The 54,584-nt window shown below is 68.4% G+C and carries 56 protein-coding genes (1 of these 56 only partly in view); 27 read left to right on the top strand and 29 right to left on the bottom strand.

Annotation, left to right across the window (positions count from 1 at the left end; translation table 11 throughout):
- Window positions 1–372, bottom strand: partial view of an Lrp/AsnC family transcriptional regulator gene (locus IEY12_RS10240; protein ID WP_188883621.1) — the start only. 372 nt of this gene lie to the left of the window's left edge; 372 of the gene's 744 nt are visible here — the first part of the coding sequence; its start codon is at window positions 370–372; its stop codon lies off the left edge, out of view.
- 439 nt (window positions 373–811) lie between these two features.
- Here IEY12_RS10240 and IEY12_RS10245 point away from each other — a divergent pair, with 439 nt between their 5' ends.
- Entirely contained in the window at window positions 812–3,145 is a 2,334-nt protein-coding gene (locus tag IEY12_RS10245) for an amino acid permease (RefSeq protein WP_188884010.1), read from the top strand.
- An 89-nt stretch (window positions 3,146–3,234) separates the two neighbouring features.
- On the opposite strand, the gene IEY12_RS10250 is transcribed toward IEY12_RS10245, so the two are convergent.
- A complete protein-coding gene (locus tag IEY12_RS10250; protein WP_188883622.1) occupies window positions 3,235–3,597 on the bottom strand; it encodes a DUF7964 domain-containing protein in 363 nt (120 codons plus the stop codon).
- A 562-nt stretch (window positions 3,598–4,159) separates the two neighbouring features.
- On the opposite strand from IEY12_RS10250, the gene IEY12_RS10255 reads away from it, so the two are divergent.
- The gene (locus IEY12_RS10255; protein WP_188883623.1) at window positions 4,160–6,106 is read left to right on the top strand and encodes a glycoside hydrolase family 127 protein; all 1,947 of its coding nucleotides are present in this window, start codon (window positions 4,160–4,162) and stop codon (window positions 6,104–6,106) included.
- Window positions 6,107–6,111: 5 nt separating this feature from the next.
- On the opposite strand, the gene IEY12_RS10260 is transcribed toward IEY12_RS10255, so the two are convergent.
- From IEY12_RS10260 to IEY12_RS10280, 5 genes are all read right to left on the bottom strand, one after another.
- On the bottom strand, window positions 6,112–6,927 hold the full coding sequence (locus IEY12_RS10260; RefSeq protein WP_188883624.1) for an IclR family transcriptional regulator: 816 nt from the start codon (window positions 6,925–6,927) through the stop codon (window positions 6,112–6,114).
- Window positions 6,928–7,368: 441 nt separating this feature from the next.
- Entirely contained in the window at window positions 7,369–8,466 is a 1,098-nt protein-coding gene (locus IEY12_RS10265) for an ABC transporter ATP-binding protein (protein ID WP_188883625.1), read from the bottom strand.
- 10 nt (window positions 8,467–8,476) lie between these two features.
- The gene (locus IEY12_RS10270; protein WP_188883626.1) at window positions 8,477–9,349 is read right to left on the bottom strand and encodes a carbohydrate ABC transporter permease; all 873 of its coding nucleotides are present in this window, start codon (window positions 9,347–9,349) and stop codon (window positions 8,477–8,479) included.
- Window positions 9,346–10,257, bottom strand: a complete 912-nt coding sequence (locus IEY12_RS10275; protein WP_188883627.1) for a carbohydrate ABC transporter permease — start codon at window positions 10,255–10,257, stop codon at window positions 9,346–9,348. The genes IEY12_RS10270 and IEY12_RS10275 overlap by 4 nt, the downstream gene beginning before the upstream one ends.
- A gap of 33 nt (window positions 10,258–10,290) precedes the next feature.
- Window positions 10,291–11,586 (bottom strand): ABC transporter substrate-binding protein, encoded by a 1,296-nt coding sequence (locus IEY12_RS10280; protein ID WP_188883628.1) that lies wholly within the window; start codon window positions 11,584–11,586, stop codon window positions 10,291–10,293.
- A gap of 248 nt (window positions 11,587–11,834) precedes the next feature.
- On the opposite strand from IEY12_RS10280, the gene IEY12_RS10285 reads away from it, so the two are divergent.
- Entirely contained in the window at window positions 11,835–13,757 is a 1,923-nt protein-coding gene (locus tag IEY12_RS10285; protein ID WP_188883629.1) for a glycoside hydrolase family 127 protein, read from the top strand.
- Window positions 13,758–14,974: 1,217 nt separating this feature from the next.
- Window positions 14,975–15,574 (top strand): DUF5789 family protein, encoded by a 600-nt coding sequence (locus IEY12_RS10290; RefSeq protein WP_188883630.1) that lies wholly within the window; start codon window positions 14,975–14,977, stop codon window positions 15,572–15,574.
- 97 nt (window positions 15,575–15,671) lie between these two features.
- Here IEY12_RS10290 and IEY12_RS10295 read toward each other — a convergent pair whose 3' ends face one another.
- Window positions 15,672–16,643 carry an NAD-dependent epimerase/dehydratase family protein gene (locus tag IEY12_RS10295; protein ID WP_188883631.1) on the bottom strand — a complete coding sequence of 324 codons (972 nt, stop codon included), beginning with the start codon at window positions 16,641–16,643 and terminating at the stop codon, window positions 15,672–15,674.
- A 222-nt stretch (window positions 16,644–16,865) separates the two neighbouring features.
- On the opposite strand from IEY12_RS10295, the gene IEY12_RS10300 reads away from it, so the two are divergent.
- The 4 genes from IEY12_RS10300 (at window position 16,866) to IEY12_RS10315 (ending at window position 21,321) form a co-directional block, all read left to right on the top strand.
- A complete protein-coding gene (locus IEY12_RS10300) occupies window positions 16,866–18,356 on the top strand; it encodes a family 43 glycosylhydrolase (protein ID WP_229871182.1) in 1,491 nt (496 codons plus the stop codon).
- A gap of 116 nt (window positions 18,357–18,472) precedes the next feature.
- Entirely contained in the window at window positions 18,473–18,709 is a 237-nt protein-coding gene (locus IEY12_RS10305) for a hypothetical protein (protein WP_188883632.1), read from the top strand.
- Window positions 18,710–18,787: 78 nt separating this feature from the next.
- Window positions 18,788–19,534 (top strand): hypothetical protein, encoded by a 747-nt coding sequence (locus tag IEY12_RS10310; RefSeq protein ID WP_188883633.1) that lies wholly within the window; start codon window positions 18,788–18,790, stop codon window positions 19,532–19,534.
- A gap of 101 nt (window positions 19,535–19,635) precedes the next feature.
- Window positions 19,636–21,321: a sensor histidine kinase gene (locus IEY12_RS10315; RefSeq protein ID WP_188883634.1), complete on the top strand. Its 1,686-nt coding sequence runs from the start codon at window positions 19,636–19,638 to the stop codon at window positions 21,319–21,321.
- Between the two features lie 4 nt (window positions 21,322–21,325).
- Here the strand turns inward: IEY12_RS10315 and IEY12_RS10320 are convergent, their stop codons facing one another.
- The gene (locus IEY12_RS10320; RefSeq protein WP_188883635.1) at window positions 21,326–21,526 is read right to left on the bottom strand and encodes a glycine zipper 2TM domain-containing protein; all 201 of its coding nucleotides are present in this window, start codon (window positions 21,524–21,526) and stop codon (window positions 21,326–21,328) included.
- Window positions 21,527–21,797: 271 nt separating this feature from the next.
- Here IEY12_RS10320 and IEY12_RS10325 point away from each other — a divergent pair, with 271 nt between their 5' ends.
- Window positions 21,798–22,406, top strand: a complete 609-nt coding sequence (locus IEY12_RS10325; protein WP_188883636.1) for a nitroreductase family protein — start codon at window positions 21,798–21,800, stop codon at window positions 22,404–22,406.
- A gap of 54 nt (window positions 22,407–22,460) precedes the next feature.
- Here IEY12_RS10325 and IEY12_RS10330 read toward each other — a convergent pair whose 3' ends face one another.
- Together IEY12_RS10330 and IEY12_RS10335 are read right to left on the bottom strand one after the other, a co-directional pair.
- Window positions 22,461–23,087 (bottom strand): TetR/AcrR family transcriptional regulator, encoded by a 627-nt coding sequence (locus IEY12_RS10330; RefSeq protein WP_188883637.1) that lies wholly within the window; start codon window positions 23,085–23,087, stop codon window positions 22,461–22,463.
- Between the two features lie 39 nt (window positions 23,088–23,126).
- Complete coding sequence (locus tag IEY12_RS10335) at window positions 23,127–23,543, bottom strand: Rieske (2Fe-2S) protein (protein ID WP_188883638.1); 417 nt, start codon at window positions 23,541–23,543, stop codon at window positions 23,127–23,129.
- A gap of 126 nt (window positions 23,544–23,669) precedes the next feature.
- Here IEY12_RS10335 and IEY12_RS10340 point away from each other — a divergent pair, with 126 nt between their 5' ends.
- Window positions 23,670–24,614: a winged helix-turn-helix domain-containing protein gene (locus tag IEY12_RS10340; RefSeq protein ID WP_188883639.1), complete on the top strand. Its 945-nt coding sequence runs from the start codon at window positions 23,670–23,672 to the stop codon at window positions 24,612–24,614.
- A 253-nt stretch (window positions 24,615–24,867) separates the two neighbouring features.
- Here the strand turns inward: IEY12_RS10340 and sod are convergent, their stop codons facing one another.
- Entirely contained in the window at window positions 24,868–25,470 is a 603-nt protein-coding gene (gene sod / locus IEY12_RS10345) for a superoxide dismutase (protein WP_188883640.1), read from the bottom strand.
- Window positions 25,471–25,673: 203 nt separating this feature from the next.
- Between sod and IEY12_RS10350 the strand changes: the two genes are divergently transcribed.
- Window positions 25,674–26,426, top strand: a complete 753-nt coding sequence (locus IEY12_RS10350) for a pirin family protein (protein WP_188883641.1) — start codon at window positions 25,674–25,676, stop codon at window positions 26,424–26,426.
- Between the two features lie 30 nt (window positions 26,427–26,456).
- Here IEY12_RS10350 and IEY12_RS10355 read toward each other — a convergent pair whose 3' ends face one another.
- Both IEY12_RS10355 and IEY12_RS10360 read right to left on the bottom strand, forming a co-directional pair.
- Window positions 26,457–26,768, bottom strand: coding sequence for a hypothetical protein (locus IEY12_RS10355; RefSeq protein ID WP_188883642.1), 312 nt, complete (start codon window positions 26,766–26,768; stop codon window positions 26,457–26,459).
- Window positions 26,765–27,118 carry a HesB/IscA family protein gene (locus tag IEY12_RS10360; protein ID WP_188883643.1) on the bottom strand — a complete coding sequence of 118 codons (354 nt, stop codon included), beginning with the start codon at window positions 27,116–27,118 and terminating at the stop codon, window positions 26,765–26,767. The genes IEY12_RS10355 and IEY12_RS10360 overlap by 4 nt, the downstream gene beginning before the upstream one ends.
- Window positions 27,119–27,544: 426 nt before the next feature.
- Between IEY12_RS10360 and IEY12_RS10365 the strand changes: the two genes are divergently transcribed.
- Both IEY12_RS10365 and IEY12_RS10370 read left to right on the top strand, forming a co-directional pair.
- On the top strand, window positions 27,545–28,108 hold the full coding sequence (locus tag IEY12_RS10365; RefSeq protein WP_188883644.1) for an FAD-dependent oxidoreductase: 564 nt from the start codon (window positions 27,545–27,547) through the stop codon (window positions 28,106–28,108).
- A gap of 80 nt (window positions 28,109–28,188) precedes the next feature.
- A complete protein-coding gene (locus IEY12_RS10370) occupies window positions 28,189–28,509 on the top strand; it encodes a winged helix-turn-helix transcriptional regulator (RefSeq protein ID WP_188883645.1) in 321 nt (106 codons plus the stop codon).
- Window positions 28,510–28,807: 298 nt separating this feature from the next.
- On the opposite strand, the gene IEY12_RS10375 is transcribed toward IEY12_RS10370, so the two are convergent.
- Complete coding sequence (locus IEY12_RS10375; protein ID WP_188883646.1) at window positions 28,808–29,056, bottom strand: DUF7511 domain-containing protein; 249 nt, start codon at window positions 29,054–29,056, stop codon at window positions 28,808–28,810.
- Window positions 29,057–29,164: 108 nt separating this feature from the next.
- On the opposite strand from IEY12_RS10375, the gene IEY12_RS10380 reads away from it, so the two are divergent.
- From IEY12_RS10380 to IEY12_RS10405, 6 genes are all read left to right on the top strand, one after another.
- On the top strand, window positions 29,165–30,745 hold the full coding sequence (locus tag IEY12_RS10380; protein ID WP_188883647.1) for a bacterio-opsin activator domain-containing protein: 1,581 nt from the start codon (window positions 29,165–29,167) through the stop codon (window positions 30,743–30,745).
- A gap of 116 nt (window positions 30,746–30,861) precedes the next feature.
- On the top strand, window positions 30,862–31,878 hold the full coding sequence (locus tag IEY12_RS10385; protein ID WP_188883648.1) for a phytoene/squalene synthase family protein: 1,017 nt from the start codon (window positions 30,862–30,864) through the stop codon (window positions 31,876–31,878).
- Window positions 31,869–33,386 carry a phytoene desaturase family protein gene (locus IEY12_RS10390; protein WP_188883649.1) on the top strand — a complete coding sequence of 506 codons (1,518 nt, stop codon included), beginning with the start codon at window positions 31,869–31,871 and terminating at the stop codon, window positions 33,384–33,386. The genes IEY12_RS10385 and IEY12_RS10390 overlap by 10 nt, the downstream gene beginning before the upstream one ends.
- Entirely contained in the window at window positions 33,383–34,210 is an 828-nt protein-coding gene (locus IEY12_RS10395) for a prenyltransferase (RefSeq protein ID WP_188883650.1), read from the top strand. Before IEY12_RS10390 ends, IEY12_RS10395 begins: the two co-directional genes overlap by 4 nt.
- Window positions 34,152–35,051 carry a bisanhydrobacterioruberin hydratase gene (gene cruF, locus IEY12_RS10400; RefSeq protein ID WP_188883651.1) on the top strand — a complete coding sequence of 300 codons (900 nt, stop codon included), beginning with the start codon at window positions 34,152–34,154 and terminating at the stop codon, window positions 35,049–35,051. The genes IEY12_RS10395 and cruF overlap by 59 nt, the downstream gene beginning before the upstream one ends.
- A 71-nt stretch (window positions 35,052–35,122) precedes the next feature.
- Entirely contained in the window at window positions 35,123–35,824 is a 702-nt protein-coding gene (locus IEY12_RS10405; RefSeq protein WP_188883652.1) for a CPBP family intramembrane glutamic endopeptidase, read from the top strand.
- Window position 35,825: 1 nt separating this feature from the next.
- Here IEY12_RS10405 and IEY12_RS10410 read toward each other — a convergent pair whose 3' ends face one another.
- A complete protein-coding gene (locus tag IEY12_RS10410) occupies window positions 35,826–37,268 on the bottom strand; it encodes an MATE family efflux transporter (RefSeq protein WP_188883653.1) in 1,443 nt (480 codons plus the stop codon).
- A 209-nt stretch (window positions 37,269–37,477) separates the two neighbouring features.
- On the opposite strand from IEY12_RS10410, the gene IEY12_RS10415 reads away from it, so the two are divergent.
- The 3 genes from IEY12_RS10415 (at window position 37,478) to IEY12_RS10425 (ending at window position 40,464) form a co-directional block, all read left to right on the top strand.
- Window positions 37,478–38,719 (top strand): MFS transporter, encoded by a 1,242-nt coding sequence (locus tag IEY12_RS10415; protein WP_188883654.1) that lies wholly within the window; start codon window positions 37,478–37,480, stop codon window positions 38,717–38,719.
- A 109-nt stretch (window positions 38,720–38,828) separates the two neighbouring features.
- Window positions 38,829–40,127, top strand: a complete 1,299-nt coding sequence (locus IEY12_RS10420; protein WP_188883655.1) for an L-lactate MFS transporter — start codon at window positions 38,829–38,831, stop codon at window positions 40,125–40,127.
- 142 nt (window positions 40,128–40,269) lie between these two features.
- A complete protein-coding gene (locus tag IEY12_RS10425; protein WP_188883656.1) occupies window positions 40,270–40,464 on the top strand; it encodes a hypothetical protein in 195 nt (64 codons plus the stop codon).
- Window positions 40,465–40,470: 6 nt separating this feature from the next.
- On the opposite strand, the gene dpsA (IEY12_RS10430) is transcribed toward IEY12_RS10425, so the two are convergent.
- From dpsA (IEY12_RS10430) to IEY12_RS10450, 5 genes are all read right to left on the bottom strand, one after another.
- Window positions 40,471–41,028 carry a DNA starvation/stationary phase protection protein DpsA gene (gene dpsA, locus IEY12_RS10430; protein WP_188883657.1) on the bottom strand — a complete coding sequence of 186 codons (558 nt, stop codon included), beginning with the start codon at window positions 41,026–41,028 and terminating at the stop codon, window positions 40,471–40,473.
- Window positions 41,025–41,606, bottom strand: coding sequence for a DNA starvation/stationary phase protection protein DpsA (dpsA, locus tag IEY12_RS10435; RefSeq protein WP_188883658.1), 582 nt, complete (start codon window positions 41,604–41,606; stop codon window positions 41,025–41,027). The genes dpsA (IEY12_RS10430) and dpsA (IEY12_RS10435) overlap by 4 nt, the downstream gene beginning before the upstream one ends.
- A 1-nt stretch (window position 41,607) precedes the next feature.
- Complete coding sequence (dpsA, locus tag IEY12_RS10440; protein WP_188883659.1) at window positions 41,608–42,153, bottom strand: DNA starvation/stationary phase protection protein DpsA; 546 nt, start codon at window positions 42,151–42,153, stop codon at window positions 41,608–41,610.
- 173 nt (window positions 42,154–42,326) lie between these two features.
- A complete protein-coding gene (locus tag IEY12_RS10445; RefSeq protein WP_188883660.1) occupies window positions 42,327–42,968 on the bottom strand; it encodes an SDR family oxidoreductase in 642 nt (213 codons plus the stop codon).
- Between the two features lie 144 nt (window positions 42,969–43,112).
- Window positions 43,113–44,450 carry an RNase J family beta-CASP ribonuclease gene (locus tag IEY12_RS10450; RefSeq protein ID WP_188883661.1) on the bottom strand — a complete coding sequence of 446 codons (1,338 nt, stop codon included), beginning with the start codon at window positions 44,448–44,450 and terminating at the stop codon, window positions 43,113–43,115.
- Window positions 44,451–44,871: 421 nt separating this feature from the next.
- Between IEY12_RS10450 and IEY12_RS10455 the strand changes: the two genes are divergently transcribed.
- Together IEY12_RS10455 and IEY12_RS10460 are read left to right on the top strand one after the other, a co-directional pair.
- Window positions 44,872–45,282: a GlcG/HbpS family heme-binding protein gene (locus tag IEY12_RS10455; protein WP_188883662.1), complete on the top strand. Its 411-nt coding sequence runs from the start codon at window positions 44,872–44,874 to the stop codon at window positions 45,280–45,282.
- A 163-nt stretch (window positions 45,283–45,445) separates the two neighbouring features.
- Window positions 45,446–46,411, top strand: coding sequence for an aldo/keto reductase (locus IEY12_RS10460; RefSeq protein ID WP_188883663.1), 966 nt, complete (start codon window positions 45,446–45,448; stop codon window positions 46,409–46,411).
- Between the two features lie 123 nt (window positions 46,412–46,534).
- Here the strand turns inward: IEY12_RS10460 and IEY12_RS10465 are convergent, their stop codons facing one another.
- From IEY12_RS10465 to IEY12_RS10475, 3 genes are all read right to left on the bottom strand, one after another.
- Entirely contained in the window at window positions 46,535–46,864 is a 330-nt protein-coding gene (locus tag IEY12_RS10465) for a thioredoxin family protein (protein ID WP_188883664.1), read from the bottom strand.
- 46 nt (window positions 46,865–46,910) lie between these two features.
- A complete protein-coding gene (locus IEY12_RS10470) occupies window positions 46,911–47,474 on the bottom strand; it encodes a DUF420 domain-containing protein (RefSeq protein ID WP_188883665.1) in 564 nt (187 codons plus the stop codon).
- Window positions 47,475–47,560: 86 nt separating this feature from the next.
- Window positions 47,561–47,971, bottom strand: coding sequence for a universal stress protein (locus IEY12_RS10475; protein WP_188883666.1), 411 nt, complete (start codon window positions 47,969–47,971; stop codon window positions 47,561–47,563).
- A gap of 95 nt (window positions 47,972–48,066) precedes the next feature.
- Here IEY12_RS10475 and IEY12_RS10480 point away from each other — a divergent pair, with 95 nt between their 5' ends.
- Window positions 48,067–48,819: a proteasome assembly chaperone family protein gene (locus IEY12_RS10480; protein WP_188883667.1), complete on the top strand. Its 753-nt coding sequence runs from the start codon at window positions 48,067–48,069 to the stop codon at window positions 48,817–48,819.
- 4 nt (window positions 48,820–48,823) lie between these two features.
- On the opposite strand, the gene IEY12_RS10485 is transcribed toward IEY12_RS10480, so the two are convergent.
- The 3 genes from IEY12_RS10485 to IEY12_RS10495 form a co-directional block, all read right to left on the bottom strand.
- Window positions 48,824–49,411, bottom strand: a complete 588-nt coding sequence (locus tag IEY12_RS10485; protein ID WP_188883668.1) for a PH domain-containing protein — start codon at window positions 49,409–49,411, stop codon at window positions 48,824–48,826.
- A complete protein-coding gene (locus IEY12_RS10490; RefSeq protein ID WP_188883669.1) occupies window positions 49,408–50,058 on the bottom strand; it encodes a PH domain-containing protein in 651 nt (216 codons plus the stop codon). The genes IEY12_RS10485 and IEY12_RS10490 overlap by 4 nt, the downstream gene beginning before the upstream one ends.
- Before the next feature lie 119 nt (window positions 50,059–50,177).
- The gene (locus IEY12_RS10495; protein WP_188883670.1) at window positions 50,178–50,939 is read right to left on the bottom strand and encodes a hypothetical protein; all 762 of its coding nucleotides are present in this window, start codon (window positions 50,937–50,939) and stop codon (window positions 50,178–50,180) included.
- 169 nt (window positions 50,940–51,108) lie between these two features.
- Between IEY12_RS10495 and IEY12_RS10500 the strand changes: the two genes are divergently transcribed.
- Window positions 51,109–51,390 (top strand): DUF7526 family protein, encoded by a 282-nt coding sequence (locus tag IEY12_RS10500; RefSeq protein WP_188883671.1) that lies wholly within the window; start codon window positions 51,109–51,111, stop codon window positions 51,388–51,390.
- Here IEY12_RS10500 and IEY12_RS10505 read toward each other — a convergent pair.
- Together IEY12_RS10505 and IEY12_RS10510 are read right to left on the bottom strand one after the other, a co-directional pair.
- The gene (locus IEY12_RS10505) at window positions 51,387–52,250 is read right to left on the bottom strand and encodes a universal stress protein (protein WP_188883672.1); all 864 of its coding nucleotides are present in this window, start codon (window positions 52,248–52,250) and stop codon (window positions 51,387–51,389) included. The two genes, IEY12_RS10500 and IEY12_RS10505, sit on opposite strands and share 4 nt — an antisense overlap.
- A 42-nt stretch (window positions 52,251–52,292) precedes the next feature.
- Window positions 52,293–53,756: a sensor histidine kinase gene (locus IEY12_RS10510; protein ID WP_188883673.1), complete on the bottom strand. Its 1,464-nt coding sequence runs from the start codon at window positions 53,754–53,756 to the stop codon at window positions 52,293–52,295.
- 172 nt (window positions 53,757–53,928) lie between these two features.
- On the opposite strand from IEY12_RS10510, the gene IEY12_RS10515 reads away from it, so the two are divergent.
- Window positions 53,929–54,558 carry a class I SAM-dependent methyltransferase gene (locus IEY12_RS10515; RefSeq protein ID WP_188883674.1) on the top strand — a complete coding sequence of 210 codons (630 nt, stop codon included), beginning with the start codon at window positions 53,929–53,931 and terminating at the stop codon, window positions 54,556–54,558.
- The last annotated feature ends 26 nt before the right edge of the window (window positions 54,559–54,584 follow it).

Consider the following 54,584-nt stretch of genomic DNA (forward strand, 5'->3'; position numbering starts at 1 on the left):
TCGCCGCGAGATGACGGTCAGCTCGTCGGAGTTCGCGCCGATCGCGGTGACGTGGAGGTTCCGTCGGCCGGCGAGGAGTTCGCGGACGTTGACGACGCCCGGGATGTTCGACACTTTCTTCGCTTGTTTCTCGCGGTCGGCGACCGGCGCGGTGCAGATGAAGAGGTTCTGCATCCAGTTCTCGCCCCGCTCGTAGTTGATGGCCGCGTGATAGCCAGTGATAACGCCTCGTTCTTCGAGCTGCTCGATACGGTTCCGAATCGTCGCGCCCGAGACGTTCACCTCGTCGGCGATCATCGGTGCGGACGTGTTCCGTGCGTCCTCGACGAGGCGATAGAGGATACGCCGATCGACTTCGTCCAACCGCTCCATACCGACAGTACGAGCCCCGAAGCTAACAGTCTTCGCATACCACCTCGGGGGTTCGTCTGGCACGGCTCGGTCACGTCGAGGCGTTCGCACCGTCGGACGACCCGTCCCGTGTTGCCAATCAACGCACTTTTCGAACCGAAATTATACGCGTCTTCTGTGCGTTATACACCACTATCGACTGTTTTTATATGGTGTGGGCGAAACGTCCGCATATGAGTACGTCGAGGCTCGGCCCGATGGGCTATCGACCAGCCCCGGTCGGTGAAGCCCGTCTCGGGAAGGCCCACGAACGGATTCGTGCTCTCACGCATCGAATAGACGCCGGGACCTACTCGGCTTCTCGCTGTCCGGGCGGCCAAACCGGACCGGCCTCTCGACCGGGTGATCGCACGTGAGCGACGCGGACTCCGGAGGGGCGACCACGGAGCTCTCGCGGGACATGAGCCTCTTCGACATCACCTTCATCGGCGTCGGCGCGATGATCGGTGCCGGCGTCTTCGCCCTCACGGGCTTCGCTGCGGGTATCGCCGGCCCCGCCCTCACCATCGCGTTCATCATCAACGGCTTCGTCGCGCTCTTCACCGCCGTGAGCTACGCCGAACTCGGCGCGGCGTTCCCCGAGGCCGGCGGCGGCTACCTCTGGGTGAAAGAGGCCCTTCGGGACCCGAACGGCTTCTACGCCGGCTGGATGAGCTGGTTCGCCCACGCCGTCGCCTGCTCGCTCTACGCGGTGACGTTCGGGACGTTCTTCACCGTCCTCGCCGTCTACGCCATCCCCGGTCTCTCCAACCACTTCGTCCTCTTCGGCGTCCTCTCCCAACACTGGACGGAGAAGCTCATCGCCGTCCTCGTCGTCATCGCGTTCGCCTACATCAACTATCGCGGCGCCGAAGAGACCGGGAAAGCCGGCGTCGTCGTCACGGGACTCAAACTCCTCATCCTCGGCATCTTCATCGTCTTCGGTGTGCGCGCCACCCTCACCGCCCCGCAGTGGGCGGGGAAGTTCCTCTCCAGTCCCATGTTCGCCCCGAACGGCGTCTTCGGGATCATCGGCGCGATGGGCTTCACCTACATCGCCTTCGAGGGCTACGAGATCATCGTCCAGTCCGGCGAGGAGGTCGTCGACCCCGGGACGAACATCCCGAAAGCCGTCTTCTACTCGCTCGCCATCGTCATCCCCATCTACGTCCTTGTCGCCTTCGTCTCGATCGGCGGCATCACCGTCAACCAGCACATTCTCGACCTCGCGGGTGTCGCGGGCACGCCCGCTGACTGGACGACGTGGCAGATCCTCGGCGAGCTCGGCGAACTCGGCATCATCCGCGCGGCCGGCCAGTTCGTCCCCTACGGCGTCCCGCTCCTCCTCTTCGCCGGGCTCGCCGCCACGGTCTCCGCGCTCAACGCGACCGTCTACTCCTCCTCGCGCGTCTCCTTCGCGATGGGCCGCGACCGCGTCCTCCCGCCCGTCTTCGACAACGTCCACCCGGAGAAACGTACGCCCCACATCGCAATCGCCATCTCCGCGGTGATCATCGTCGTCATGGCCATCGCCCTCCCGATCGAGTCCGTCGCCGCTGCGGCGGACATCATGTTCATCCTGCTGTTCGTGCAGGTGAACTGGACGCTCATCCGGATGCGCAAGACACACCCCGACCTCCCGCGGACCTACGAAGTCCCCTACATGCCGTGGCCGCCGCTCATCGGCATCGTCCTCCAGTTCCTCCTCACGCCCTTCCTCGTCTACGAACTCGGCCTCCAGGCCATCGGCATCGGCACGAGCAACGAGGGGTTGATCGCGCTCGTCACGACCATCGTCTGGATGGGGCTCGGTCTCGTCGTCTACTACGGCTACTCGCAGGCAAAGGAAGAAGAGCAACTCGAAGAGGAGACCCCGACCGTCGTCGTCGAGCAGGAACCCGCCGACCGGGAGTACCAGATCGTCGTCCCGGTCGCCAATCCGGAGACCGCCGATCAGCTCATGCACACCGCCATCGACATGGCGCGTGAGAACGACGGCGAGATCCTCGCGCTCAGCGTCGTCACCGTCCCCCAGCAAACCCCGCTCGAGGAGGGTCGCGAGTTCGTCGATGACGAGCGCGAACTGTTGGCCCAGACGATGGAGATCGCCGAGGACGCGGACGTCCCGGTCAGCGGCACGATCAAGATCGGCCACGAGGTATCCACGGCGATCCTGAACACCATCGAACAACACGGCAGCGACGCCGTCATCCTCGGCTGGCGCGGGCGCTCTCGACGCCGTGACTTCGTTCTCGGGAGTAACGTCGACGACGTCGTCACGGGCGCGAAGTGCGACGTCCTCGTCGAGCGCATCGACGAGACGATCCAAGACGTCGAGCGGGTCCTCGTGCCGACCGCCGGTGGTCCGCACGCCGAGCTCGCAGCCGAAGTCGCACAGGCGATCTCACACACCACGCACGCACACGTCGACGTCGCCCACGTGGTCGAACCCGGTGGCTCGGAGGCTGACCACGCGGACGCGGAAGAGCTCGTGGACACGCTCGCATCGACGCTCGCCGACGACGTCGAGGTCGGAACGCGCGTTCTCGAAGGCGACGTCGTGGACGCAATCGTGGACGCGTCGGGAGAGTACGACGTGACCGTGATCGGGTCGTCACGAGAAGGCCTCCTCCAACAACTCGTCTTCGGGGCCGTTCCCGAAGCCGTCGGCGAACGTGCGAAGGGCACGGTCATCATGGTCAAGCGCCACGGGACGTTCCGCTCGTGGCTCTCACGGTGGTTCACCTGGACGTAGCGCGACGTCGCGTCCACCGGCACCGTATTCGAACGCGCGTGCGCGACGGCTGCGGGCGGGCTCCGGACGGCCGTGTCGCTCCCGTCGCCCTAGGCGTGTCGCTCGTAGGCTTCGACGAGTCGACTCCCGAAGCCGCGTTCGCGCTCGAGGTCGTCGACCTCGCTGCGGAGCGCGCGCTGTGCCGCGCCGATGGCGGATTCGGGGACGTCCTCGATGCTCGCGACGTCGTCGAGGTCCTCGCGGTGGACGACCGACCAGCCGCCGTCGGGGTCGAAGGCGACGCCGCGAACGCCCCGGTTCGTGATGAAGGCGGCGGCGACGACGAGCGTCCCGTCGACGGCGTCGAACTCGAAGCGCTCGACGGGGCGAACGGTGACGAACGCGTCCGAGTCGCCGAGCGCCGCGACTTCCCGCGCCGTTAGCGGCCGCGACGGCAGTGAGGAGAGATCCATACGCCTCCTCCGTGTTCGAGTGCCCTCGGCCTTTCGGATGCGCGGCGACGCCGCGCGTCGTCGCCCGGCGACCATGAACGCGATGAAGCCGCGGCCGTAGCCGCGCTGATACGTCCGCTTCGCGAACGCGAGCCGCGACCGGGTCGGTGTAGGCGCTTCGCCGACCGAGGACGTTCGAGAAGCCGGTGGCGACGCCCGCGAAGGCGAGCGCGTCCGGGCCAGCGACGTCGTCCGCTTGGTTCCCGTACCCGGCTTCGCACCGCACAGTCGCGGCGACGCCGGGACGTCCGGCGTGTTCTGACTCGTGGCCGCATTCGGAGACCAGTCTACCCGACACACTGTGTATCTAGATGATACTACGCCCGATGGAGACGGCGACCGGGCTGCATCGCGCGCCCTCGCGGCGCTTCTCGACTCGGGCGAGCCACCTCGAAGCCGCCACCCCCCTCCATTGTGCCGGTCGATCTCGGGCTCGGAGGATTCACCGACCGACAGTTCCTACCAGCGAAACACCGCACCTGTGCCCACCGGGATATTTATCCGGTGACGTTCTCCTATAAATATGAGCGGCACCTATTGGTCGCCTGGACTCAAAAACGTCAGAATACGCGACGATTTCTGGTCACCTCGTCTGAAGACGAACTCCTACATCTCCCTCGACCAGCAGTACGATCACCTCCAAGCGAACGGCTCCCTCGATAATTTCCGTCGCGTCGTCGGCGAGGCCGGTGGCGACTTCGAGGGCCCGCCGTTCATCGACGCGAACGTCTACAAGTGGATCGAGGCCGCAAGCTACGCGCTCGCGACCGACGAAATGACGACTCTCAGAGGGAAAGTCGATACCGTAATCTCCCTGATCGAACAGGCGCAGGCCGACGACGGCTATCTGTTCACGTACTTCATGCTCGGGGACAACTCGGGACGGTGGTCGAACTTCACCATGATGCACGAGTTGTACTGCGCCGGGCATCTGATCGAGGCCGCGGTCGCACACCACCGCGCGCTCGACGACGATCGCCTCCTCCGGGTCGCCCGTACTCTGGCCGACCACATCGACGAGCGATTCGGCCCGGACAAACAGGACACGATACCGGGCCACGAGGAGATCGAACTGGCGCTCGTTCGGCTCTACCGAGTCACCGACGACGACCGATATCTGGATCTAGCGGGCTACTTCATCGACCGCCGGGGACGAGACCCCTCACCGTTGGCGGCGGAGCTACCGGAACTCGAGCAGATGGTGGAGCGGGGCTCGTTCAGCAAAGAGCAAAAGGAGAGCGGGTGGTCCGTCGTCGGGTATCAGGACACCTTACGCGACGACTCCGGGGAGTACGACGGCCTCTGGGCGCAGGATCACGCTCCCATCCGTGACCAGCGACGCGTGGAGGGACACGCCGTCAGAGCCGGGAACCTCTACGCCGCCGTCGCCGCGTACCTCCACGAGGTCGACGACGACGAGTTGTTCGCCGCAGTCGAGCGCCTGTGGCGGAACATGGTGACTCGCCGGATGTACGTCACCGGCGGCGTCGGCTCGAGCCCGGACACCGAGTCGTTCACCGAGGATTACGACCTCCCCAACGACACCGCCTTCGCCGAAACCTGCGCGTCCGCGAGCGCGATATTCTGGAGTCAGAACATGTTCGAGCTGACGGGGGAGGGACGGTATATCGACACCCTCGAGCGCATCCTCTACAACTCCCTGCTGTCCGGTGTCTCGCTCGACGGATCGCGATACTGCTACAACAACCCCCTGCAGACCGACGAGGAGTACCACCGAAACGAGTGGTTCTACGTCGCGTGCTGTCCGCCGAACCTCTCCCGCGTCCTCGCATCGCTCGGCGAGTACATCTACGCTCGATCCGAGCGCGAACTGCTGTGCAATCTCTACGTGAGCAGTACCGTCGACACGACTCTCGCGGGCACCGACGTCACCGTCGAGCAGCGCACCGAGTACCCGTGGGACGGAGACGTGGCGGTCGACCTCTCCCTGGACGACTCGGCGACGTTCACGCTCGGCTTCCGCATCCCCGACTGGACCGAGAACTGGGCGGTCACGATCAACGGCGAGTCCGTGTCCGTCGCGCCGACGGACGGCTACGTGACGGTCGACCGGGAGTGGGATGACGGGGACCATATCGAGGTGTCGCTCGCGATGGAGCCGGACGTCGTCGTCGCGCATCCCGACGTCGAGAGCGACAAGGCACACGCGGCGCTGCGTCGCGGGCCGCTCGTCTACTGCGTAGAGGACCTCGACAACCCCCATCCGGCACGGCACCTCATCCTCTCACGGCCGGACTCGCTCAGCGCACGATACACCGAGTCGATGCTGGACGGCATGACGGTCATCGAGGGGGAGGCGAGCGTTCAGGACGCACAGGAGTGGCAGGACGCGCTCTATCGGTCGCTCGACTCGGTCGCGGAATCCTCGACCGAGTTTCTCGCGATCCCGTATTACGCCCGGAACAACCGCGGTCCGACGTCGATGCGGACGTGGCTGCGTCTCGCCTGACTCGGTCAGTCCCGCCCCGACGCGTGGACCGTCTGCTCGACGTCCAACTTCCGCTCGATGACCGCTGCGGTCCGGACGACCTGCTGGCAGATGCGCTCTTGATACGCACCGTTGATGCGTTTCGAGAGCCCGGTGACGGCGACGACTGCGAGCGGTTCGTCGTCCTCGTCCAAGACGGGGGCGGCGATCGTTTTGTGCTCGACGTCCGTGAGATGTGACTCCGAGCGCGGCCCCGTCTGGTCGGGTTCGGCGATGGACGGCCCGCTCCCGGTGTGGTCTTCGGAGATGACGAACCCGTCGACTCGGGCCTGCTCTAGCTCCGCCGCGATATCGCCGTCCGAATCCGCGACCACGCCCGCGGACGTGGTCCCGTTCGGCTCGGCGTGCTCGCCGTCGGAGCGGAAGGCCAGCAGGACCTTCCCGACCGAATGCTCGGTGATCGGCACGTTCGAACCGGCCGTGACCGACAGCGTCGTCTTCTCGCCCCTCGCGTAATGGAGGATGGTGACCACGTCGTCCTCTGGGACGGCCAGATACGATAGCTCTCCCGTCTCGTTCGCTAAACTGTCGATCGCTTCGTGCCCGTGCTGATAGACGGGTCGCTGGTTCTTGATCGTCTCGCTGATCGTGAGGAACTTCAGCGATAGCTGGTATTTCCCGTCGGACTTGAATGCCAACCCGTTCGCCCGCAGCGTCTGGAGGTGCGTGTACACGGTGCTCTTGTGGTACGGTGTGTCGTCGGCGAGTTCCGTGACTCCCGCACTCCCCTTCTCGAGGAGGAGGTCGACGATCCGGAACAGTTTCTCGTTCGATTTGAGCACGTGTACCCCTCTACGAGTGGATACTCGTCCACGTGCTCACTAAACTCTGTCGGCACCCGTGGGTGCGCCGCCTGCACTGGGGAGCGGATGACCGAACGGCCGGGCTCGCCGGTCCCCGTCGCCGGCGGGGAGTCGACGCGGGACGACGCGCGCTTCTCGGCGCGGCGCTCGCGGTGGTGGGTAGGTGCTCGAACCGGATGTTCGTCGCCCTCTCGCGCAGAGAACTACACGTCCTGATGTTTCGGTATATGTTCCGATTCGTCGCAGAGCACACGTGTCGGTGTCGATTCCGGTTCAGAACGGCGACAGATCGCTGCGGGGCGCGTCGAATCGTGGTGATGTCGGTTGGTTCGGTCGCCTGTTCTCTCTAGAGAGAAGTGGACGCCTATCCCCTTCTCGGTCGTCCGATTGGACCCCGCGCCCGTCTGGGCGGGGAGTCCGTCACGCGAGAGTCGTGGTCCCCTCGGAGGCCAACGGCGGGTTGTAGACAGCGTCGTCGTTGGTGTCGAACAGATGGACGTGCTTCGGGTCGATCTCGACACCGACGGTGTCACCCGGGTCGAGGTGTTTCGAGCCGTCGACTTGCGCCACGATTGTCTCGTCCAGGCCGTCGATCTCCAGGTGGATGATGTTGTACGCGCCGATCTGCTCGAACACGGTCACCTCCGCGGAGAAGTCGCCGTCTCCGCTGGGGACGATGGTCAGTTCCTCGGGTCTGACTCCCAGCGTCGCGACGTCGCCCGAGATTCCGCTGGGCGCCTCGACCGAGAACGCGGCGGTCTGGAGCGTCCCGGACGCGTCGTCGTAGCGGCAGTCGAGGAAGTTCATCGAGGGGCTCCCGATGAACCCGGCGACGAAGCGGTTCGCGGGCTGCGAGTAGACGACCTCCGGGGTGTCGACCTGCTGGAGGTTCCCGTTGTTGAGAATCGCGACGCGATCCGACATCGTCATCGCCTCCTCTTGGTCGTGCGTGACGTAGATCGTCGTCGTCTGGATCTCCCGATGGAGCTGCTGGAGTTCCGCGCGCATCGACGTGCGGAGTTTCGCGTCGAGGTTCGAGAGCGGTTCGTCGAGGAGGAAGACCTCCGGGTCCCTGACGATGCTCCGCCCGAGCGCGACGCGCTGTTGTTGCCCGCCGCTGAGCGAGGGCGGGTTCTTGTCCAGATGGCCCTCGATGCCGAGCATGGAGGCGGTTTCGTCGATCCGACGCTCGATCTCCTCCCGTGAGACGCCGGTGTGATCCAACGCGAACGACATGTTCTCTCGCGCCGTCATGTGGGGGTACAGCGCGTACGCTTGGAAGACGAACGCGAGCTCGCGCTCCTGCGGGGAGGCGTACGTCACGTCCCGCCCACCGAAGTCGATGGTTCCCTCCGTCGGCGTCTCCAGGCCGGCGATCATCCGTAGCGTCGTGGTCTTCCCACACCCGGATGGGCCGACGAGCGTCAGGAACTCCCCGTCCTTGATCGTCATCGACAGGTCGTTGACCGCTACTAGGTCGTCGAAGCGCTTCGTGATGTTGCGTAGTTGTATTTCCATTGTATCTCGATTATTCCATTTCGAGGCCGGCGATTCCTTCGATGAACTGGTCGGAGAACAGCGCGAACAGGATGACGACCGGGAGGGTCGCCAGCGTGCTCATCGCGAAGAGTTGGTTGTAGACGGTCGCGCCGTGGATCCCCTGGAACGATTGGAGTCCGACACTGATCGTGTACAGCTGCTCCGACTGGAGGAACGTCAGTGCGAACAGGAATTCGTTCCACGTGAAGACGAAGATCAACATCCCCGTCGCCACCATTCCGGACTTCACCAGCGGAAGGATCACCTTGATGAAGATCTTCCACTCCGGGATTCCGCCGATCCTCGCGGCTTCCTCCAAGCTCTCGGGCAGGTTCGTCATGAAGCTGTGTAGGAGGAAGACGGAGAACGCGAGGAAGAACGTGCTGTAGACGAGGATCAGCCCCACTCGCGTGTCGACGAGGCCGAGACTCGCCAGCAGGTTGTACAGGGGAATGAGGAGGATCTGCGCCGGGATCATCAACAGCCCCAGGAACAGCAGGTAGACCGGGTTCGAGCCGGGGAAGTCGAAGCGGGCGAGCGCGTAGGCCGCCGGCGTCGAGATCGCGAGCGCCACCACGGTCGACCCGCCGCTGATCAGCATCGTGTTCAGGAACCACTGCCCCCACGGCCCGGTCTGCCACGCCGACAGGTACGGCTCGATCGTCGCCGGACTCGGAACGAGCGCCGGTGGGAAGACCCCGATCTGTGAGGACCCCTTCAGGCTCGTCGCCACCATCCAGTAGAGCGGAACCAGCACGAAGAGCGCCGCGAGCACGACCCCGACGTAGCGGAGGCCGCGCTCCCACGCGACGCCCTCGCGATCCGGATCGAACAGCCCGCTGATGCGATCGGCGACGCTCATATCTCCGTCCCTCCGGATAGCTTGATCACGATAATCGAGAGCACGAGCGACAGCCCGAAGAGGATGAACCCGTACGCGGCACCCTTCCCGAAGTTGAAGTAGCTGAACGCGACCTTGTAGAAGTGCGTGGACAGGATCTCGCTGGAGTTCGAGGGGCCGCCGCCGGTCATGACGTAGACGTGGGCGAACGCGCGAACGGTGTCGATGATCCCGAGGACGACCGTGATCAGTATCGCCGGCTTGAGTAGCGGCAGCGTGATGTGCCGGAACATCGCCCAGCGGGATTTCCCCATGATCTTCGCCGCCTCGTAGACGTCACTGGGAAGCCCCTGCAGGCCGGCGAGGAGGATCACCATGTAGTAGCCCGTCCGCTTCCAGGCGACCATCAGCATCACGCTCGGGAGCGAGAGGGTCACCGAGTTTAGGAACCGCGCCGGCTCTTGGATGATCCCGATGGTCACTAGCGCCCAGTTCACGAGACCGTCGGGACTGAGCAGCCAACTGAAGACGATCCCGGACACGACGATGGGGACGACGACCGGGACGAAGATCAGCGATCGGAGGAAGGACTGGCCCTTGATGCCACGGTTGATCATCATCGCGAGCCCGAGTCCGAGAACGAGCGGCACGATGATCATCCCGATACTGAAGATGAGCGTGTTCTTCGCCGCCACCCAGAACAGCGGGTCGGTTACGACGGCGACGTAGTTGTCCAGCCCGACCCATCTCGCTTCGCCGCCGAGCGTGACGACCTCCTGAAAGCTCAGGATGAACGTGTCCACGAGCGGATACGCCATGAACACGGCGATCATCACGAACGCGGGAAGCAAGTAGAGGTACGGCCGCCACTCTCGCCGGCCCTGAGCGGGCGTTAGCTTCCCGAGCAGCCTATCTTGTATTTCGGTCATGTTTGATGTATTGGACGACAGTGAGGACGCAGATCAACCCTGTAGGATACCGTCGATCTTCGACTTCGCCTCCGAGAGGGCGGGTTCGACATCCTGCTCACCCAGTAGCGCCCGGGCCAGCGCGTTGTTCAGGGGGTCCTGCATCTCGATGGTTTTCGGGTGCATCGGCGGCGCGTGTCCCTGCTCCATCGCGCGGGTGAACGCGTCGTATAGGCGGCTGTTCTGCTCGACGAACTCCGTTTCGAGGCCGCTCTGTCGCGGCGGGAGGTATCCGATGTCCTCGACCGTCGTCCGCATGCCGTCCTCGGACTGCGACCAGCGGACGAACTCCTTCGCGGCGTCGAACTTCCGCTCGTTCTCCGTGATCTGCTCGGGGATGACGATGCAGTTGCCGCCGAGGAAACTCGACTGCGTCCCGCCCTCGGGCTTGGGGAACATCGCGGTGGCCATGTCGTCCCAGACGTCGGGTGCTTGATCCTCGATGTGGGAGATGAACCCGGCGGAGTACGCCATCGACGTCTCCCCGTTCATGAAGGACTGCAACGTCCACGTGTCGTTGGACGTCGGGTCCGTGCACAGGTCCTCCTCGACCATCGTCTTGAAGAAGTTGACGGCGTCGATCGCGGGTTGCTCGTCGATCAGACACTCCGTCATCTCCTCGTTGAACAGCTTGCCGCCGCCGGCCCAGACGTGGGGCATGAAGAAGAACAGCTCCAGTCCGAGGGAGTTCGAGCCCGCCAGATTGAGCGAGAGGGGCGTGTGGTCCGTGTTGTCCCTGATCGCCCGCGACGCGTCGAGGAACTCCTGGAAGGTCTCCGGCGGGCTCTCGGGGTCGAGTCCGGCCTCCTCGAAGTGTGACTTGTTGTAGACGTAGACGCTGCAGTCGATCCAGAACGGGAGCGCGCGGACCGTGTCGTTCCACGTGGTGAAGTCGGGAGTCAACGGGTCGAAGTAGTCGTCGTGCCCGAGGCCGTCGTAGAACGACCCGAGGTCCGAGAGCGCTCCGAGCTGGGAGAATCGCGGCAGGTAGATCACGTCGAGACCGACCACCTCGGGCGCGTTCCCCGCGTTGATCTCCGAGATCAGCGAGCGGTATTTCTCCTCGGGAGGCTGGATACTCGCCGTCACCTCGATGTCCTCGTGAGTCTCGTTGAATCCCGGTTCGTACGCGGCCATCGGGTCGTCGCGCTCACGGAGCGTGATCTGGACGGGTCCCGAGTTCGAGCCGTCTCCGTTCCCACTGCTGTTTCCGGTACTACAGCCGGCCAGACCGACTGCTCCTGCCGTCGTGATGCCTTGCAGTAGCCGCCGCCTGTTAATTTCTCGCATGCAATCTGGACAGTCACGATAGTACATTAAAAATCTTTCCCCGGGGCGGTTCGGACTGCTGCGTGGTCACGCGTACCGCCTCGTCGTTGGGAATACCCGTCACAGAACGGCCGACCCGTTCTTCCACCACCTCCAGTTTCGTTCCTCGGCCGCCGTACGACCGGTGACCACGGCCGAACCAATACTGACTCGGCGCGGAGTACGACCCTCCCAAACGTTTATTATCTTTGCTTAGTCGGGTTTAAGTGATGTCTGAGCAGCGAAAGCCGTTGTCGATCGGGAGTGTCGAGATCGAGGATGACTTCTGGCGACAGCGCCGCGAAGTCAACCGCGAGAAGACGATCGAGTACCAGTATCAACAGCTTCGAGAGTCCGGGACGCTGGAAAACTTCCGGCGCGCCAGCGAGGGCGAGAGCGGTGGTCACAACGGCATGTGGTTCCAGGACTCGGACGCCTACAAGTGGCTGGAGGCGGCGAGCTACGTGCTGGCCACCCGCGACGACCCCGAGTTGAGGGAGCGAGTCGAGGAGGTCATCGAGCTGGTGGGGGCGGCCCAAGAGGAGGACGGCTACCTGAACACGTACTTCGCGCTCGAGGAGCCGGAGAAGCGGTGGACGAACCTGAACATGATGCACGAACTCTACTGCGCGGGCCACCTGATCGAGGCGGCCGTCGCCCACCACCGCGCGACCGGCGAGACGTCGCTCCTCGCCGTCGCGACCGACCTCGCCGACCACATCGACCGAACGTTCGAGGACGACGTTGATGGCGCGCCGGGGCACCAGGAGATCGAACTCGCGCTGATGGAGCTCGCCGACGTCACCGACGAGGAGCGCTACCGCGACCTCGCGCAGTACTTCGTCGACATCCGCGGCCACAACGACCGACTCGCCTGGGAGTTCGCGAACATCGAGGAAATCGCGGGGTACGACCCGGACGACGACGAGGGCGGTATCGCCGGGCAGGCCGTGAACGTGTTCCTCGAGGACGGCGAGTACGACGGCAGCTACGCCCAAGCACACGCGCCGCTGCGTGAACAGGAGACCGTCGAAGGCCACTCCGTCCGGGCGATGTACTACTTCGCCGGTGCCACCGACGTCGCCGTCGAGACGGGCGACGACGACCTCCTCCAGCATCTCGATCTGCTCTGGCGGAACATGACGGAAAAGCGCATGTACGTCACCGGCGGCATCGGGTCCCAGCACGTCGGCGAGCGGTTCACGACGGACTACGACCTCCCGAACGACACCGCCTACGCCGAGACGTGTGCAGCGATCGGGAGCATCTTTTGGAACCAGCGCCTGTTCGAGGAGACCGGGGAGTCGAAGTACGTCGACCTCATCGAGCGGCAGTTGTACAACGCCACGCTCGTGGGTGTCTCGCTGGACGGGACGGAGTTCTTCTACGACAACGTCCTGGAGAGCGACGGCTCCCACGACCGCGAGGGCTGGTTCGAGTGCGCGTGCTGTCCGCCGAACATCGCGCGCCTGATCGCGTCCCTCGAACGGTATCTCTATGCGGTCGACGACGACGGTCTCTACGTCAACCAGTACGTCAGCGGGACCGCGACGCCGACGATCGACGGGACGACCGCGACGGTGACACAGACGACCGACTTCCCTTGGGAGGGCACGGTCGAACTCGACGTGGAGACCCCCGAGGAGGCGGAGTTCGCCGTCAGACTCCGCGTCCCCGAGTGGTGTACGGACGTGTCCGTCTCCGTGAACGGGACCTCGGTCGCCGTCGACGCGGACGAGGACTACGTCACGCTCGATCGAGTCTGGGACGACGACCGAATCACCGCCGAGTTCGAGATGGACGTACAGGTGCTCGAAGCGCATCCGGAGGTGGAAGCCGACAGCGGGCGCGTCGCCTTACAGCGCGGCCCCCTCGTCTACTGCGTCGAGGGCGTCGATAACGACCGGCCGCTGCATCAGTACGCGATCGACCCGGAGACGGAGTTCGACGTGACGTACCGCGAGGACCTTCTCGACGGGGTCGCCACCCTGGACGCGACGGCGACCGTCCCCGCGAAGGACGGCTGGGACGGGGAGCTCTATCGGTCGGCCGACGAGACCGACGAGACGACCGCCCCGATCACCGCCGTGCCGTACTACGCGTGGAACAACCGGGGGCCGAACCGGATGCAGGTCTGGATCCGGGAGGCGTAGTGGCCGCCCGCTCGGTCGGGGCGCTCCCGGCCGCCTGATTCCCCGTCGCGGCCTGATCGGATCGGCCTCGTGGCGGAGTACCGTTCGCGGGCGCTTCCTGCCGCCCTCCGAGTCATTTACTCACAGTAAACGCCCGCCGTCGTCCGAGCGGACCGTGTCCGAACGTCCGGTCGTTCGGGCAGGGCCCGAACAACTTCCGCTTCCCGTAGTGCCACCGCAAATATACCTTATTATTGGTTATATGGGGTGCTGTCGCGCGCCCTCGACGGGACCCGACCGAATCGGTTGTAACTGGCGCGACACCGATGTTTACTCTCGATAAACGGAGGGACAGGACCGCTCGACTCACGACCGTGCCGACGGACGGCCTTCACACGCCACACCGACCCAAGAATTACACCGATACGTGTGTAATGATTGCTGCGAGCGTCCCACCCAGACGTTACACCGGTAGTACTGTAAGAAGCGTGTTGCCGGATTCGCTGACCCCTCCCGTGCACGGCGCCAGTCGCCGGAGTTGGGGTTCAACGAGCCCCGGTGCTCGCCCGATCGACGACCGACGTGCCACACACAACCCATGCCCCATTAATATACGAAAATAGACTGTTTAGAAATACTATCGATATTCTATCAAACAATAGTATACTCACGTATTCTCTGGCCGTCTCCGTGCCGGTCACACATCAACATCTGGCAGAAGCGAGAAAAAACACCACTATCGACCACATTATACCGGAAATATGTCTCTAAATTTTCTGGTCCAGAATGACCTACCACACTCTTCGGATCTCTTTTCCGGGCACTCTCTCACTCCGCGTGGGTTTTTACGCTGGTCTTTCCTAACAACCAGCTCATATCGTATCCGCTCTCATATCTCCCCTATCCGGGAAATTCTCGTATTGCGACCGCTCGGCTCCTCCAGCGAAACCGATCGCTGAACCGATTGGACTGTCGGTCCTGACTCGTGGCTTCTCTCCCCACTTATCACTCTCACAGGTATATTAGCAAAATGTCTATTTACCTCTCAGATTCTGTGATCCGACCCATCCACCTACTGTCGGCCGACCGTTCGATACCTGATTTGAGGTGGTCTGTTGTCTCTGATCGAACGCGCGATCCGGGCCCCCTCGGGGTCGGCCCACCTCGACGTCCGCCATCACGACGCTCGTCCTCCGAACGCCCACAGGGCTATCCGACTGGGGCACCTCCTGTTTCGGATGGCAGACGACAAACGCGGTCGCGAGAAGCAGGCCCGGGACGCCGAGCGACGCCAGCAGGAGCGCGACATCGAAACCGAACTGGAGCGCGGCGACGAGCGCGAACCGCCGGTCGACGTCGTGGAGCGCGACGCGTTCGAGGTCGACCTCGACGCGATCCAGTTCCCGGCGACGGGCGCGGAGGTCGTCGCGGAAGTCGGCGACCACACGGTGGAGTCGGCGGCGAATCGCTACACCGTTCGGGACCTCGTTCCGGAGACGGACGCCGAGCGCTTCGACTCGCCGGCGGCCGTCCGAGTGCAGGTGCGGCGACCGACCGTCGCGGCGGCGATGACGCGCGTCATCGAGGCGAGCGAGACGCTGCCGAACGCGGAGTTCGGGTGGTCACAGCGCAACGCCTACGAGCTCACGTTCGCGGCCCTCGTCGCGGCCGACGCCCAGGACGACGACGCGGGCGTCACCGCTGTCTGCGACTGGGTCGTCGAACGCGTCCGCAAAAAGAACGCGCTCCCGACGTCGCGGGAGGTTCGGCGCCACGCGGCGTCGTTCTGCCGGGAGAACGGCTACGCGGTCCGCGACGACGAGTGGCTCGGGATCTAGGTCGGCACCACTGACTGCGACACGCGCGTCGGCCAACCCCCGTATGCCGGTCGCCGACCGGCCGTGAGCGGCCTCCGGGTTCCTCCCGGTCGGCTCGCTACTCCTCGATATCGATGTCGCCGGCCTCGATCAGGGCGTCGACGGCTTCGCGGGTGGCTTCGAGGGAGGTGTAGCGGGGCTCGTAGCCGAGTTTCTCGCGGGCCTTCTCGATGCTCGCGTTCGGGCTGTAGCGGATGTGTTCCTCGGTCGCCTCGGCGGCGTCGGCGTCGTACTCGGGGCGCTCGGCCCACTCCTCGAAGGGGAGGTAGGTGAGGTCGGCGTCGCGGCCGAACCAGTCGGCGACGGCTTCGGCGTAGCCCCGGAGTGTGAGCGCGCGCGGGGAGACGACGTGGAAGCTCTCGCCGACGGCGGCCGACCAGTTCTCGAGCGCGCGCTGGAAGCCCTGCGCGACGTCGTCGGCGTGGACGTGGTGGATGGTCTCGAGGCCGAAGTTCGGGAGCGCGACTTCCTCGCCGCGCGCGAGCCGCCCGAAGACGTCGGTGTCGAAGTTCCCGGCGGGGTTGAGGGGCGCCCACCCGGGGCCGACGATGTGCCCGGGGTGGAGGACGCTGACGGGGACGCCGTTGCGCCGCGCCTCGTCGAGCAAGTACTCCTCGATTGCGGCCTTCTTGCGGCCGTACTCGCCGAGCGGCCGGCGAGTGCGGGGTTCGTCCTCGGTCGTGGGGACGACGTCGCTCGGGCCGTGCACCCAGACCGTCCCGCAGTGCAGGAGGTGCTGTACCTCGCCGCGAAGCGCGTCGACGAGCGCGCGGGCGCTCTCCGGCTCGAAGCAGATGAGGTCGACGACGGCGTCCGGGTCCGTGCCCAGAATTGCGTCGCCGAACTCGCCGCGCTCCTCGGCGGCCTCGCGGTCCAGTTCGACTGATTCGACGTCGGCCCACGCGCCGTCGTCCCGATAGGGGTCGCGCTCGCCCCGACTGATGGCGACGACGTCGTGGCCGGCGCGCACGAGTCGCGGCACGAGATAGCTCCCGATGTGTCCGGTCGCGCCGATGACGGTGACACGCATGGGTAGCGCTGTCGCTCGTCCGGGCGAAAAGGGTTCGCCTACCCCACGCGCGACTCCGGCTTTCGGCCGTCGGATGGATACGGCCGCCCGCGTCCGCGACGACCGGACGCCACGGCGGTTTCCGTCGAGTGGACCCACCGGCTTCTCTCCATAACTCGTGTTCTTTCGATAGTAACACACCACGAAAAGAACTATTAGTTACTCATCGTTTGTGATGATTGCATGTTCGACGAGAACACTCGCGACGCGATGGACAGGCGGAGCGTACTGAAGGGTCTCGGCGTCGGCGCGCTGGCGGCGGCGGGCGGCGTCGGCGTGAGCGGGTCGGCGTCGGCCGACGAGAGCAGCCAGCACTACCACAACCCCGTCGGGCCGGTCGGCTTCGGCGACGTCTCCGTGATTCAGGCGGGCGACACCTACTACGCCTACGGCACGGAGACCCCGAACGACATCGTTCCGGTAGCGGAGTCGACGAACCTCGTCGACTGGACGTACACGCACTCCGCGTTCGACAGCTATCCGGACTGGCGCAGCGACGACGCGGGCGTCTGGGCGCCGGACATCAACTACTACGACGGGCAGTACCACCTCTACTACTCCTACTCGACGTGGGGGAGCAGCGACAACCCCGGCATCGGGCTGGCGACGGCGGCGAACCCGGGCGACACCTTCACCGATCAGGGGCCGGTCTTCCGCGCGAACGACCTCGGGATGACGAACTGCATCGACGCCGAGTTCCGCGTCGTCGACGGGACGCCCTACATGATCTGGGGGAGCTGGTACGGCATCTACGGCGTCCAACTCACCAGCGACGGCGCCGATTACGTCCCCGGGACGACCTTCCAGCTCGCCGGCGACATGCGCGAGGGGCCGATGCTCGTCGAGGAGAACGGCTACTACTACCTCTTCTACTCGACTGGCCACTGCTGTGAGGGCGCCGACAGCACGTACGAGGTCGAGGTGGGGCGCTCGGAGAGCCTCACCGGCCCGTACTACAACCGGGAGGGCACCGACCTGCGCGACCTCAACGAACACCGGAGCGGCGTCACGATCCTCTCCGGCGACGACCAGTTCACGGGGCCCGGCCACAACGACGCGATCCGGGACGCGAACGGCGACTGGTGGATGGTGTACCACGTCGAGGCGACCACGAGCAACGAGACGCGCCAGATGATGATCGACCGCATCCAGTGGACGGACACCGACTGGCCGGTCGTCGCGCGCACCGGCACGCCGAGCGCGCAGAGCCCGCGACCGAACGCCGGGAGCTACGACCGTGGCGCGCTCCCCGACGGCACCTACCACGTCCGCAACGTCAACAGCGGGCGGCTCCTCGAAGTCGCGGGCGCGTCGACGAGTGACGGCGCGAACGTCCAGCAGTACGTGGAGACCGGGAACACCTGTCAGGACTGGACCGTCAGCGCGAACGGCGACGGCACCTACACGCTCACGAACGTCAACAGCGGGAAGCTCCTCGAAGTCGCGGGCGCGTCGACGAGCGACGGCGCGAACGTCCAGCAGTACGCCGACACCGGGAGCGCCTGCCAGGACTGGATCGTCGAGGACGTCGGCGGCGGCCAGTTCCGCGTCACGAACGCCAACAGCGGGAAGCTCCTCGAAGTCGCGAACGCCGGCACCGCGAACGGCGACAACGTCCAGCAGTACGCCGCCACCGGCGACCCCTGCCAGCTCTGGACGTTCACGGAGGTCTAAGGCCGCGCCCATCCCGGACGCCCCGGGGGCACGCTGACCGACGCCTCGTCTCTGCGCGCTCGAACGGAACGATTAATAGGTGAATACGTGCTCACCATAGAGCGTCAGAGCGACCCATGGAGAACGTCCAGTTGACCGCGATTTCGCCGAAAAGTTGGCAGCTACTGCGTGTCGCCGCCGACTACACGCAGCGCGCGGTCGAGCGCGAAGTCGACGGGCTCGTCCAAGCGCACATCTCGATGCTGGAGGGCGGGAACCGCTCGCTCTCCGAGCCACGCCGGCGCCTCCTCTTCGACCTCTACACGGCGGAGTTGACGCACACGCAAGTGAGCGCGATCGTCGAGAACTTCTGAGCGTCGCCCCGCGACGCACGCTGCGGGGCGGCCGGAAGCCCTACCCGCCCGCGCGCGGAAACCGGGACCGATGAAACGATGAGTGTGCACGCGACGCCGGTGGCCGTCGAACTCGTCGCGGTGGCGCTCGCGCTCGGCCTCGCGCTCGTCCACCTCTACGGTCGTCGCCTCCGTGTCCTCGATCGCCTCCCACGGAGTCGCTGGCTCTCCGTGGCGGGCGGCGTCTCCGTCGCGTACGTCTTCGTGCACGTCCTCCCGGAGATCGGTCGCGCCTCCGCGCACGTCGGCCCCGAACCGTTCGGCCTCGCGTTCCTCGAACACCACGTCTACCTCGTCGCGCTCGTCGGCTTCCTCGCCTACTACGGCGTCGAGCGCGCCGCGAAACGCTCGACGCGCGAGCCGGACGCCGACGCGAGCGGCGGCCTGCGCGTGTTCTGGATGCACGTGCTCGCGTTCGCGCTCTACAACCTCCTCGTCGGCTACCTCCTCCTGCATCGCGAGGAGAGCGGCCTCGCGAGCCTCGTCCTCTTCGGCGTCGCGATGGCGCTCCACTTCCTCGTGAACGACTGGGCGTTGCGCCAGCACCACGGCGACGCCTACCACGCTCGCGGGCGGTGGGTGCTCGCCGCCGCCGTCCTCCTCGGCCTCGGCGTCGGGTTCGTCGTCCCGATCGGCCGGCAGGCGCTCGCCGTGCTCTTCGCGTTCCTCGCGGGCGGCGTCATCCTCAACGTCATCAAGGAGGAGGTGCCAGAGGAGCGCGAGAGCCGTTTCGCGGCGTTCGCGCTCGGTGCGGCCGGCTACACCGCCGTCCTCCTGCTCGTGTGACGCCGCGGCTCGGTACGGGCGATAGTGTCGGGTTCGGCGCCCCACTTTCGCCCCGGCGCCTTTTAGTCCGCTCCCGTCCTCAGTTCTACCACTGACAGGTAATGCCGTGGCAATCGACTCCGTACGTGCTGGTGTTGTTCCTCGCAGCGACGACGTCGTTCGTCTGGGCGTGCTATGGGTCGCTGGTGTTGCGCCGCGAGGGGCGGCGCTGGTATCTGGGGTCGTTCGTGGTGCTCTGTCTCGCGGGGGCGGTGTGGGCGGGCGTCTACGCGGTGTCGCTCGCCGCGACGGGCTTCGAGGTGAAGTTCTTCGCGTACAAGCTCCTCCACCTCGGCGCGGCGCTCGTCCCGCCCGCGTGGCTCTGCTTCGCGATCGCGTACACGGGCCGCGAGCGCTGGCTGACGTGGCGGCGCGTCCTCGTCGTCGCCGCGGTTCCGCTCGTCTTCCTCTGCGCGCTCCCGACGAACCCGGGGTCGCTCGTCCTCATCGACGCGCACCTCTCGGTAGCGTCCTCGCTCGTCGTGCTCGACACGACGCTGGGCCCGCTCTACCACCTCTTCCTCGCGTACTCCTACACGGCGGTCGCGGCGGGGGCGTTGCTCATCACGTGGTACGTCACGGAGACGGGCACGTCGCGTCGCCGAGAGGGCGCGCTCCTCGTCGGGGGCGCGCTCGTCCCGCTCGCGCTGAACGCCCTCGGCCTCGTCGGCCCGTCGCCGTTCGGGGCGGTCGGCGTGAACCTCACGCCGGTGTCGATCGCGGTTTCGACGGTGTGCTTCGGGCTCGCGATCTTCCGCTATCGCGTCCTCGACGTGGTGCCGGTGGCGTGGGACGTCGTCCTCTCGCAGATGAGCGACGGCGTCGTCGTCCTCGATGCGGACGAGCGCGTCGTCGAGTTGAACCCGACGGCGGAGGCGATACTCGGGACGCGCGCGGACGCCCTCGGGCGCGACGCGTCGGCCGTGCTCCCGCAGTACGAGCGCGTCGCGGCGGAATCACCGGTGCTCGTGACGCTCGAGGAGGCGGACGCGGAGGGGCGCGAGCGCATCGTCCAGTTCGCGCGCTCGCCGCTCACGCGCGGCGGGGAGACGTACGGCTGGGTCGTCCTCCTGCAGGACGTCTCGGCCATTGAGCGCGAGCGCCGCGACGCCGAGCGCCGGAACGTCCGCCTCGACGAGTTCGCGACCGTCGTCGCGCACGACCTGCGGAACCCGCTGGCGCTCATCGCGGGCTACGCGGACCTCGCGGAGGAGACCGGCGACCCGCGCCACTTCGAGACGATACGCACGACCGCCGCTCGGTCGAACGCGTTCTTGGAGGAGTTGCTCACGCTCTCACGGCAGGGCGAAACGGTGACCGACCCCCAGCCGGTCCGGCTCGCCGACGTCGTCGAGACGGCGAGCGCGGCGGTCCCCGGGGCGTCCCTGCACGTTGACGTCGAGACGGACGCGGTCGTCCTCGCGGACGAGAACCGCCTGCGGCAGGTGCTCGATAACCTCCTGCGGAACGCTCGCGACCACAACGACGCGGCGACGGTCGTTCGCGTCGGCGACCTCCCGGACGGCTTCTACGTCGAGGACGACGGGCGCGGCATCCCGGTCGCGAGCCGCGAGAACGTCTTCGACTCGGGGTTCTCGACGCGCGACGGTGGCTCCGGGTTCGGCCTCTCCATCGTCCGCGACGTTGCGACCGCTCACGGGTGGAGCGTCAGAATAACGACCGGGACGGCGGGCGGCGCGCGCTTCGAGTTCACTGGCGTCGACCGCGTCGACGACGACGCGGCGTGAGTCGCTACTTGACGCGCTCTTTCAGGTCCGTGTAGGTGTCCGCGACGCCGACGCTCGTCTCGCCGAGTACCGCGCCGACGAGGCCGCCGAGTGCGCCGCCCGTGCTCGCCGCGTTCCGACTGACGAGACCGCCGAGGCCGGCGCCGACCGCTGCACCGACCGCTGCGTACTTCGCTCGACTGACCGCACGCGTGAGTCTGTCCATACCCGAGACAACGGTCGGTGGACGGATAAAGCGTGTGCCCGAACGCGTCGACGCCGCACGTCTCGGCCGGTCGCCGGGTGCGGCCCGCGTACGGCGAGCGAGATCCATCAACGGGCCAAAAGCAAAGCTATACGCTCCGGTTATCCCCTATCGGCTTAAATCCCGGGGCCGCGTCGAGAGCCCGGCTTCCATCCCCCGTGCCAGCGCTGACTCGCGGCCGACGCCACCGCTGCCGAAGGGAGTTTATTTCACTACCGCGTATCGGTCTACAATGACTCACCCTGAACCCTCGCGACCGCTCCGCGAGGAGGTCGCCGCGAATCGGACGCCGGAGCACGACGTCGACCCGCTCTTCCTCAACCGCTGGTCGCCGCGCGCGATGACGGGCGCGTCGCTCGCGGAGTCGGAGTACCTCCCGCTCTTCGAGGCGGCACGCTGGGCGCCGTCCTCGCGCAACAGCCAGCCGTGGCGGTTCGCGTACGCCGAGCGCGGCGACGACGAGTGGGAGACCTTCCTCGGATTCGTGAACGACCACAACCGACGGTGGGCGGCCGACGCCGCCGTGCTCGCCGTCCTCTGCTCGGAGACGACGGACGCGAAGGGCCGCACGCTCTCCGCGCACACCTTCGACGCGGGCGCGGCGTGGGAGAACCTCGCGCTTGAGGGCACGCGACGCGGCCTCGTCGTCCACCCGATGGGCGGGTTCGACCGCGACGCCGCGGCCAACGCCCTCGACGTGCCCGCCGACTACGACGTCGAGGTGATGATCGCGATCGGCGAACGCGCGCCGCCCGAGACGCTCCCGGACGACCTCCGTGGCGGCGAGACGCCGAACGGCCGCAAACCCCTCTCGGAGATCGTCACGCGCGGCGGCTTCTAACGGCGGCGCTCACAGGCCGCTTGACGGAGCGGCTCCGTCGCACCCCTCACGCGCTTACGCCGTGCCGTCCTCGGGTTCGAGCGTCGGGAAGACGTGCTCGACGACGGCGCGGCGCGCCTGCTCGGGGGCGTCGTCGTGGCCGAGCGAGATCTTGCGCGCTCGCGCGGCGTGAATGACGTCGGTGAGGAGCTGGGCGACGTCGTCGACGTCGACGTCGCGGAACGCGCCCTGCTCGATGCCGGCGCGCAGCACCGTGGCGACGTTCTCGCGGAGGACCGCGTAGTGCTCGGTGAACAGCTCGCGGTGGCGCTCGTGGTGCTGGGCCTGCGAGAAGAGCTCGTGGTAGACGGTCATGCGCTCCCAGTGGTCGAAGTCGGCGCCGAGCTCGGGGCCGAAGAGACACTGCTCGATGCGCGCCTCGAGGGTCGCCCACGGGTCGGCCTCGGCGTCGATGTCGGGCTGGTCCTCGTACTGCTCGACGAGGTACTCGAGGAACGCGGAGATGAGGTCGTGTTTGCCGTCGAAGTGGTAGTGGATGAGGGTGCGACTCTTCTCGAACTCCTCGCCGATGTCGCGCACGCGGAGGTCGGTGTAGCCGTGCTCGCTGAGCGCACGGAACGTCGCCTCCATGATGGCTTCGCGCGTCTCCCGTGACGACGCGGAGTCGTTCGCGGCGGGCATACGCGCTCCTACGCGGGAGCGACTTATTAGGCTCGCGTCTCAGAACGAGAGGTGTGAGGTCGAACCGGGGCCGTCGTCCTCCGCTGCGGGACCCGCATGGAGGTAGGTGTAGTCGTCGTCCGTGAGATAGACGGCGCCGTCCTCGACGGCGATGTCGACGTCCGGGAGCGTCGTTCCGGCGGCTTCGCCGTTGTCGCACTCGCCGGTACAGGCGTCGAAGTGCGAGCCGTGCTTCGGGCAGACGATCTCGCCGTCGCGCATCGGCGCGCCGTCCCCCCGGTCGAAGCGCTGGCTCTCGTGCGGGCAGTTGTTCATCCACGCCTCGACACCGGGGTCGTCGTCGCAGCGCACGAGGATGACCTCCTCCTCGTTCGTGAACATGTCCTCGGCGGTGAAGAGGTACGATCCGAGGAGCGGGACCGACTCGAGGTCGGTGATCTTGGTGCCGTCGACCATAGCCGGGCTACGGGGAAGCCCGGCAAAAGCGTGGCGTCCGCAGCGCGCGACGCCGTGAACGCGGTCACGAGCGGTGGCGCCGTTCCACCCGATAGGTTTTACCACTTGGTAAGCGATAGGGCGACCATGAGCCAGTTCGACCGGACGGCCGACGCCGGCGCGGAGGCGGACACCGAGCGCGCCGACCCGCCCACCCCCCGGACCGAATCGCGGATGCTCCCGGCGGAGGTGTTCTCCGTCCTCGGCAACGACACGCGCGTCGACATCCTCCGCGCGCTCCTCGAGCTCGGCGCCGACGACGACCCCGTCAGCTTCACCGACCTCTTCGAGCGCGTCGACATTGACGACAGCGCGAACTTCAGCTACCACCTCCGCAAGCTCACCGGCCACTTCGTCAAGCAGGGCGACGACGGCTACGAGTTCCGCTCACCGGGACGCAAGGTCGTGAGCGCCATCTTCACGGGGACGCTCACCGAGCGCGCGCAGCTCGGCTTCTTCCCCGCGAGCGGCAACTGCTACGACTGCGGGGGCGACCTCCACGGCTGGTACGTCGACGACACGCTCACCATCGGCTGCACGGACTGCGGCGCCGTCCAAGTGAGCTATCCGTTCCCCTCCGGCGGCCTCGACGACCGCTCCACCGAGGACCTCCTCGCGGCCTTCCACCACTACGTTCGCCACCATTACTGTCTCGCCGCCGACGGCGTCTGCCCCGAATGTACCGGCAGCGTCGAGACGACGCTCGTCCGCGACCCCGACGATTCGGCCCTCGACGTCGCCGTCGAGCACGTCTGCGAGCGCTGTAACTACCGCCTCCAGTCCACGCTCGGCGTCACCCTCCTCGACGCCGCGCCCGTCCTCGTCTTCTTCGCCGAACGCGACGTCGACCTCAGCACCGAGCCCTTCTGGCACTTCGACTGGTGCGTCAGCGACACGCGCACGGACGTCGTCTCCGAGGACCCGCTCCGCGTCGAACTCGCGCTCCCCTGCGCGGGCGACGAACTCCGCGTGCGCGTCGACGAGACCGGTGCCGTCGCCGACACCGCGGTCGTCGAAGGCCTCACGCAGTAGCACGCCTCACGCGTCGGCGCCGTCGGCCGATGCGGTCGCTCTGCGGAACGTGAGACCGGGGCCGAGTGGCCCCGCGACGGGATGCCAACCGTCGGAGAATAAATGGGCCGGTCGCGTGTGCGGGGTTTGCTACGGAACCGCGTTACTCACGGGCCTGCGGCCCGTTCGTGTGTCCGTCCGACTCTCCGAGTCGGACTACTCGCGGGTCGCGTGCACGCCCCGCTCGTTTCTTCGAGACTCCGGGGGAGTCTCGTTACTCGAAGCGCTCGACGGCCTGCTCGTAGCGCGCCGAGGGCTCCTCCCAGTCGACGACGTCGAAGAACGCGCTGACGAAGTCGCCGCGAGCGGGACCGTAGTCGTAGTAGTAGGAGTGCTCCCAGACGTCGAGAGCGAGGATGGGCTGTGCACCCCAGAGCGCGCCCTGGTCGTGCTTGTCGACGACGAGGTTGCGAAGCTGGTTGCTGTGCGTGTCGTACACCAGCAGCGCCCAGCCACCGGCGGCGCCGGCGGCCGCCTCGAACTCGCCCTTCCACGCCTCGTACGACCCGAAGTCCTCCTCGATGCGCTCTGCGAGGTCGCCCTCGGGCGCGTCGCCGCCCTCGGGGCCCATGGACTCCCAGAAGAGCGTGTGGAGAACGTGGCCGGAGCCGTTGTGGGTGACGTTCCGGATGGCGCCAGCGGAGCCGGAGAAGTCGCCCTCCTCGCGGGCCTCTTCGAGGGTTTCCTCGGCGGCGTTCCAGCCGTTCACGTAGCCCTGATGGTGCGTGTCGTGATGCCAGTTCAGCACCTGCTCGGAGATGCTCGGTTCCAGTGCGTCGTACTCGTACGGCAGCGGCGGTAGCTCGTAATCGCTCATGTCTACACCGCCCACTATACGCGGGACGGATATGAACGTTCGCTGTACCACATTCAAGTACGATAGGTGACTATTTCGATAAGGATTCCTAAGGGCCTATTGAACAAGCAAGTGAGGGTATTAGAATCAGCAAGTCAGACATATACCATCACTCCACTTCCGCATACGGGATGCTTATCAGTACTGAGGGCATCCCGTCGTGTATGGCTACAGACGAGACCGCGCGCGGTCCCGACGACCCCGTCGCGGGGCAGACCGTCCAGCACGGGACCGGCGTGAACTCGAATCGCGCGTTCCCGACGAACAACTATCCGGGGAACCTCGACCCGTTCGTCCTCTTCGAGCGCTTCTACATCGACCCGGACAAGGGGTTCCCGATGCACCCGCACAAGGGGTTCGAAATCGTCTCCTACATGATCGAGGGCGGGATGGACCACGAGGACTCCCTCGGCGTCGAGCACACCGCCTACGAGGACGACGTGATGCGCATCACGACCGGGAGCGGCATCCGCCACTCCGAGTTCCCCGCCGACGGGCAGGCCTGTAACGGCCTCCAGCTCTGGGTGAACCTCCCGCGCTCGGAGAAGGAGGCCGACCCCGACTACATCGACGCCTCGAGTGAGGACCTCCCCACGGAGGCGCGCGACGGCGCGACCGTCACCACCGTCGTCGGCGAGGGCTCCCCCATCGACCTCCGGACGGAGATGGAGTATCTCGACGTCCATGTCTCGGACGCGTGGACGTGGTCGATGCCCGAGGGCTGGTCGGGCTTCCTCTACGGCGTCGAGGGCGAGGGCACCGTGGCCGGGAGCGACTTCGGCGTCGGCGACGTCCTCCCCGTTACGGACGCACGCGACGTCGAGGTGGCGAGCGACGAGGGCGTACTGCGTCTCGTCGCCGTCGCCGGCGAACCCCACGATGAGCCGATCCGCCAGCAGGGCCCGTTCGTCTTCTGAGGTCTGCGTCTTTTCCCTTCTACGCGCTCGCTACCGACAGCGACGCCTGAGTTCGACGACCGTGTCGTGCGTCGTCCACGCGCCGTCGAGTCGCCGCTCGAAGCGCGGCGAGCGCCACGCGCCGCGGGTGCGCGGGACGCGAACGCGCCAGCGCGTCGACGCCGGACTCACGCCGGTCGGCACGAGGGCGGCGCGGACGCCCGCCGCGTCGCGTTCGGCCCCGACGACGTCCGCGTCGAACACGTCGCCCTCGGCGAGGCGGCCCCGAACGCAGTCGCCCGGTCGGAGGCGGCCGACGACGCGCGCCCGGGCGGCCATCGGGGCGTCACTCACGGCGCTCACGTTCGGAAGGACTCGCCGCAGCCGCATTCGCGCGAGACGTTCGGGTTCTCGACGTCGAAGCCCGCGTTCTCGAGGCCGGTTTCGTAGGTGAGCACGGACCCCTCGACGTACTGCTCGCTCGCGGGGTCGACGAAGACGCGGAGACCGTGGGCCTCGACGACGTCGTCGTCGTCCTCGGGCGCGCCGTCGAAGCGCATCCCGTAGGAGAGGCCGGCACAACCGCCCTGCTGGACGAAGAGGCGCAGGCCCGCGACGTCCGTGTCCATGCCCTCGCCCTCCAGGAGGTCGAGCGCCTGTTCGGCGGCCGGTTCGGTGACGTCGACGGTCGGCGTGGCGTCTGCGGTGGACATGCGCGTGGATACGCGCTCCACCGACAAGAGGCGTTCCTGTACGGGAATACAGGACGCGGACGCACGGCCCTTCGGGACACGCTCGGGTGTCGCCCGCCGTGGATGCGACATGCACGTCAGGGGCTGAGACACGGCCGACGCGTGCACCGACGTCGTGGTCGGCGACGCGTACCTCGACGGAGGCGACGTCGAGCGGCTGGCCGTGGCCGGTGGCGACGACGGCCGGGTCGTGCCGTCGAGCGTCCCGCCGGGACGCGTCGCCCGCCCCGAGGGGACCTCTCGGTATTACAACTGTATCCGTGTACAGCGAGTGCGTATACGTCTTTGGGCCGTCGAACCACGGGCGAGCGGTGTGGGCGGCCGGCGCGTGGCTTGGATCTTGACCAGATGGTAAACCTCTTTACGTCCGCGCCGTCACGAACACGTATGGTAGACGTAGCAGTCGTCGGCGGCGGTCCCGCCGGCCTGAGTGCCGCACAGTTCGCCGCGAAGAACGACCTCGAGACGGTCGTCTTCGACACCGACGAGACGTGGATGCACAAGGCCCACCTCTTCAACTACCCGGGCGTGCGCTCCATCGACGGGATGTCGTTCATCGACGTCGCGCAGAAGCAGGCGGACGCACGCGGTGCCGACCTCCACGAGGACGAGGAGGTCACGAGCGTCGAAGAGACCGAGAACGGCTTCGCGCTCACGACCGAGGACGGCGAGTACGAGGCCGACTACGTCGTGCTCGCGACCGGCGGCAATCGCGACCTCGCCGAGGACCTCGGCTGTGCGTTCACCGACGAGGACGTCGTCGACGTGAACGTCGACATGCAGACCTCCATCGACGGCGTCTACGCGACCGGCGCGATGGGTCGCGACACGAAGTGGCAGGCCGCGATCGCCGTCGGTGACGGCGCCGCCGCCGTCCTCGACATCCTCTCGAAGGAGAAGGGCGAGTACTATCACGACTTCGACATGCCGTCCGACGTTCCCGAACTCTGAGGGGAACGAAGTCGGACGCGGCCCCGTAGCGACCGGCGCACACGCGCCCGAACCGCCGCACTCTCCTCCCGCCTCACCGCATGGTAGACAGAACCGACGAAGACGGTCCTACGCGCGCGATTCGGTGGTTCGCCGAGACGGTCGGCTCCGAGTGGCATCTCCGAATCCTCCACGCCCTTCGGGACGGCGAACACCGCTTCAGCGAACTCGAGCGCCGAACTGGGAGCAGTCCGTCGACGCTCTCGCGCGTCCTCGACGACCTCGCGACCACCGGACTCGTCGAGCGCCGCGTGCAGGAGCGCCCGATTGCGACCTATTACCGACTGACGGCGCGTGGCCGCGCTCTCGCGCCGGTATTCGACGCCGTCGAAACGTGGGCCGACGAGTATCGGGACGCGTAACCCCACAGCTGACACCGCCTCGACACGCGGTACATGTCTGATTCGGGAACAGTATCTATCGCTGGTGACTTCCTCGAATCCACCCCCGACGACGACGCACGCCCCGCTTGGCGGCGCACACGAGAACGGCGGACAGCGCGGTGTCGGGTCGGTCGCCGCCGTCGCCAGCGTTGTCGCCACCTCGAAGGGGGCGAGAGAGGTCGACGCCGCCGCGGCGAGTGAGCGCGTCATCGAGAGCCGTACGCGCGAGCCAATACGCGTCGCTGTGGCGTACGCCCGCTATACGGTCGTGGCGGACTCAGCGGTAGTCGTCGAGCGAGACGTACGACCCCTCGCGCGCCGACAGCCACGTCGTCGCGAGGGCGGCTTCCTCGACGTCGGGCGGGTAGAGCGTGAACTCCGACTCGCCGCCGCTCACTTCGACGACGCCGCGGACGGCGGGCGGGTCGCCGGCGTCGCCGTCCGCGGTGCGCACCGCGTCGACCGTCGACTCGAAATCCGCATCGTACGATTTATCTCCGGACTTCGTGGACACATCATCAGTCATACTTCGGCTTTGAACCCGGATGAACTTATACTATGTGAATATAGTCAAATACGACCAGTTCTACCCGTCCGGAACGCTCATTTGGCCACTCGCTCCCTAGTGTCGGTCATGGACGCATCGGCCGACCCGATCCCCGACGTGCGACTCCGGGCGATGGAGGAGGCCCCGGTCGGTATCGCTGTCACCGACCCGACCCGCTCCGACAACCCGCTCGTCTACGTCAACGACGCCTTCGAGCGCATCACGGGCTACGCGCGCGAGGACGTCCTCGGGCACAACTGCCGGTTCCTCCAGGGGCCCGAGACGGCCGACGAGGCGGTCGCCGACCTTCGCGATGCCGTCGCCAACGAGGAGCCGACGACGGTCGTCCTCCGCAACTACCGCGCCGACGGCGAGGCGTTCTGGAACGAGGTGACGGTCGCGCCCCTGCGCGACGACGACGGGCGCGTGACGCACTTCGTCGGCTTCCAGTCGGACGTCACGGCGCGCAAGCGCGCGGAGGCCGCCCTCGAGCGCGAGCGCGCGTCGCTCGCCCGCCTCCTTGAGCGCCTCGAAGGCGTCGTCGCTGACGTGACGCGCGCCGTCGTGAGCGCGGACGGGCGCGCGAACGTCGAGGACGCCGTCTGTGAGCGCCTCGCCGCGGTCGACGCCTACTCGCTCGTCTGGCTCGGCGACGTCGACCACGCGTCCGGGGAGATCCGCCCGCACGCGTGGCGCGCCCGCGACACGACCGACGTCGACGCCGCCGCGCTCACCGTCCCCCGGGACGCCGACCACCCGGCGGCGCGCGCCGTGCGGACCGGGCGCGTCCAGCACGTCACCGGCGCTCGCGCGAGCGACTGCGTACCGCTCGCGGACGTCGGCGGCGTCGCCGCGATCCCGCTCCGTTATCGCGGGACGACGTACGGCGTGCTCGTGGTCGCCGCGCCGACCGCCGCCGCGCTCGACGAGTCGGAGCGGACGGTCCTTGAATCGCTCGGCCGCACCGTCGCGACGGCGCTGAGCGCGCGCGAGTCACGCCGCCTCATCGCGGCCGACCAGACGGTCGCCGTCGAGTTCGAGCTGGCCGATCCGTCGCTGTTCGTCGTCGACCTCTCGACGCGTCTCGACGCGACAGTGCGCTATCGCGGAATGGTCGACGAGGCGGACGCGCCGCTGCTCTTCTTCGACGTCGACGCCGACGCCGAGACCGTGGTGGCGGCAGCGGACGACGTCCCCGCGATCGCGTCGATGGGCGTCGTCGGGGACGCCGAGACGGCGAGCCTCTTCGAGTGTCGCCTCCGCGGCGGGTCGCTCGTCGACGACCTCGCGGAGCGCGGCGTGCGCGTGCGCGAGATGCGTGCGACGAATGGCGTCGGGCGCATCGAGGTCGACCTCCCGGCGAGCTCGGACGCCCGCGCCGTCGTCGAGCGCGTCCGCGAGCGCTACCCGGCCGTCGAGGTCGTCAGCTACCGGGAGAGCGAGCGCCCGCCGACGACGGAGCGCGCGGCGCTCGAGAGCCTCGGGGACGCGCTCACCACCCGCCAGTTCACGGCGCTCCAGAAGGCCTACCTCTCGGGCTACTACGACGCCAACCGCTCGGTGACCGGCGACGCGCTCGCCGAGTCGATGGGCATCTCGCGCTCGACCTTCCACCAGCACCTCCGGGCCGCCGAGCGGAAGGTGTTCGCCGCCGCCTTCGACTGGTGATACCTTACTAGTCGGGCACCACTCTCTTACCGGCGCCGAGTGTAGCGTTACTGAAGCCACGGGCCCGCGCGTACCGACCGTCTTCGACGCCGCCGGGTGTGGCCGCGTCACGAATCATGGTATCCTCCGACGACGTCGCCACGAGCAAGGCGATACAGCAGCGGACCGGCCCCACGTTCCACCTCGCGACGCGCCTCCTCCCCGAGCGCGTCCGTCGCCCCACGTACGTCCTCTACGGGTTCTTCCGCGTCGCGGACGACGTGGTGGACGACACCGACCGGGACGCCGAGCGCCAGCGCCACGAACTCGCGGAGATCCGCGCCGCCGTCCTCGACGGCGCGGAGACGGACAACCCCGTCATCGAGGCCTATCGCGAGCTCGCGGACACCTACGACATCCCGAGCGAGGAGACGGAGACGTTCCTCGACGTGATGGCGATGGATCTGGAGACGCGCCGCTACGAGACCCACGACGACCTCGAGGCCTACCTGCGCGGCTCCGCCGTCTCCGTCGGCTACATGATGCTCGACGTGATGGCGGCCGGCGACGAGATGAGCGAGGCGGACGTCGCGGCCGCCCGGCCGCACGCGAAGGCGCTCGGCGAGGCGTTCCAGCTCACGAACTTCCTCCGGGACGTTCGGGAGGACGTTCGGGACTACGACCGCATCTACCTCCCCACGGAGCGCCTCGACGCCCACGGCGTCACCGTCGAGGAGATCGAGGACTGTTCGTTCTCCGAGCGGTACGCCGCATTGATGCGCGCGGAGCTCCGGCGCACCGAGCGCCTCTACCGCGAGGGCGTCGCCGGCATCGAGTTCCTCCCCGAGGACTGCCGGTTCGCGGTCCTGCTCGCCGCCGTCCTCTACGCCGACCACCACCGCGTCATCCGCGAGCACGGCTACGACACGCTCAGCGAGCGCCGCACCCTCTCGACACCACGGCGACTCTCCCTCGTCGCCGCGACCGGCTACCACTGGTGGCGCACCCACGACCCCGTCGAGACGTTCTACGCCGTCAGCGACGTCCCACGCGTCGATGGGAGCGAGGCCGAGCGCGGGTCGCGGCGCTCCGCGCGCTCCGTCCGAACGCGTGCGCGTGCCGCCGTCTCCACGCTCCGGGGGGTGTGGGAGTGAGCCGTCCGTCCGTCACCGTCGTCGGCGGCGGGTTCGGCGGACTCGCGACGGCGTGCTACCTCGCGGACGCCGGCTGTGACGTCACCGTCGTCGAGAAGAACGACCAGCTCGGCGGGCGCGCGAGCGTCCTCGAACGCGACGGCTTCCGCTTCGACATGGGACCGTCGTGGTACCTGATGCCGGACGTCTTCGAGCGCTTCTTCGCCGCCTTCGACCGCGAGCCCACGGACTACTACGCCCTCGACCGCCTCGACCCGCATTATCGGGTCTTCTGGAAGGGCGGCGAGTCGCGAGCGGACGGCGACACCGTGGACGTCACCGGCGACCTCGCGGCGATGCGCGCGCTCTTCGAGTCCTACGAGGACGGCGCCGGCGACGCCCTCGATGAGTACCTCGCGCAGTCCGAGGAGGCCTACGAGGTCGGCATGGAGCACTTCGTCTACACGGACCGCCCGCGCTTCCGGGACTACGTCGACTGGGACGTCATTCGGAACGCGCGCGGCCTCGGCCTCCTCTCCTCGATGCAGGAGCACGTCGAGGAGTACTTCGAGCACCCGAAGCTCCAGCAGCTCGTCCAGTACTCGCTCGTCTTCCTCGGCGGGTCGCCGACGAACACGCCCGCGCTCTACACGCTGATGAGTCACGTCGACCTGAACCTCGGCGTCTACTACCCCGAGGGCGGCCTCGGCGCCGTCGTCGACGGTATCGCCGACCTCGGCGCGGAGCGCGGCGTGACCTACCGGACGGGCGCGGACGTGACCGCGATTCGCGGGGAACGCGGGGCGATGCGCGTCGAGCTCGCGGGCGGCGAGCGCGTCACGAGCGACGTCGTCGTCTCCGACGCCGACTACAAGCACACCGAGCAGGAACTGCTCGCCCCCGACGACCGCCAGTACGACGCCGACTACTGGGAGTCGCGCACCTACGCGCCCTCCGCGTTCCTCGTCTACCTCGGCGTCGAGGGCGACCTCGCGGAGCTCGCCCACCACACGCTCGTCCTCCCCGAGGACTGGAGTCCGCACTTCGAGGCCATCTTCGACGACCCCGCGTGGCCCGACGACCCCGCCTACTACCTCTGTGCGCCCTCGAAGACGGACGACACCGTCGCGCCCGACGGGCACAGCAACCTCTTCGCGCTCGTCCCCATCGCGCCCGGCCTCGACGACACCGAGGCGGTTCGGGAGGCCTACCGCGACCGACTCCTCGACGACATCGCCGCGAACACCGGCGTCGACCTCCGCGACCGCATCGTCGTTGAGGAACGGTTCTCGGTCTCCGAGTTCACCGAGCGCTACAACGCCGCCGAGGGGACGGCGCTCGGCCTCGCGCACACCCTCCGGCAGACCGGCCCGCTGCGCCCCGACCACCGCTCGGACGCGCTCGACGGCCTCTACTACACCGGCGGCTTCACGCGGCCCGGCATCGGCGTCCCGATGTGCCTCATCAGCGGCGAGCACGCCGCCGACGCCGTCCTCGAGGATGCGCGCCGACGCACGCACACGACATGAGTCGGCTTCGGCGCCTCCTCGTCCAGTCGCGCCCCCGGTTCTGGCTCTACCTCGCCGGCCCCGCGCTCGTCGGCATCGCGTACGGGGCGCGCTCGACGGCGGACCTCTACGCGCCCGCGTCGCTCGCGCTCCTCGCGTACTTCCTCCTCCCCGCGAACGTCTACCTCTACGGCGTCAACGACGTCTTCGACGCGGACGTGGACGCGGAGAACCCGAAGAAGGAGGGGCGAGAGCGCCGCTATCGCGGCGACCCCGTGCTCGTCGCCGCCGTCGCCGTGAGCGCCCTCCTCGGCGTCGCCCTCGTCGTCGCCCTCCCCGCGACTGCACCGTGGATTCTGGCCTTCCTCGCCCTCGGCTGGGCGTACAGCGCGCCGCCGCGCCTGAAGACGAAGCCGCCGCTCGACTCGCTCTCGAACGGCCTCTACGTCCTCCCCGGCGTCGCCGCCTACGCCGCGCTCACCGGCGAGACGGCGCCGCTCCCCGCCATCGCCGGCGGGTGGCTGTGGACGATGGCGATGCACACGTTCTCCGCGATTCCCGACATCGAACCGGACCGGCGCGCCGGCATCGACACGACCGCGACCGTCCTCGGGGAGACACGCGCGCTCGCCTACTGCGGGGCGTGCTGGCTCCTCGCCGCCGTCGTCTTCGGCCTCCTCGACGTCCGCGCCGGCGCCCTGCTCGCCGTCTACCCGCTCTTCGCGCTCGGCCTCCACGCCAGCGACGTCGCACTCGATCGCGCGTACTGGTGGTTCCCCGCCGTCAATGCCGTCGTCGGCGCGATACTCACCATCGGCGGGCTGTGGGGTGTCGTGCGTGCGTGAGCGCCTCCCGCCGCGCGGGCGCGTCGAGCGCGCGCTCGACGCGTTCGTCACCGAGAACCGCCTCACGCTCGCCGTCGTCGCGCCGCTCGTCGGCGCGTGCTCGATGATCGCGGGCGCGAAGGGCTACCTCCCGGCTGCCATCGCGTTCAGCCCCGTCGCGCTCGTCGCGGGCACGCTCATGTTGCGCCTCCCGCTCGCCGCCGGCCTCGCACCGCTCTTCGACCGGCGGGCCGCCGGCGCGCTCGGCGGCCTCTGCGCGTACAGCTACGCAATCGAGTACGTCGGCACCACGACCGGGTGGCCGTACGGCGAGTTCGCCTACGGCGTCGAGCTCGGGCCGATGCTCGCGGGCGTCCCGCTCGCGCTCCCGCTGTTCTTCGTGCCGCTCGTCGTCAACGCCTTCCTCCTCACCGTCCTCCTGCTCGGCCCGCGCGCCGACGACCCCCGGGTCCGCCTCCCCGCCGTCGTCCTCCTCGTCGTCGGTATCGACGGCGTCCTCGACCCGGGCGCGGTCGCGCTCGGCTTCTGGGCGTACGCGGACGGCGGCGTCTACTACGGCGTCCCGCTCTCGAACTACGCGGGGTGGGTCCTCTCCGCGAGCGTCGCCGCGTTCGCGCTCGACCGCGCGTTCGACTACGAGCGACTGCGCGCGCGCCTCGAGGCCTGCGCGTTCGCGCTCGACGACCTCGTGAGCTTCGTCCTCCTCTGGGGCCTCGTCAACCTCGCGTTCGCGAACTGGCTCCCGGTGCTCGGGGCGCTCGCGCTCGTCGCCGCGCTCTGGCGGACCGAGCGCTTCGACGTCGCGCTCGAGTGGCCGGTTCGGGGCCGCCCGTGGCGCTGAGCCGCGCGCGAGTGACGTGCGAGCACGCGGCGCCCGAACGGTTTTCCTGACGCCGCGCGAGCTAGCAGCGTATGTCCACGACAGGCAGCCCCGCGCGAGCGGCGGCGGACGCCGTCGGCCTCACGGTCGCCGCGCTCCTCGTCTCGCTCCTCGTCGGCGTCGTCTTCCTCGTTCCGCTCTTCGTCCTCGGCTACGACGTCCAGTCCATGGGCGTCCTCCTCGCGTCGACCGCCGCCGGTCAGCTCGGGTTCCTCGCCGTCGGCTACGGCTACGTCCGCCGGCGAGGCGTCCCCGTCCGACTCGCCGCGCCGTCGCGTCGCGACGCGCTCGTCGCGGCCGGTGGCGTCGTCGCCGCCGTGGCGCTCGCCGTCGCCCTCTCCGCGCTGCTGAGCGCGCTCGACCTCGTTCCGGGCTCCGTCGTCGGCGACGTCGGCGCGCACGACCCCGTCTTCTTCCTCGGTCTCGCCGCGCTCTCGGTCGTCCTCGTCGCGCCCGCCGAGGAACTCCTCTTCCGGGGTGCCGTTCAGGGCCGACTCCGCCAGCACATCGGCCCCGTCCCGGCCGTCCTCGGTTCGAGCCTCCTCTTCGGCTCGATGCACCTCGCGAACTACACGGGCGCGCTCGCGCCCATCGTCGCTGGCGCGCTCCTCATCGCCGCCGTCGGCGCCGTCCTCGGCGCGCTCTACGAGTACACGGGGAACCTCACCGTTCCCATCGCGACGCACGCGACGTACAACGCGGTCCTGCTCGTCGTCGCCTACGCCACGGCATAGGCTACCCGCCCGAGGGCTGATCCGGGCGGTACTCGCGGCTGATCCGGCGCCACGCACCCGAGCGGAAGCGCCAGTAGTTGACGAGCGCCGGGACGGTGGTCTCCGCGAAGAAGGAGAGGTAGATCCCGAGGAGGCCGAGCGACGTGGTCGCGCCGAGATACGTGAACGGGACGGCGAGGAAGAACATGGAGACGATGCGCCCGTAGAACGGCCAGCGCGTGTCGCCGGTGGCGTCGAGCGCGCCGTCGAGACTGCTCGCGACGCCCTGCGGGACGATGGCGAGCGCGGCGACGTAGACGAAGTCGCGTGCGATCGGCACCGTCTTCGAGGCGGGGTCGTCGACGAAGAGGACGACGATCTGCTCCGCGAACGCGACGACGAGGACCGCCGAGAGGAGGTAGGTGGCGGCCGAGAACACGGATATCTCGCGGCCGTAGATGGCGGCGCTCGCCTCGTCGTCCTGCCCGAGCGCCTGCCCGACGAGGCTGCTCGTCGCGAGGCCGAACCCCCACCCGGGCGTGTTCATCAACCCCCAGATGCGTCGCGCGACGATGTACGCGGCGACGACCTGTGGCCCGAAGAGGCCGACGAACGCGAGCATCGGGAAGCGCGCGACCGTCCAGATGCTGCCGCGTCCGATGACCGGGAGGCCGATGGTGGTGATGTCGCGCGCGAACTCCCGGACGAAGTAGCGCCCGGTCGGGTCGACGCTGATGGGGAAGTCGCCGACGAGCGGGAGGCGCCCGCGCGCGAGCCCGACCGCGAACGCGGCGGCGATGAGGGCGTTCGAGAGGGCGGTGCCGAGGCCGGCGCCGACGACGCCGAGGCCGAGGCCGAAGATGAAGACGGCGTTCAGGCCGATGTTCGCGATCGCGCCGGTCGCCCGGAGGACCATTGGCGTCCACGCGTCGTCCGCGCCGATGAGCGCGCGACTCCCGACGAGGTTCAGCGCGGCGAACGGCACGCCGAAGCCGAGGACGCGGAGGTAGTCGGCGCCGTAGCGGATCGTCCGCGCGTCGTCGGTGAGGACCGAGATGAGCTCCGTCGGCGCGAGGACGAAGAGCGCGCCGACGGGCGCGGAGACGGCGAGGACGATGACGCCGCTCGTGCGGATCGCCTGCCCGAGCTCGTCGTAGGCGCCCGCGCTGTAGCGCTGGGAGACGAGCGCGATGGTGCCGGCGGCGAGCCCGCCACCCAACGCGAACGCCATCCCCCAGTAGGGGCCGGCGAAGCCGACGCCCGCGATTGCGACCTCGCCGAGCGCGACGCCGACCATCGCGACGTCGGCCGCGCCCTTCGACATGCGCGCGAGGCCGGTGAGGATGCGCGGCCACGCGAGGTCGACGGTCCGGCGGACGTTGGCGTCGTCGATGAGGCCGACGCGCGCGAGGGCGAGGCCGATGTAGACGAGGACGAGACGCAGGGGGTTCGGGAGCGAGAACACGATACGGTATGGGGTATTTCGTGACGCGGGTTTTAGGCGTTCGTTCCCCGGCCGCGTGTTCCGGTTCGACGCTCCGCGTACTGCGGGCTGACACCACTCACGCGCCCACTTCCGGGTGGTTCGACGCGAGCGCCGGGCCGCGTGAGACGCGCCGTGCTCGTCGCGGGGAGCGACGCGTATATTCCGGGGGCGCGACTATTCCGTGCCGTATGGGGCATCGCCTCGCCGCTCGCCGGGACGCGCTCGCGCCCGTTCAGCGTGACCGCGTCGCGCTCGCGCTCGTGGTCTTCGCCGTCCTCTTCGGGCAGGTCCTCCTCTACCCGGGTGTCACCGACCTCGTCGCGGCGCTCGGCGCGCACGCGGGGAGCGCGACGGGCGCCCTCGACGCGAGCGCGTGGTTCCTCGGCGCCGAGTTCGTCGGTTTCGTCCTCTGTGCCGGCCTCTGGGGTCACCTGAGCGACCGGACCGGCCGACGGACGCCGTTCGTCGTCGCGGGCGCGCTCGGCGGCGCGCTCGGCTACCTCGTGCTCGTGCTCCTCGGCCGTGGCGGCGCGCTCGCCTACGAGTGGCTCCTCCTCGCGCGCTTCGTGCAGGGGGCGTTCACCATCGGCGCGTTCTCGCTCTCGATGACGATGCTGATGGACCTCGAGGGCGGGCACGGGAAGAACATGGGTGCCGCCGGCATCGCCATCGGCTCCGGGACGGCGCTCGGCGCGCCCGTCGGCGGCCAGCTCTACGAGATGGGCGTGTTCGTTCCGTTGCTCGTCGCGGGCGGCGCGCTCGGCGGCGCCGCGCTCCTCGCGACGCGCGTTGCCGACCGCGCCCCGTCCGGGACGACGACCGGGCTCGGCGACGCGCTCGCGCGCCTCCGGGAGACGCCCGCGCTCTCCTTCCCGTACGCCTTTGGCTTCATGGATCGGCTGACCGCGGGGTTCTTCGCGCTCGTCGGCACCGTCTACTTCCGCGAGACGTTCGGCCTCGACGCGGGGAGCGCCGGCCTCGTCCTCGGCCTCTTCTTCGCGCCGTTCGCGCTCCTCCAGTACCCGATGGGCGTCCTCTCCGACCGCGTCGGGCGCAAACTCCCGGTCGCCGTCGGCTCGCTCTGCTACGGCGCCGTCGTCGTCGCCGTCTATCTCGCGCCGACGCTCGCGCTCGCCGCCGTCGCGATGGTGTGTCTCGGCGTCGCGGGCGCGTTCGTCTCCCCGGCGACGATGGCGCTCGTGACGGACCTCGCGAACGCGGACGACCGCGGCGTCGCCATGGGCGGGTTCAACGTCTTCGGGAACCTCGGCTTCCTCGGCGGGTTCGCGGTCGGGAGCGCCGTCGTCGAGGCGGCGGGCTACGGCGCCGCCTTCCTCACCGCCGGCCTCCTCGAGGCCGGGGTGGTCGCGCTCGCGCTTCCGGCGTTCCTCCGACTCGACCTCCCCGGTTCGCCGACGAACCCGAAATAAACACTGTTGACAGAAATTCCGGCGGAAACGGCCGCCTCTGGCGTTGTATCGCGACCGCAGGGGAGAGGGTTTATCACTCCCCCGGTTCTACGACCCTACCGAATCATTCATGACCGATGCCACAGCGAGCAAGAATCGGTGGTTGATCGCGATCTCCGCCGTCGCGATCCACCTCTCGATTGGTGGGATCTACGCGTACAGCATCTACCAGATACCGCTGAACGAGGCGCTCGGCTGGGACAGCTCCAGCGTCTCGCTGGCGTTCTCCATCGCCATCTTCGTCCTCGGGATGACGGCCGCCTTCCTCGGTAGCTACGTCGAGAAGTACGGCCCACGGAAGGCCGGATTGGGCGCCGCCGTCCTCTACGGCCTCGGCACCATCGGCGCCGGCCTCAGCGTTCAGATGGGGAGTCGGACCCTGTTCTTCATCACCTTCGGCCTCATCGGCGGGATGGGCCTCGGTCTCGGGTACATCTCCCCCATCGGGACGCTCCTCGAGTGGTTCCCGGACCGTCGCGGGATGGCGACCGGTCTCGCAGTCATGGGCTTCGGTGCCGGTGCGCTCCTCACCGCGCCCGTCGGCAACGAGCTCATGCTCCGCTTCAGCACCGGGAGCGCCCAGTACACGCAGGGCGGCATCGCGACGACGTTCTTCACGCTCGGCGCGCTCTACTTCGTGCTGATGGCGCTCGGCGCGAGCTACCTCGCGAAGCCCCCGAAGGACTGGCTCCCGTCGGGCATGGAGCAGACGGAGTCCGCGGCCGAGGAGGCTCGCTCCGCGATCTCCGGCCTCAGTAACCTCACCGCGCGCGAGTCCCTCCGGACGCCGCGCTTCTACATGGTGTGGCTCATCATCTTCATCAACGTCTCGGCGGGCATCATGCTGCTCGCGTACGCCTCGCCGATCCTCGTGCAGCTCGGCGGCGCGACGACGACGACCGCCGCGTTCATCACCGGCTACATCGGCATCTTCAACGGTGGCGGCCGCATCTTCTGGTCGAGCCTCTCCGACTATGTCGGCCGGACGACGACCTACGGTGCGTTCTTCGCCATCCAGATCGTCGCGTTCTTCCTGATGCCCCAGATCACGGGCGTCTGGGTCCTCGCGGCGATCCTCTTCGCCATCATCACGTGTTACGGCGGCGGGTTCGCCTGCCTCCCCGCGTACCTCAGCGACCTCTTCGGCACGAAGGAGGTCAGCGCGATCCACGGCTACGCGCTCACCGCGTGGGGCTTCGCCGGCGTCGCCGGTCCGACGCTCGCCTCCACCATCCTCGAGTCGACGGGGAGCTACACGACCGCGCTCTACATCATCAACATCGTGCTCGTCGTCGGTCTCGCGATCGTGCTCCTGCTGCGCTGGCGTATCGGCAAGCTGCAGGACATCAGCACCGCAGCGTCGATCTGAACTGACGACGCTCGCGGTTCGCGGACTCGACCGCACCTCATTTTTGACCACGACGCGCACGGTGTCGTGTGGTACCGCGACGCACGAAATAACGTCGCGCGGACCCGAACGTTTTTACTTTAGGTCTGCCTAAACAGCGCTAATGACTCCCACGCGCCGGTCGACACGCACCGAGCACACGGAGGACACCGCAGACCACCCCGACTTCGACGCCGAGCAGACCGACACACCGACCGTCAACTGTCGAGAGGTGCACGGCGAGCGCCGCGTCTTCACCGAGAGCGGCAACACCGACGGCTGGATCGCCACCGACCACACCGTCGAACTCGAAGAATAGCGAGCGTCAGTCGCGGCGGACGAGCGTGTCGTCCGCCAACATCTTCTCCACGTCGTGCGCGTCCACCTCGACCGTCCGGAGGTGCCCGCGCACGAGTTCGAGCGTCGCCTCGTCGCCGAGCTCGGCGGCGAGTTCGACGTGCTCGCGCATCTGGGCCGCGAGCGTCGCGTACCCCTCGAGGTCGTTCGCGAGCGAATCGCGGAGGCTGTAGACGTCGCCCGCCTCGATCCCGATCGGCGTGTGCTGGCGGAACCCCATCGGGCCGTTGACGGGGACGCCGCCGAGCGCGTGCACGCGGATCGCGAGGTCGTCCGTCATCTCCGCGAGGCGGTCCGCCGCGCCTTCGAGGAACTCGACGACCGGGCCGACCTCGGCGCCCTCGAGCGTCCAGTAGTGCTTGCGCACCTGATTGAAGAGGATGTAGAGGCCGGCGAGGTCCGCGTTCAGCGCCTTGACCAGCCGCTCGGCGGCCGCCGGGTCGATACGGAGGTCGTTTCCGCCGACGGTGCCCCACTCGCGCCGCAGGGCGTCCTCGCCGGGGTTGCGCAGGTGTGGCGCGCTCATCGCCGCATCGCCTCCGTCGTGACGAGCGTGTCGTCCGCGAGGAACTCCTCGATGTCGTGGGCGTCGTCCTCGAGGTCTTCGAGGTGCTCGCGGAGGAGTTCGCTCGTCGCCTCGTCGCCGAGGTCGTCCGCGAGCGCGACGTGCTCGCGCATGCTCGCGACGAGCGTCGCGTACGCGTCGAGGTCGCCCTCGAGCGACGCGCGCAGGTCGAAGAGGTGTTCGGCCTCGAGGTGGACGGGCGCGTACTCCTGGAGCTGCGGGGGCGTGCTCGCGGGGACGCCGCCGAGCTGCGTGATGCGCTCGGCGAGGTCGTCGTTGATGGTGCGCGCGCGCTGATAGCCGCGCTTCAGGACGTCCGCGACGTCCTCGTGCTCGGCGCCCTCCGCCGTCCAGTAGTGCTTGCGCAGGAGGTAGAAGAGGTTGAACGCGCCCGCGTGGTCGGCGTTCAGCGCCCCGACCAGCCGCTCGGCGTCCGCCCGGTCGATGCGGACGGCGTTCTCCTCCATCGTCCCCCACGCCTGTCGGACGGTCGCGCCCTCGAGGTCGTGGACGAGTCGCCCGTGCTGTGGACTCGTCATCTCACTGGGTCGCGCTCTCGAGGACGAGGGTGTCGTCCTCGAGGTAGTGGTCGATCTCGTGAGCGGCGTCCTCGAGGCCCTCGAGGACGTCGCGGAGGAGCTCGCTCGTCGCGTAGTCCCCGAGGTCCTCCGCGAGGCCGACGTGCTCGCGGACGGACTCGATGACGTCGCCGTACATCTCGCGGTCGTTCTCGAGCGAGGTGCGGATGTCGTAGACGTCCTCGCCCTCGAACTCGACGGGCGCGCGCTCCTCGAGGGTCGCGGGACCGCTCACGGGGACGCCGCCGAGGGCTTGGGCGCGCTCGGCGAGGGCGTCCGCCGCGTCCTCCGCCTCCTCGGCCTTCTCGCCGAGGAACCCGTGGAGGTCGTTGAACTCGGCACCCTCGACGTTCCAGTGATGCTTGCGAAGCTGGTGGTAGAGAACGTACGACGCGGCGAGGTCGACGTTCAGCGCGTCGACGACCTGCTCTGCCTTCTCCGTGTCGAGTCGGAGGGCGTTCTCTTCGACGGTACCCGCTTCGCGGCGAATCGTCTTCTGGGTGCTCATTGCGTTCCGTAGTTGGCCCGGCACCTACTTAAAGCTTCTTGCATCAGAAACAAAATTTTGTGCTACCTTAATTTCGGTTGGCCTAAAACAACCCCCCTCTTCCTCGTAGGGGTCATCATGGCCCGCAGCTGACTCGACACGCACGCTCGTCTCGTACACTTCGTCCGGCCGCCTCAGCTCAACGGAGCCGCCAGCGCCTCCCGGATCGGCGTCTCCCCGCTCAGCACCTCGAACGTCAGCCCGTACGTCGCCTCGGCGTCGAGCGCCGCGACCAGCGTCGCCGCGACGTCCGCTCGCGGAATCGTCGCCTCCGACCGGTCGAGATGGCGGCCGACCCGGACTCGCCCCGTCCCGTCCGCGTCCGTCAGCGCGCCCGGTCGCAGCACCGTCTCCGTCAGCGCGCTCTCGCGGAGGTACTCGTCCGCTTCGGCCTTCGCACGCAGGTACTCGCGCAACTCGACCGGGCTCTCCTCCGGCCGGTCGGCGTTGATAGAGGAGAGCATCACGAAGCGCTCGACGCCCACCTCCTCGCAGGTGTTCACGCAGTTGATCGCGCCGTCCCGGTCGACGCCCCACACGTCCGCCCCGCTGGAGCCGGCGGCGAAGATCAGGGCGTCACAGCCCGCGAGCGCGTCGCCGAGCTCTCCGGGGGCGGTGACGTCCCCGGCGACCGACTCGGCGCCGAGCGCCTCGATATCGTCGCGATACGCCGCCTCGCGACACATCCCCACCGCTTCGTGGTCGTCGTGCTCGGCGAGGAGTCGCGTGACGTGCTGTCCGACCTGCCCGTGTGCGCCGGCGACGAGAACGCGCATGCGCGACCCTACTCACGGGCGCGTGAAGAACGCCGCGGCCGCCCGACGCTCGCGCTCTGGGGCCGCGAAAAACGGGGAGACATCGGTCGTCGGCGCGGTTGAGCGCCGCTCGCGCTCGCGCGTCCGTCGCCGACCGCTCCGCGCTTACTCGGTGAGCTGGACGACGTTACCGTTCCGGGAGATGTGGAGGTCCTCGCCGACCGTGTAGCCCTGCGTCTCCGCGAGGTCGACGTACGGCGCGATGCCGCTGAGGGACTGGTGGGCGGGGATGATGTTCTCCGGCTGGACGGCCTGCAGCATCCGGTAGTGCCCCTCCTCGCGGAGGTGGCCGGAGACGTGGATGTCGTCGTAGATGCGCGCGCCCTGCATCTTCAGGAGCTTCTCGGCGGCGTAGCGCTGGCCCTCGTTCGTGGGCTCGGGGATGACGCGCGCGCTGAAGACGACCTTGTCGCCGTCGTCGAACTGGAACGGCGTCTCGTCGCGCGCCATTCGGGTGAGCATCGCGCGCGGCTCGCCCTGATGGCCGGTGACGACCGGGAGGAAGTTGCCCTTCCCCTCGTTCATGATGCGCTTGAATGCGCGCTCGCGGGAGCGCCGGTGGCCGTAGATCTCGAGGTCGTCCGGGATCGGGTAGCCCAGATCGCGCGCCGTGTTCGTGTACTTCTCCATCGAGCGCCCGAGGAGGATGGGCTTGCGGCCGATCTCCTTCGCGAACTCGACGATGCTGGAGACACGGGAGACGTGACTGGAGAACGTCGTCGCGACGATGCCGCCCGTGTAGTCCTCGAAGCTCTTCAGCGTGTCGTGGAGGTGCTTTCGCGCGACGGACTCGCTGGGCGTGCGGCCCTTTCGGCCCGCGTTCGTGCAGTCCTCGATGTAGCAGAGCACGCCCTCGCGGCCGAGCTCCTCGAAGCGCTCCATGTCGAAGGGGTCCTCGAGGACGGGGTCGTGGTCGATGCGCTTGTCGAGGCCGTAGACGACCGCGCCCTCGGGCGTGTGGAGGACGGGGCTGACGGCGCCGACGATGGAGTGCGTCACGTGGACGAACTCCATGTCGACCTCGTCGCCGATCTCCATCGTCTCGCCGGCCTCCATCTTCACGAGGTCGTTGTCGACGTCGAACTTCGACTCGTCGTCGATCTCCTGGCGGACGAGTTCGATGGTGAACGGGCTCCCGACGATCGGCGCGTCGTAGCGGTGCGCGAGCTTCCCGATGGCGCCGATATGGTCGAGGTGGCCGTGCGTCGGCACGATGGCCTTCACGTCGCCCTCGAGTTCGCTCATGACGCGGTCGTCCGGGATGGCGCCCATGTCGATGAGGTCGAGGCTGTGCATCTGCTCCGTCCGCACGTCGTCGTGAATCAGGACCTGCGAGAGGTTGAGGCCCATGTCGAAGACGACGATGTCGTCGTCCATGCGGACGGCCGTCATGTTGCGGCCGACTTCCTGATAACCGCCGATTGTCGCGATTTCGATTTCCATAGGTATGTGGCCGATCAATGCGTTCCGACGGTGACGCGTGCGACCGGCGTCGACGCACAGCCCACCCGACCACCGCAGTCGAACATGGCTGTGCGTCCGCGCCGAGCGTCAGTGCCGCGGACCGCACGTCTTTCGGATACGCGACCAAAGGAGGCCGGGGCTTAAGAGCTTCAGGGTTCCGTCTCGGGTGATGCACTCACGCGTCCCGGGCACGCGCGGGCGTGGCGCTCGCTCGACGGCGGATGCGGCACGTGCGGGCGGCGAGCGCGGCGCCGACGCGTTCGCGGCAGGGCGGCCTCGGGACGACTGTCGAGCCCCCTCCTCGATGGGGCGCTTGCGGTCGGCGGCTCCGCTCGCGCCCGCTGATTCTGTCACTGGGGTATAAGGACACGGGGTGGATAGTGACGGACGAGCGCACACTATGACAGAGACGATCACGCTCGAGGAGGCGACGGAACTGATAGAGGCCGCCGAAGAGGCGGCCGAAGAGATGGGGCTGGCGATGGTGATTACGGTGGCGAACCCGGCGGGGAACCTCGTGGCCCAACACCGGATGGACGGCGCGTGGCTGGCGAGCGTCTCCATCTCGCGAAACAAGGCGTACACGGCGGCGGCGCTCCAGATGCCGACTCACGAGTTGGCCGATCCCACGCAACCGGGCGAGTCGCTGTGGGGGCTCCAGACCACCGACGAGAACCGCCTCGTCGTCTTCGGCGGCGGCTATCCCCTCGAGGAGGACGGCGACATCGTCGGCACCGTCGGCGTCAGCGGCGGCGAGGTTGCACAGGACATGGCCGTCGCCGAAGCCGCCGTCGACGCGTTCGAGTCGTAGGGCGGCCCGCGCGCCGCGCGCGTCGGCGCGTCGGCGGCATCGGTGCTGCCGACTCGACGCCGGCGACACGATCACCATCGGGACCCCGCTATCGGTGACCTGCGGCCCGAACGGGGTTCCGCGACGCGAACCTACTTGCTCCTGCGTCGGGACACCACACACCATGGAGTACACGACGCTCGGGAACACGGGCACGACGGTGAGCGAGCTTTGTCTGGGCTGTATGAGCTTCGGGAGCGGCGACGACTGGATGCTCGAGGAGGAGGAGTCGCGGGAGATAATCGAGCGGGCGATCGACTTGGGGATCAACTTCTTCGACACGGCGAACGTCTACTCGACCGGCGAGTCCGAGGAAGTCCTCGGAAACGTGCTCGATGACTACGAGCGCGACGAGCAGGTGGTGGCGACGAAGGTGTTCGGCGAGATGGGCGAGGACCCGAACAAGCAGGGGCTCTCCCGGAAGGCCATCGAGCAGGAGTTGGAGAACTCCCTCGAACGGCTCGGCATGGACACCGTCGACCTCTACCAGATCCACCGCTGGGACTACGACACACCCATCGAAGAGACGCTCCGAGCGCTCGACGACGCCGTTCGTCGCGGGCAGACCCGATACATCGGCGCGTCGTCGATGTGGGCCCACCAGTTCGCCGACGCTCTCCACACCAGCGACGCACTCGGCCTCGAGCGCTTCGCGACGATGCAGAACTGCTACAACCTCGGCTATCGCGAGGAGGAGCGCGAGATGCTCCCCCTGTGTGAGAAAGAGGACGTCGGCGTCATCCCGTGGAGCCCGCTCGGCGCGGGCTTCCTCACGCGCCCCCACGAGGAGTCGACGGCGACGACCCGCGGCGAGCACGAGGCCGAATACGGCGTCCCCTACCTCGAGGGTGGCGGCGAGGAGATCAACGAGCGCGTCGAGGAGCTGGCGGCGGAGAAGGACCTGACGATGGCGCAGGTCAGTCTCGCGTGGCTCCTCCACAAGGATTGGGTGGACGCGCCCATCGTCGGGACGTCGAGCGTCGAGCACCTCGAACAGGCCGTCGAGGCCACCGACGTCGACCTCTCGGACTCCGAGATGGAGTACCTCGAGGAACCCTACGAGCCAATGGAGGTCTTCGGGCACGAGTAACCGTAGTTCTGAGCGTCGGCGAAGAACTACGAAAAAGCGAGCGCTGAACGGAGTGAGGCGCGAGTAAACGCGGCAACCGAGCGACAGTGAGGCGCCGCGAACGACGAGCGGGAGGACGGGGCGCTAGTTCTCGTCGAGGAATGCCTCGATGGCGTGGCCGCCCTGGAAGCCCTCGGCGAGCGTCGCGACGACGTCGCCGTCCTCGATGAGGACGAGCGTGGGGACGCTGCGGACGTCGTAGCGGTCGACGAAGTCGAGGTCGTCGCCGGCGTTCGCCATGGCGACGGTGACGTCGTCGCGGGCGCGAGCGACGTTGCCGAGGACGGGCTCGATGGCGTTGCAGAGCGTGCAGCCGGACGTGTAGAGGTCAAGGAGGACGCGGTCTTCGCGGTCGAGGAGGTCGTCGAGGTCGTCGGTGTCGTCGAGGCGGACGACGGGCGCTGTCTCCTGCATGGTCTTGCGTACGCGCTGCACGGCTATCAACCCGTTCCGAGGACTGCTACCACGCGACGTGGAGGAGGACGTAGACGACGACGCCGAGACCGAAGGAGACGAGCCAGAGCGGCGCGGCGACGCGGCCGACGCGCGGGTGGTTCGTGCGCGGGAGGGCCGCGACCGGCCGGGTGAGTGCGAGCAGGACGACGTAGTAGAGCAGGGGGATGCAGACGATGGCGAGGAAGACGTGGACGGCGAGCACGGGCAGGTAGACGTACTGCTCGACGACCGCCGGGCCGGTGAACGGCGTCGGGCCGCGCAGGCTGACGCGGTAGAGGTAGCAGACGAGGAAGAGCGCGAAGAGGCCGAGACCGGTGAGCATCGCGCGCCGGTGGCGGTGGACGTCACCGCGGCGGATGGCGCGCCAGCCGACCGCGACGACGACGAACGCGACCGCGCAGATCGCGGCGTTCAGCGTCGGAATCAGGGCGAGTACCCAGTCCGGTGCGACGGGCAGGAGCGCGGACGGGAGCGCGCCGAGGACGGCGCCGAAGACGAGCGCGAGCGAGACGGCGCTCAGGACGGCGGTCGCGGCGGGGACGTGGTCGGCGAGTGGGTGGTCTGACATCGCGGATGGTCGTACCCGGTGCTTCTGGCGCCTCGACAATCAACGCTTCCGTCGCGACCGACCGCCCTCACGCGACGGGAACGCTTCTACACCGGGACGAGCGCGACGGGGACGGCGCGCGTCTCGAGGACGGCCTTCGTCATGCTCGCGTGGGTGACGCCCTCGACGGCGGTGCGCTCGACGGCGCCCATGACGACGTACTCGTACTCGTGTCCGGACTCGAGGATGGCGTCCGTGAGGCGCTTTTGCGGCGAGACGTTCGTGTCGTCCGAGAAGGACTCGCGCTCCTCGACAGCGATTTCGGCGGCGACGCCGGGCGCGACGCGCGCGAGCAGCTCCTCGGCCTCCGAGCGGAGCGCCGTCGCGTCCTCTTCCTCGCCCTCTTGGACGTGATAGACGTAGAGGTCGTGTCCGCTCGCGGACGCCTGGCGCGCCGCGAACTCCAGTACCGCCGTCCGTCGCTCCGGCTCCCCGTACGCGACGAAGATGGTGCCCATACCCCGCCCGTTCGAACGGTCGGCCCTTTAGCGGTTCGGCGACGACCGCCGCGTCGGGATAGAGTTACGGTGCCGGGCGCCGACGAACGCGACGTATGACGGCAGACCTCTCGTTCGACGTGACCGCCGATGACGCCGAAACCGGTTCGACGCTCGTCGTCGGCCAGTCACAGCCCGGATTCGCGGGTGTGACGGCCGCCGACTACCTGGTTCGCCACCTCGAAAGCACCGAGGCCGGCCACGTCTCCTCGGCCGACCTCCCGGCCATCGCGCCCGTTCAGGACGGAACGCCGCGCCACCACAGCCGCCTCTACACGCTCGCGAACGCCGACTGCAGCGTCCTCGTCGGCGAGCTCTTCGTCCCCGGCGCGGCCGCGCGTTCCTACGCCGACGCGCTCCTCGCGTGGGCGGCGGCGAACGGCATCACGGAGATCGCGGTCCTCCACGGCGTCCCGTTCCAGCACGGCCCCGACGAGCACGCGGTCTTCCACGTCGCCACCGGCGACTATCGGTCGAACCGACTCCCTGAGGGGGTCTTCCGCCCGCTACAGGGCGGGTTCCTCGACGGCGTGGTCGGCGAGCTCGTCACGCGCAGCCTCGAGGACCGGGCGCCCGACGTCGGCGTCTACGTCACGCCCGCGCACCCGCCCGGCCCGGACGTCGATGCGGCGCTGCGACTCATCGACGCGCTCCAGTCGGTCTACGGCATCGACGTCGATGCCTCCGAACTCGAGGAACTCAGCGAACAGCTCCGGAGCTACTACGCGCAACTGGCGAACCGGACCGCGAGCGTGGCCGAGGAGGAACCGCTCTCCGGCTACGGCTACGACGACACCACCTATATGTGAGCACTCAGTCGTCGAGCGCCCGCCGGAACCTCCGGACCTCCTCGCGGATCGCCCGCCACTGCTCGACGGTGCCCGGAACCGCGTCTCGCGACCCGGACTCGCCCGCGATGCCGTCGCCCTGCGTGGCGCGGTCGACGAGCGCGCGCACCTCGCCGGGGTTCGGGACGCCCCGGAAGACGAGGTCGCCGCCGCCCGCGAGTTCGAACCCCACGTTCCCGTAGTCGAAGAGCGACCCGGTGAAGGACTGCGTGTACGCGCTGTTCTGGACGGTTTCGAGCGCGGCCTGCGTGACCGCGCGCGAGAGCACGCCCGTCTTCACGTAGAGCGCGTCGTCGCTCACGACGTACTGCGTGTGCCGGTTGACGAGGTAGCGCCACGCCGCGACCGCCACCCCGACGGGGACGAGCGCGAGCGCGAGCGGCGTCTCGATCAGCCAGCCGGCGACGCCGGCGACGGCGAGCACACAGCCCACGAGCACGGCCGGGAGGACGCGCGTGAGTCGCGGGCGCGCCGTCCACGCCACCGTCTCGTCGGCCGCGAGCGGCACCGCCGCGTCGACGTCTTCGCGCCCCGCTGCCCCGGACCCCGTCATCGCTCCGTCCCGCCGGCGTCCACGCCGTCGCCCGCGCGGGGTTCGGCTTCGTCGCCGTCCGCCACGTCCGCGGCCACGCCCTCCGCGCGCTCGCCGTCGCTCGCGTCGCCGTCGCGCGCTTCGAGCGCCCGGCGGATCGCGCGGAGTTCCTCGCGGATGTCGTCGAGGACGTCCGCGGCCGTCTCCTCGTCCTCGTTCGCCCGCTCGCCGCGCGCGGCCTTCACGCGCTCGTTGATGCGCTCTTGAACCGCACGCGGGTCCGGCACCGACTGGAACCGCATCTCGACGCCGGAGCCGCCGGCCGTCGAGACGTCGACGGTCCCGTAGCCGAAGCGCGACCCGAAGAACCCCTGACTGTACGAGGTGTTCTGCACCTTCCCGAAGTCGATGCGCTGGACGTCGCGCGAGAGCACGCCCGACTTCCGGTAGAGCGCGTCGGTGGTGACGACGTACTGTGTGTTCTCGCGGTTGAGGTAGGCGCCCGCGATGACGAGCAGGCCGACGAGGACGAGCGAGAGCGGGACGCCGACGACGAGCGCCGGAATCAGACTGCTCTCGTGGGGCTTGCCCGCCCAGACGACGGACTCGTCGTCGTCGAGCGTCAGCCAGTCGAGCGTCGCGGGGTCGAGGTCGCCGTGCTCGGCCATACGCGTCGTTCCCCGGACGCGGACAAGAAGCTTCCCCCGGCACGCTCGTCGAGTCCGACGGAGTGCGGTCACGCCCCGCCGACTGCCGCTCACGCGGTCACAGCCACGCATTGGCGCGCTCAGGAGCGGGAGAACTCGTCTATGATCGCCGTCCCCGCCGACTCCTTCTCGTACGAGACGGAGACCGTGTAGTCCCCGTTCACGCCGACAGTGAAGTCGTCGCCCGGGGCGAACCGCGTATACGCGGTCGATTCACTGAGCGCCGCGCCGTCGGTCGAGACGTCGACGTCCGCGCCGGCCGGGTCGACGATCGACCCCGAGACGTACACGCTGTCGGCCGGCATCGTACCACCACCGGTATGCGAGAGCGTCAGGACACCGGTATCGGCGTCGCTGGTCGCGGACGGGTCGTACGTGCTCTCGAGAAACGCGCTCGGCAGTCCCAGAAGGGTGCCGCCGACGATGAGGCCGCCGGTGGCGTCGATCCGAACGATATACCGGTCCGACTCGGAACCGGACACGCCGAAGACGGTTTCCTCCGTCCGGGTCTCCTCCCCGTGCGAGATCGTGAGTTGGGTCTGGAACGCGGCGTCACCGACGACCGCCCGCGACTGGTCGAGACGGGTCAGCGTCCCGTAGTCGAGCGTGTATTCGCCGATCGTGCTCTCGGTGAACCCACCGGCCGCCCACTCACTCACCGACGCGGTCGCGGTTTCGACGTCGTCCTCGTTGACTGCGGCGACGAACCGCTCGATCGCCGCTTTCTCCGCGTCCCCGCTCGAGGACGATGCCGGGTCACTCGAACCCGTCGAGCACCCCGCGAGCCCCGTCGCGGAAGCCCCACCGAGGGCGGCCATGAACTGCCGTCTGGACGGTGACATTACCTCGACGTGGAATCCCGTGGTGATTAAGTGTTCCCGCCGACGCGAGTCAGGACGGACTCCCTCGGGCGGGGCAGTATCGTCGAGTATCGACCGTGCGACCGCGGGCACAGACCCTCGACGTCGCCGAGGCGACGAGCGGAAACCCGCCCGGCGCCAACGCGTCCGTATGCCCGAGACGATTCGCGGGACCGTCCTCCACGTCGTCCCACCAGCCGACCTCGACGACCACGACCTCGACCCGGAACTCGCCGCCCTCGCGGCGGGCCACACCGTCGCGGTCTGTCGACGCGGCGGCGACCCGTCGCTCCGCCAGCGCCTCCGAACCTTCCTCACCGGCGGCACCATCGACGCCGTCACGGTCGTCCTCGACTCCACGCCCGAGACGGGCGACTCGCTCGCCGTCACCGCGCGCGAGACCGACCTCGCGGGCGTCTACGACGCGACCTAGTCGTCGCGGACCGTGACGACGGGAACCGGCGAGGTGCGGACGGTCTGCTCGGTGACGCTTCCGAGGAGGACGCGCGCGACGCCGCGTCGCCCGGTCGTTCCCATCACGACCGCGTGGATGTCCTCCTCGGCGACCGCCTCCCGGATGGCGTCCGCCGGCGCGTCGTGGACGACGTGTCCGACCGCGTCGAGGCCGCGCTCCTCGGCCATTCCGACCACGTCGTCGACGGCGTCCTGCGCGGCCGCCTCCAGCTCGCCGCTCACGGTCGCCGAGCGCACGTCGATGCCGAGCGAGTAGTCGTCGACCGCCGATATCACGTGGACGGTGGCGTCGAGCGCGTCAGCGAGCGCGAGGCCGTGCTCGGCGGCGAGCGCCGCGCGCTCGCTCCCGTCCGTCGGTATCAGGACGCGCTCGTAGGGGAACGCGAGGCGCTCGCTGTCGGGCATCCGTGCGGTGAGCACGGGCACCTCGGAGAGGCGAACAACCTTCTCGGTGACGCTCCCGAGGAGGTGGCGCGCGAGGCCGGTGCGGCCGTGCGTCGGCATCACCACGAGGTCGAACCCCTCCTCGGCGGCGTACTCGACGACGGTTTCGGCCGGCCCGCCCTGCACGACCACGGTGTCGGCCTCAACGCCGAGCGTCCCGAGGGTGTCGGCGGCGTCCTCGACGATCGCTTCCCCCTCCCTGACGAGCGCGTCCACGACGGAGCGCCCGACCGTGGTGACGCTGTCCCGCGTCGTGTCCGCGACGTGGAGGACGCGAACGGTGGCGTCCGCCCACTGTGCGAGTTCGGCCGCGTGATGGAGGACGGCGCTCGCGCCCTCGCTGCCGTCGACCGGGAGGAGTACGTCGTCGTACATACGGGGCCGATACGGACGAGGGCGTGTAAGGTGTTTCCCCCGCTAGCGCGAGAAGCGCGCCGCGATGGCGGCCGCGCGGTCCCCGCTCAGCGACGTCGCCGCCCCCATGGTTCGCGGGAGCGTGAGCGTGACGACCGTCCCTCGGGGGTCGCGCTCGGACTTCGAGAGCTCGCCCCCGGAGCGCGCGCACGCCCACTGCATCACCCAGAGGCCGAGGCCGGAGCCGTGTCGGAGCGGCGCCTCGTCGCCGGCGACGATGGGGTCCCATTCCGCGTCCGGGATCCCCGGGCCCGTGTCAGCCACCGACACCCGGACGCTGTCCGAGTCCGCGTCGCACGTGATGTCGACCGCCACCGTCGGCTCCGCGTCGTCCGCGTGGACGACGGCGTTCTCGACGGCTTCGGTGATCGCGTCCCGGATCGCGGGGACGGTCTGCGCCCACGCGGTCTCGGGTACGTCGACGGTGATCGACGCCTCTGGGTGGCGGGTGCGCGCTTCCTCGACGACCTCCGTGGTGATCGCGGTGACGTCGCGCGACGCGACGGTGTCGTCGAGGTGGCGCAGGCGGTCGACGTGCTCGGAGAGCGAGTGGAGGCGGTCGGCGGCGTCGCGGATCGCGTCGAGCGCGCGCACCTCGGCGTCGTCGTCGGCATCGACCTCCCGCGCGTACCCCTGAATGACGGTCAGTTCGTTGCGGAGGTTGTGCCGGAGGACGCGTTCGAGGACGGCGTGCTCCTGTTCGAGGATGAGCGTGCGCGTGAGGTCGCGGAGGACGAAGACGGCGGCGCCCTCCCCGTCCGGGTGCGTCATCGGCGACGCCCACAGTTCGACGTCGAGAAGGGTGCCGTCCCGGTGGCGGCGCTGGGTGCGCGCGCCCTCGACGCGCCGGCCGGCCTCAAGGCGGGCGAGGAACTCCTCGCGCTCCGACTCGCGCGCAGGCGGCACCATCGGCACGGGTTCGCCGAGCACCTCCTCGGGAGTGTAGCCGAACGTCTCCTCGGCGGCGGCGTTCCACAGCGAGACGGTGTCGTCGCCCTCGACGACGACGACGGGGAGCGGGACGTTCTGGACGACGGTCTCGAAGCGCTCGCGGTGTGAGGCCGCGCGCGCCATCTCGCGGTGCATCAGCGCGTGATAGCCGCCGACGACCGTCCCGCCGAGGCAGCCGAAGACGGTGAACTGGAGGACGAAGAAGCGGGGGTTCGTCACCGGACCGGTGGTGAGGCGTCCGAGGAGGCTGAGGACGGTGAGGGCGGCGAGGAACCCCGCGCCGAGGAGCGTCCAGCTGAGGACGCGGCGCTGCTCGCTCGGCGTCCACTCGCGACGCACGGTCAACGCGCCGCCGGCGGCGACGAAGAGCGCGGCGGTTCCGACGTAGGCGGCGTGGAGGGCGCTGACGGGGTCGGTACCGGAGTGGAGGGTCAGCGCGATGGTCGCGGCGAACAGGAGGCTCCCGAGGAGTGCGAGCGCGACGCCCGCGTCCGGGCGCCACCGAGGCGTGCTCACCGTTCCCGAGCCGTTCGGTCGTTCATGGTTCTCTGCTCTGGAAGCCCCGTAGTCTCTCCGGGTATATGTCTCCTCGGTGTTTTTTCCCGCGTCGCAATCGGCGGGCGCGGGGGCGGGAGCCCCGCGGCGGTGACTCCGCGAGGCATTTAGTGTGCGACCCCCACCCTCGAGTATGGACGCAGACCCGGACCCCGAGGAGGTTCGCCGCGACTGGGCCGAACGCGAGGGGGAGTTCTCGCCGCGCTACTACGCGCACCTCGGTCCGAACGAGGTGAGCGAGACGCTCGCGGAGGTGCTCGCACACTACGTCACCGAGGACGCCGACATCCTCGAACTCGGCTGTAGTTCGGGGCGCCACCTCGAGCACCTCCGCCGGCAGGGCTTCGAGAACCTCACCGGTATCGACCTGAACGACGAGTCCTTCGAGGTGATGGCCGAGGAGTTCCCGCGCCTTCACGAGACGGGGACGTTCCACGTCGGCGCACTCGAGGAGTACCTCCCGGACGTTGCGGACGGCGCGTTCGACGTCGTCTACACGGTGGAGACGCTCCAGCACGTCCCGCCGGAGGACGCGTGGGTGTTCGAGGACGTCGCGCGCGTCACCTCCGACCTGCTCGTGACGGCGGAGAACGAGGGGAACGGCCCGACGCGCGGCCGCGAGGACACCGACGTGAGCTTCGTGAACGACGACTTCCCGCTCTATCACCGCAACTGGAAGGACGTCTTTTCCGAATTCGGCCTCGCACAACTCATGCGCGAGCCGACGAAGCGCGACACCATTCGGACCTTCCGAAAAGTCTGATCAGGCATACTGTCCAGTAATACTGG

The sequence above is a fragment of the Halarchaeum grantii genome (assembly GCF_014647455.2).
Lineage (GTDB): Archaea > Halobacteriota > Halobacteria > Halobacteriales > Halobacteriaceae > Halarchaeum > Halarchaeum grantii.

Bases quoted from the DNA above. Each gene is read 5' to 3' on its own strand.
- IEY12_RS10475 (WP_188883666.1), bottom strand. From the start codon at position 47,971: ATGGGCACCATCTTCGTCGCGTACGGGGAGCCGGAGCGACGGACGGCG.
- cruF (WP_188883651.1), top strand. From the start codon at position 34,152: ATGCCGTCGTCGGCGCGATACTCACCATCGGCGGGCTGTGGGGTGTCG.
- IEY12_RS10280 (WP_188883628.1), bottom strand. From the start codon at position 11,586: ATGCGAGAAATTAACAGGCGGCGGCTACTGCAAGGCATCACGACGGCA.
- dpsA (WP_188883659.1), bottom strand. From the start codon at position 42,153: ATGAGCACCCAGAAGACGATTCGCCGCGAAGCGGGTACCGTCGAAGAG.
- IEY12_RS10415 (WP_188883654.1), top strand. From the start codon at position 37,478: ATGGGGCATCGCCTCGCCGCTCGCCGGGACGCGCTCGCGCCCGTTCAG.
- dpsA (WP_188883658.1), bottom strand. From the start codon at position 41,606: ATGACGAGTCCACAGCACGGGCGACTCGTCCACGACCTCGAGGGCGCG.
- IEY12_RS10325 (WP_188883636.1), top strand. From the start codon at position 21,798: ATGACTCACCCTGAACCCTCGCGACCGCTCCGCGAGGAGGTCGCCGCG.
- IEY12_RS10370 (WP_188883645.1), top strand. From the start codon at position 28,189: ATGGTAGACAGAACCGACGAAGACGGTCCTACGCGCGCGATTCGGTGG.
- IEY12_RS10275 (WP_188883627.1), bottom strand. From the start codon at position 10,257: ATGACCGAAATACAAGATAGGCTGCTCGGGAAGCTAACGCCCGCTCAG.
- sod (WP_188883640.1), bottom strand. From the start codon at position 25,470: ATGAGCGATTACGAGCTACCGCCGCTGCCGTACGAGTACGACGCACTG.
- IEY12_RS10445 (WP_188883660.1), bottom strand. From the start codon at position 42,968: ATGCGCGTTCTCGTCGCCGGCGCACACGGGCAGGTCGGACAGCACGTC.
- IEY12_RS10385 (WP_188883648.1), top strand. From the start codon at position 30,862: ATGGTATCCTCCGACGACGTCGCCACGAGCAAGGCGATACAGCAGCGG.
- IEY12_RS10255 (WP_188883623.1), top strand. From the start codon at position 4,160: ATGAGCGGCACCTATTGGTCGCCTGGACTCAAAAACGTCAGAATACGC.
- IEY12_RS10330 (WP_188883637.1), bottom strand. From the start codon at position 23,087: ATGCCCGCCGCGAACGACTCCGCGTCGTCACGGGAGACGCGCGAAGCC.
- IEY12_RS10290 (WP_188883630.1), top strand. From the start codon at position 14,975: ATGGCAGACGACAAACGCGGTCGCGAGAAGCAGGCCCGGGACGCCGAG.
- IEY12_RS10310 (WP_188883633.1), top strand. From the start codon at position 18,788: ATGAGTGTGCACGCGACGCCGGTGGCCGTCGAACTCGTCGCGGTGGCG.
- IEY12_RS10250 (WP_188883622.1), bottom strand. From the start codon at position 3,597: ATGGATCTCTCCTCACTGCCGTCGCGGCCGCTAACGGCGCGGGAAGTC.
- IEY12_RS10315 (WP_188883634.1), top strand. From the start codon at position 19,636: ATGCCGTGGCAATCGACTCCGTACGTGCTGGTGTTGTTCCTCGCAGCG.
- IEY12_RS10360 (WP_188883643.1), bottom strand. From the start codon at position 27,118: ATGTCCACCGCAGACGCCACGCCGACCGTCGACGTCACCGAACCGGCC.
- IEY12_RS10245 (WP_188884010.1), top strand. From the start codon at position 812: ATGAGCCTCTTCGACATCACCTTCATCGGCGTCGGCGCGATGATCGGT.
- IEY12_RS10505 (WP_188883672.1), bottom strand. From the start codon at position 52,250: ATGTACGACGACGTACTCCTCCCGGTCGACGGCAGCGAGGGCGCGAGC.
- IEY12_RS10450 (WP_188883661.1), bottom strand. From the start codon at position 44,450: ATGGAAATCGAAATCGCGACAATCGGCGGTTATCAGGAAGTCGGCCGC.
- IEY12_RS10470 (WP_188883665.1), bottom strand. From the start codon at position 47,474: ATGTCAGACCACCCACTCGCCGACCACGTCCCCGCCGCGACCGCCGTC.
- IEY12_RS10350 (WP_188883641.1), top strand. From the start codon at position 25,674: ATGGCTACAGACGAGACCGCGCGCGGTCCCGACGACCCCGTCGCGGGG.
- IEY12_RS10395 (WP_188883650.1), top strand. From the start codon at position 33,383: ATGAGTCGGCTTCGGCGCCTCCTCGTCCAGTCGCGCCCCCGGTTCTGG.
- IEY12_RS10425 (WP_188883656.1), top strand. From the start codon at position 40,270: ATGACTCCCACGCGCCGGTCGACACGCACCGAGCACACGGAGGACACC.
- IEY12_RS10365 (WP_188883644.1), top strand. From the start codon at position 27,545: ATGGTAGACGTAGCAGTCGTCGGCGGCGGTCCCGCCGGCCTGAGTGCC.
- IEY12_RS10405 (WP_188883652.1), top strand. From the start codon at position 35,123: ATGTCCACGACAGGCAGCCCCGCGCGAGCGGCGGCGGACGCCGTCGGC.
- IEY12_RS10335 (WP_188883638.1), bottom strand. From the start codon at position 23,543: ATGGTCGACGGCACCAAGATCACCGACCTCGAGTCGGTCCCGCTCCTC.
- IEY12_RS10320 (WP_188883635.1), bottom strand. From the start codon at position 21,526: ATGGACAGACTCACGCGTGCGGTCAGTCGAGCGAAGTACGCAGCGGTC.
- IEY12_RS10495 (WP_188883670.1), bottom strand. From the start codon at position 50,939: ATGTCACCGTCCAGACGGCAGTTCATGGCCGCCCTCGGTGGGGCTTCC.
- IEY12_RS10300 (WP_229871182.1), top strand. From the start codon at position 16,866: ATGTTCGACGAGAACACTCGCGACGCGATGGACAGGCGGAGCGTACTG.
- IEY12_RS10285 (WP_188883629.1), top strand. From the start codon at position 11,835: ATGTCTGAGCAGCGAAAGCCGTTGTCGATCGGGAGTGTCGAGATCGAG.
- IEY12_RS10500 (WP_188883671.1), top strand. From the start codon at position 51,109: ATGCCCGAGACGATTCGCGGGACCGTCCTCCACGTCGTCCCACCAGCC.
- IEY12_RS10340 (WP_188883639.1), top strand. From the start codon at position 23,670: ATGAGCCAGTTCGACCGGACGGCCGACGCCGGCGCGGAGGCGGACACC.
- IEY12_RS10265 (WP_188883625.1), bottom strand. From the start codon at position 8,466: ATGGAAATACAACTACGCAACATCACGAAGCGCTTCGACGACCTAGTA.
- IEY12_RS10270 (WP_188883626.1), bottom strand. From the start codon at position 9,349: ATGAGCGTCGCCGATCGCATCAGCGGGCTGTTCGATCCGGATCGCGAG.
- IEY12_RS10515 (WP_188883674.1), top strand. From the start codon at position 53,929: ATGGACGCAGACCCGGACCCCGAGGAGGTTCGCCGCGACTGGGCCGAA.
- IEY12_RS10375 (WP_188883646.1), bottom strand. From the start codon at position 29,056: ATGACTGATGATGTGTCCACGAAGTCCGGAGATAAATCGTACGATGCG.
- IEY12_RS10305 (WP_188883632.1), top strand. From the start codon at position 18,473: ATGGAGAACGTCCAGTTGACCGCGATTTCGCCGAAAAGTTGGCAGCTA.
- IEY12_RS10485 (WP_188883668.1), bottom strand. From the start codon at position 49,411: ATGACGGGGTCCGGGGCAGCGGGGCGCGAAGACGTCGACGCGGCGGTG.
- dpsA (WP_188883657.1), bottom strand. From the start codon at position 41,028: ATGAGCGCGCCACACCTGCGCAACCCCGGCGAGGACGCCCTGCGGCGC.
- IEY12_RS10490 (WP_188883669.1), bottom strand. From the start codon at position 50,058: ATGGCCGAGCACGGCGACCTCGACCCCGCGACGCTCGACTGGCTGACG.
- IEY12_RS10455 (WP_188883662.1), top strand. From the start codon at position 44,872: ATGACAGAGACGATCACGCTCGAGGAGGCGACGGAACTGATAGAGGCC.
- IEY12_RS10465 (WP_188883664.1), bottom strand. From the start codon at position 46,864: ATGCAGGAGACAGCGCCCGTCGTCCGCCTCGACGACACCGACGACCTC.
- IEY12_RS10460 (WP_188883663.1), top strand. From the start codon at position 45,446: ATGGAGTACACGACGCTCGGGAACACGGGCACGACGGTGAGCGAGCTT.
- IEY12_RS10480 (WP_188883667.1), top strand. From the start codon at position 48,067: ATGACGGCAGACCTCTCGTTCGACGTGACCGCCGATGACGCCGAAACC.
- IEY12_RS10295 (WP_188883631.1), bottom strand. From the start codon at position 16,643: ATGCGTGTCACCGTCATCGGCGCGACCGGACACATCGGGAGCTATCTC.
- IEY12_RS10380 (WP_188883647.1), top strand. From the start codon at position 29,165: ATGGACGCATCGGCCGACCCGATCCCCGACGTGCGACTCCGGGCGATG.
- IEY12_RS10420 (WP_188883655.1), top strand. From the start codon at position 38,829: ATGACCGATGCCACAGCGAGCAAGAATCGGTGGTTGATCGCGATCTCC.